Genomic DNA, 56004 nt, shown 5'->3' on the forward strand with positions numbered 1-56004 from the left:
CTCACGGTCTTGGTATAAGGCTGTTAAATCCCAAAGTTCCTTCTCTGGAAATTCTGATCGGTGTTTTTGTTCCATTTTCTTCCTCTTATTTCTCTAATTCTAATAAAACACTAAGGGCTGATAAAGCGTAAAGTGGTGCTGTTTCTGCTCGCAAAATACGAGGACCAAGTCCTGCTAAGACTGATCCCTTAGCTTCGAAACTCTCAATTTCTGCAGGTGACAGACCACCTTCTGGACCAAAGATAAAGAGCAGTTTAGCTCCTGTTTCAAGACCAGTGACCGCTTGTAAGAGCGCAGCGGCTTCACCTTCTTTGGCCGACTCTTCATAGGCTACTATGATACGGTCAAATTGGTCAAGTTGGGCTAGAAAGTCTGCTTTTTTCTCAAAAAGCTTGATACTTGGGACCAAATTACGCTTGCTTTGTTCTGCTGCTCCAAGGGCAATTTTTTCTAGTTTTTCAACCTTTTTACCCAATTTCTTGCCATCCCACTTGGCAACTGACCAGTCTGCTGGGAAGGCCCAGATTTGACTAGCTCCGAGTTCGGTTACTTTTTGAGTGATAAACTCCAGCTTGTCTCCCTTGGGAAATCCAGATGCGATGGTTACTTGAACGGGCAGTTCCACATTGTCATCTAGTTCTTGGACCAACTCAAACTGACGAGCTTCCACATCCAGCACATGCGCCAAACGCTTGACTCCATCATCAAAGACCAAAGTAACCTCATCATCTTCTTTCAAGCGCATTACCTGAAACATATGCTTGCTGGTTTCCTTATCCTCGATGATGACTGGCGAGGTAGCATTACCCTTTACAAAATACTGCTGCATGCTAGCCTCCAATCACACCGGAAATATCCTTGGTTTTCTTAAAGACACAGGCATTCCATTCCCCTTGAACCATGTGAGTTTCGAGGAAAAATCCAGCTGACTCAGCCGACTTGCGCACCATGTCCCACTTGTCCTTGATAATCCCACTCATGATGAGGTAGCCTTCATCCTTGACCAATCGATAAGCATCATCTGTCAGATGAATGAGAATATCCGCCAAGATATTAGCCACAATGACATCTGCCTCAATCTCAACCCCCTTAAGCAAATCACCTGCAGCTACATGGATGTTTTCCATGCCAGGGTTGAGCTCAATATTTTCCTGAGCCACACGAACCGCTACATCATCTAGGTCGTAGGCGAAAATTTCCTTAGCACCCAGTAGCGAGCTAGCAATAGAGAGGACGCCTGATCCAGTCCCCACATCTAGCACTGTTTCCCCACCACGAAGAACCTGCTCCAAGGCAAAGAGGCTCATCTTAGTGGTTGGATGGGTCCCCGTACCAAAAGCCATGCCAGGATCCAGCTTGATAATCTTTTCCCCAGCAGTCGCCTCGTAGTCCGTCCACGACGGCACGATGGTCAAATCATGAGTGATGCGAGCTGGTTCATAGTATTTCTTCCAGTTGTCTGCCCAGTCTTCCTCAGCCAAGGCAGTCGTCCCCATTTTGACCTCTCCCAAGTCCATAAAATCAGTTAGTTCCGCGAGACGAGCCTGCAAATCTGACTCAACCGTTGCTACATCAACCGTATCAGGATAGTAGGCTGTTACTACGATTTCTTCTTGCTGCTCGACCTCTGGGAAAATCTCGCCGAAGCGGTCAACATTTCCCACATAGTCCATACTGTCTTCGATTGCGACTCCTTGCGCTCCCAGCTCAATCAAGAGATTGGAAACTAACTCCTCCCCCTCACGCTTAACTGTAACTTTTAACTCTTGCCATGTTTCCATATTTAAGATACCAAGCCCGTAAAACACAAAGCCAAAATAGAAACTTCTCTGAAGACGCTTGTGTCTAAGAGAAGTTTATCTTTTTGGCACCGTGTTTAGGGCGGGTTCAGTTTAGAAATGTAACTGAACCATCCTTTCTAATCACTTACTTTTAAATAATCTTTTAATCTCTCTTGCAACTGAGGTACAACTTGACTGGAACTAAGAAACTCCTCAACATTCATTAACTGATAACCCTGTCCCTCATCTCCAAATACGATGCTGTCAAACTGGTTCTGTGTTAACTGACCGACTAGAAATACAGATTGTTTATCCGCAAAAAGCATACTTGGATAAACCTTACTCCAAAGCAGACAATCCTCAGTCAAATGAATTTCCAGTTCTTCATAAACCTCACGCGCCACGCACTCAAAAGGACTTTCATCACCTTCACGTCCACCGCCTGGAAGTTCCCACATATTGGGCCAGGGAATGCTTGCCTTATCATCGCGTAAGATAGTCAAGAGCTTATCCCCACAAAACAAAGCAATCTTACAGCCTGTGAAATCAGAAATCTCTATTTCCATGTCAAACTCCTAGTATCTCGGATAAGGATAAAACTCTCCCTCTTCCAATCCAACTTTCCCTTCTTCAAAGACTTCTTGGTTCCATTCCATGACGAATTCCTCTGCTTCTGGCTCTTCCAAAAAGTCCATGAGCGCATCCAGCCCAACCTCTGCAGTGTCTTTGAGGAACAGAGCAAAATAAGCTAAAAATTCACGAGAAAATCCTTTTTTGGGAAGATAAGGGATAACTGTCAAATAGTCTTCCTCATTGACGCTTGACTTAGCAGGATTGTAAAAAATGACTGCTTCTTCAAAGAGAATGTCATCTGATGAAACCTCTCCATCTTCATCTACCATCTCCACACCTGCAGCATTTTGCGCTTCCAATAGAAAACTCACTTCAACCGCGTGATTGCGTTTGTCCCAACTAATCTCAAAGTCAAAGGGAAAGTTCTTCTCCAACTCTTCCTCTAAAACATCTAAAAATCCGTATGTTGCCATTTTGTCCTCTTTCTATGCGACTCTTCAATCGCCCCGATTGCTCGGAAATATGCTAAAATAGATACTACCATCTTACCACATATACATCAGAAAATCCACGTTAGAAAGGACTGCTATGCCAGACAATCTCGCGCTTCGCATGCGCCCTAAAACCATCGACCAGGTCATCGGTCAGGAACATCTGGTCGGACAAGGAAAAATCATCCGCCGCATGGTAGAAGCCAACCGCCTGTCCTCCATGATTCTCTATGGCCCTCCGGGAATCGGCAAGACCAGTATTGCCTCTGCCATCGCAGGGACTACTAAGTATGCCTTTCGAACTTTCAATGCGACAGTTGATAGTAAAAAACGACTGCAAGAAATTGCGGAAGAGGCTAAATTCTCTGGTGGTCTCGTCCTATTACTAGACGAAATCCATCGTCTTGACAAAACCAAGCAAGACTTTCTTTTGCCACTCTTAGAAAGTGGTCTGGTCATCATGATTGGGGCTACGACTGAAAATCCTTTCTTCTCTGTCACTCCTGCCATTCGTAGCCGTGTTCAAATTTTTGAGTTGGAACCTCTGTCTAACCAAGACGTCAAAGAGGCCCTGCAGATAGCTCTAAGTAACCCTGAGCGTGGTTTTGATTTTCCAGTAGAACTAGATGAGGATGCGCTGGATTTCATTGCTACCTCTACAAACGGAGACCTTCGCTCTGCCTTTAACTCACTGGACTTGGCTGTTCTTTCTACCCCTGAGAATGACGAGGACATCCGCCATATCACTCTAGACATCATGGAAAATAGCCTTCAGAGAAGCTACATTACCATGGATAAGGATGGGGATGGACATTATGACGTACTCTCAGCCCTGCAAAAGTCCATACGAGGTTCGGATGTCGATGCCAGTCTTCACTATGCTGCTCGCTTGATTGAGGCTGGTGATTTGCCAAGTCTCGCTCGTCGTTTGACTGTTATCGCTTATGAAGATATCGGTTTGGCCAATCCTGAAGCCCAGATTCACACTGTGACTGCTCTGGATGCTGCCCAAAAGATTGGTTTTCCCGAAGCTCGCATCCTCATTGCCAACGTCGTGATTGATTTGGCTCTTTCTCCAAAATCCAACTCAGCCTATGTAGCTATGGATAAGGCACTTGCTGACCTCAAAACATCAGGGCATTTGCCTATCCCTCGACACCTGCGCGATGGCCACTACAGTGGAAGCAAGGAACTGGGGAATGCCCAAGACTATCTCTATCCACACAACTATCCTGGAAATTGGGTCAAGCAAGACTATCTACCAGAAAAAATTCGTAATCATCACTATTTCCAAGCAGAAGATACTGGTAAATATGAACGGGCTTTGGCTCAAAGAAAGGAAGCTATCGACCGTTTGCGAAAAATCTGAAATCCTTTTCAAAAAATTGCACTTTCCTCTTGATTTTTTTTGAAAAAGTGGTATTATATAAACATAGAAACGCTGTGGTGTACGACTTCACACTTAAGTGTTGACCGACTATTTTTTGTATTATTAGGGAAACAAAAGTCTTCTAACAGCATGTAGGCCGTCTCACACGGAAACAGCTTCAGTTAGAGCGAGTTGCCCACCTGCTTAATTGCGCGGGTTCAATACAAACCGTGAAGTTTCGGCACCAATACAGCTTTTTTCTTTGCCTCCTTAGCTCAGCTGGCAGAGCAGCGGACTCTTAATCCGTGGGTCACAGGTTCGATCCCTGTAGGGGGCATCTAAATACAACAGGAAAAAGCCTTGTAAATCAAGGCTTTTTTTGTGTCCTCCCTACTTATGTCCCATCAACAGATGCTCAAGATATATTTTGTGTGTAAAAAAATTCTTTTGCTCCTCTACGAAAAACAAAAAAGCTATCCTACCTTTGCAAATTTGGATAAGATAGCAGAATATTTTAATGCAACTCCAACCCAACTCTTTGGAACGAGTAAAGAGATTGAGTTAGAAAAGAGTGTTCTTGAATCTAATGAATACTCTGATAAAGTAAGTGAAATCTTAAAAGCTGTCAAATACATCGAGCATTTCCTACATACTGATGGACAGTACTTAGAGGATTTACTTTACCTAACAAGAGGCAACCAACTATATACAGAAGATGGAAAAGAGTTGTATATTGATCCAACTTCTCAGAAAAGAACACTTCATACCCAATATGAACCTGGTTTTATTGAAGCAAGAGATAAATCTCCACTAGAGCTCTTAATTGAAAATAAGGAGCTATTAGATTAAATAAAAAAAGCGAGGATATCCTCGCTTTTCTATTGTAAAATCTTATTCTTCATTATCAATCGTCAAACACTCCGCCTGTAAGCTGGTACGTGAGGTAAATGTGCTCCAAGGTTTTGACAATTCGCGCCACATAAAGTTATTTAAGCATATCCTTTTCTCTCATTACCATTTTCTGTTATAATAAATTGTACTTCTAAAATAGAAAGGTCTTAAGATGACAACTCTTATTAAACATAAACGTGTAGAATTTTCAGAACTTTTTTATGACCTAGTTTTTGTTTTTGCAATTTCAAAAGTAACTACTTTAATTGAGCATCTTCATAACGGTATTTTGACTTGGAATTCTTTCCTTGATTTTTTCATGGCTGTCTTGGTTCTCACTGATTCATGGATGATTCAAACCATTTATACCAATCGCTATGGAAAGAACTCTTTATTTAACATGGTAATCATGTTTATCAAAATGGGACTTTTACTCTTTATAGCCAATATGATTGGACCTGATTGGCAACAATATTTTTATTATCTTTGTTGGGCTGTTGGTACATTAACCTTTACCTTATTTTTACAATATTTGGTTGAATTTTTTAGAAAATCAACCGATAATGTTGAACGGGAAAGTATCAAAGGTTTTCTATGGATAACAGGTCTAGGAAGTTTAGGAGTCTATCTAGCAGCTCTTCTTCCTATTTACGTTGGAGTCTCTGTCTTATTTGCTAGTATTCTGCTAACATTTATTATGCCAATTATCTTGCTTAGTAAAGATAAGCATTACCAGGTAAATCTCCCCCATTTAATCGAGCGCATCTCCCTTCTTGTCATTATTACGTTTGGAGAGATGATTATGGAGCTAGCTAACTTCTTTACAATCGAGAATTTCTCGATTTATTCGGTTCTTTATTTCATTATTATGCTTTCTCTGTTCTTGTTTTATTTTGGTCAATTCGACCATGCTATTGATGAAAAATCTAATCAAAAGGGACTATTTCTAATTTACAGTCACTATCCTATTTTCATTGGACTTATTATGATGACCGTTTCGCTGAGTTTTCTTCTGAATCCTGAAGCTAATCTTCTCTTTGCAACCAGCTTCTCTTATATCGGATTTGGCCTCTTTCAAGCTGCTGTCCTAGTAAATGGGCCCTATAACAAACACTATCTTCTCTATTCGAAAAGTTACTACTGTGTCCAAGCGACACTCTATCTGGCTGCCTTGATTCTCTCTTTAATCTTTGCTTCTAATCCTATAATAGTAGTGAGTATTACAACCATTTTAGCTCTAGCTATAGCCATTCATTTTATTTATTTTTATATGACACAGAATAAAAAATATTCCAAATCTAACTGGGAGTTATTTTAATGAGTTTATAACATAAAAAAGCTTTGGGAACCAAGGCTTTTTGTTGTTCTGAACTAAAAAATGACAAGACTGTTAGGATATTCTGAGTCTACTATTGATGAAATTCTTTTCTTATCACAAAAAAACGCTATCTAGCGTTTTTTGTTATTCTTAGCTACTCGTCTAATCGAATAAACATCATTGCGTTAAGCAAAGAGATGAGAGCGACTGTGTTGACATTATTGGAATAGATCAGTCTCTTATTTTCAATAGGTGGAATAATAAAATTAGAAATAATGATGTCGTAAGGTGATTCTTTTAGAGCATCAAGGGACAACTCTAATTCACCCCAAACCTCCAGTTCAAAATTGTTACTGCAATAGTAAGAAAGTGTCTCAGCTACTGATTTTGCATGATACTGATCAAAATTACTCATGACCAAAACCTTTAATTTAGGTTGATTTTGTAAAAGATCTAGCACTAAGTGTTTGCTATGGGTGATAAACGTATAGGCCAAATGATTGACTTTCATTGAACTATCATCCATTTTCAAAGTCTTTAGGTAATGTTCAATCCCTTCCTTCACCTCTGAAACAAAGCGAGGGAAAATATTTTGAAAGTTTTTGATTGTATTGCCTTTTTGATCAAATAGGATAAACTCTGTAGATAATTCCTGGCGATGCAGATGTGCCGTATTATGCAGATGCCAAATCAGATTGTCTTTATTGTCTACTTGGAGATTATACTCTCTTGATACCTGATCCACAAAATCTTCCAATAATTGATACGATTTTTTAACATAGCTTTCTGTTTTTGCATAGTTCAGAAATACTTCTTCATCTATGAAAAACATTTTTTGAAAATAGGATACAAATAGTTGACCTAGCACTTCTTTATTCAGAGAGATATGATATTCAGAATCAAAGCTCGCTACAATGTCTTCGATTTCTTCTGCCTGCATGAACGATTCTAACAATTGATTGTTAAAAGAATCTCTCTCAACTTCCATGAAATGACCAAACTTTATGCGATATAAATTTGTAACCAGAAGTAATTTTAACATTCTTTGAGTTGCGAAATTGACGGGAAATGCAGTTTCTTTATAGACTAGTGCTAACAGCTTACACAAAGGCTCTATTGAAAAATCTTCAAAAGGCCATTCGAGGAAATAATATTTCTCTGAAAAATACTGGGCAAAAAAGTAACGGATATCAATCTCATTTCCAGTGATTCGAACTGGATTGAGGCTAACTTCAAAACGATATTGTTTCTTAATAATTTTATTAATATGACTGATGATACGATAAAGAGAGGAAGAACTGATATAAAACTCTTTGCAAATACTATCAGTATCACATCCTTCATTAAAGAAGACAAATTCTAAAATTGAAAAGTGGGTTGAATGCTTAAAAAAATGATGATAGACCATCTCAATATCACTATCATCGGTATTAATGATACGGATGCCGTTTGTTGAGGAATGAAATATCAAGTCAGGAAAAGAAGATCTGACTTGAGACAAGTCATCTTTTACTGAACGTTCCGTACAGTGCAATAATTCTGCTAGTTCCAAAATATGAAACCAGCGTTTATTTTCAAATAGTAATTCTAACAATTCTAATTGTCTGTGACTTTTTTTAGATAATAAATCTCTCATGAATAGCTTTTCTCTCTTTATAATAAACTAAATGATTGTCTTTCAATCTTCATGCAATTATACCACATGGAGTGCATTTATCCTCTTACAACGACTTTTGCTTGTCATAAAAAGACTAGTCTAATCCCTTAGAAACTCAGAAGCATCAAGCTTTTCTTATTTATCTGTATCTAGAGTACATGTTTACAGTACGGTTTTTAAGACGAACTATTATCTTTCCAAATTGAAATACTATATAATTAGTGTAATCAAAGAAATTGATTCTTTGATTTAGAAATAGAAAAGGAGGATACACTATGTTGTGGTCCATTATTGTAGGAGGTCTTATCGGTCTCGCCGCTGGTGCAATCACTAAAAAAGGTGGTTCAATGGGAATAATTGCAAATATCTTTGCAGGTCTTATCGGTTCATCTGTAGGACAATCTCTTCTCGGAAGCTGGGGACCTTCATTAGCTGGAATGGCAATTATTCCATCAATCGTAGGTGCTGTGATTGTTGTTGCAGTCGTTTCATTCTTATTTGGTAAAAAATAAGCATTACCTAGTAAGAAATTAAAAGTGATAAGCCATAATTTTGAATACTGTAGACAGGTAAAATTATGGTTTAAAGCTTTTTAATTGAAAGGATTTAATATGTCAAAAGCAAAGAAAATACTGTTACTTATTTTCTGTATCTTAATCTTGACTATTTTCCTTCCTATTCTCATAGATTATCATCAGGTCAGTGATTTAGATATCCACTTATTCAGTTGGAGAGAACTCAACGCTGAATTCCTGATTGCTAGATATGTCTTTTGGGGGACACTTGTCCTATCTGTTTTAGTTTTAATTTCAATGCTAGGGATACTCTTTTATCCTAAGCAATATTTAGTGATTCAATTAGAAACTCAAGAAGATACATTAAAACTAAAAAATTCAGCTATCGAAGGCTTTGTTCGGTGTTTGGTTATTGATCATCAGTTGATTAAAGAACCAACGGTCCATGTAAATAGCCGCAAAAATAAATGTTTCGTTACTGTTGAAGGGAAAATTCTTCCTTCAGAAAACATCTCAAATCGATGTCTAGTCATTCAGAATGAAATAACTCATGGATTAAAGCAGTTCTTTGGTATTGAACGTGAGGTAAAACTTGAAGTTAAAGTAAAAGAAGTTGAACCTCAAAAAGCGACCAAAAAGACTGTTAGTCGTGTAAAGTAAGGAAGTAAAAATGGAATGGTTTAAAAAATACCAGTATCCAATTATTGCAGGTTCAGCAGGTGTCATTCTCGCTTGCTTTATCTTATCCTTTGGCTTTTTCAAAACACTCTTTGTGTTAATCTGTGGAGGCTTAGGAGCATTTGCTGGATATTATGTTAAGGAAAAATATTTAAATAAATAAAGGAGTCTCGTATGTCAAACGTAGATAAAAACGTAGAAAAAAAAGATGTCGCTCTTGTTTCTCAAGATGTTAAAGGGGAACTCACTTATGAAGATAAAGTAATCCAAAAAATCATTGGTCTTTCACTTGAAAAAGTGCCTGGACTTTTGGATGTTGATGGAGGATTCTTCTCTAATCTAACAGAAAAAATTATCAATACGGATAATATCACTCATGGTGTCAATGTTGAAGTTGGGAAAGAACAAGTTGCAGTTGACTTGAACATTGTTGTTGAATACCAAAAGAATGTTCCAGCTTTGTACAAAGAAATCAAAGATGTTGTCGTATCACAAGTTACAAAAATGACTGATCTAGAAGTTGTTGAAGTCAATGTGAATGTTGTTGATATCAAAACGAAGGAACAGCATGAAGCAGATTCAGTTAGCCTTCAAGACCGAGTAACTGACGTGGCTTCTTCAACAGGAGAATTTGCTTCAGAACAATTTGAAAAAGTGAAATCTGGTATCGGTTCAGGTGTTGCTGCTGTTCAAGAAAAAGCAGGCGAAGGTGTTGAAGCCGTTAAGGGCGAAACAAATGAAAAAGCTCGCGTACACTAATTCATCTGGTCTAAATCAATCAATTTAAAGGAGGCAGAATCATGTCAACAGAAGAAAAATTTAATCAAGCAAAAGGTTCCATTAAAGAAGGTGTCGGCAAAATGATCGGCGATGAAAAAATGGAAAAAGAAGGCGCAACTGAAAAAGTAGTATCTAAAGTAAAAGAAGTTGCTGAAGATGCTAAAGGCGCTGTCGAAGGCGCTATTGAAGGTGTTAAAAACATGCTTCACAAAGACGAAAAATAAGACTAAAAGTAAATTTATCTTATAACAATAGTAGTCGGAAAGAGAACATTTACTGTTCTCTTTTTTGTATATAGGACCCTAAAAACGATTCCGTATCTTCTTTAAAAAGGAATTGTCAACTAGAAAAAGCCTTGGAATCAAGGCTTTTTTGCTTATTTAAAAGAATATAGCTCTTTTTAAAGAAACAAAATTCAAAAGGTTTCAACCTACTAGACTTGCTTACTTATCTACCACCTGAGCCTCAAATTGGGCTGGTTTCTTGTCCACATTAGTAATGGTAATCGTGTAGGGCTTGTTATTGGTTGCATCAAAGACTTTTTCACCTTGATAACTTACAACAACTCCATCTTTTTCTAAATAAATATCTGGTTGGTTGTTTGGAAGTTCTTCGTCCTCCTCGTCCAAACCGTGGCTTTTTATAATTTTTTGTTCCTCTACTCCATAGTAAATAGCACCATTTCGCTCACTCCAAACATCTGATCCAGATAATTTAATTCTGCTAGAATCTTTCTTCTTCAAGATGAAGATTGAATAGTATTCCAAATCTTGTGTTCTGGGATTTACTCTTAGGCTGACGGATTGACCTGGTTGAAGAGTGTATTTTCCATAGTTCAAAACGGAAAGGACAAACCAAACTAGTAGCAAACCATAGAACACTCCTATCATCATTCGTGAGCGCCTGCTTTTAAAAAAACGTAAAAGTAATACAAAAGAGACAATAAAGAGCAATTCTGTAAACATTCTTTTCCCCTTTTCTTATCATCGTTGACATCCTGAACAGAGTCTCGCTTCCATTTCTCACTGGTAACATCAACCATACAAAGTCTGATACATCTTTTCCATGAAAGCCTCAAGCTCTTTTTGAACAATGTTTAATAGGCGCTCTTCTTCGGCTTGAGAGATGTTCACACTTTCTTTATTTTGATTCCTAATATGAGAATAGTATCTACGTTTTAGGGTTAATTGATTGTCTAAAATATAGTAGGCATTTATTTGTTCCTCATTTACCATTGTTTCAAATAAAACCGAGACTTCATCCCTGCCAGGATGCGATATTTTCAAATCGATGTCTCCTTTTATCCCTATGGAATCAATCCCTCCATCCAAGCGGATAGCCCCATCGGGAGGAATAATATAGCCAGCTTTTCGCATGTCAGACGCATATTTTTCTGATGCCATCAAACGTTGTAAGACGACTATATTGTCCCTCTCTTCAAAGAAAGCCTTTAATTGCATATGTTCTTGGTGGTTTTGATACTGAAAATAAAGATTCAAACCAGTAGCTAAGGCAATTACAGAAGCAATCACGATGAGTATTTTTTTAAATCTCGACATGTTTATCTCCTCTATCTAAGAAATCATAAAAATCTTGTTTCCAACTTTGAAAGGTAACTGCCTTATCCTCGGATATCCTTGGAACTCTAGCCCCATGTGACTGCTATCTGCCCTTTTTCATGATGTATTTTCGTATAGGTACTTCAACCATTTGAACGATTTCAAATCCTTCTTTTTGGTAAAGCTTGTAAGCTGTTTGATTTGCCTCGTAGACATTTAGAGAAATAGTGTCTATGTCTTCATTTTTAAAGGCCAAACTAACAAATTTTCTTAAAGCCTGGCTACCTAAGCCTTGCCCCTGCTTCTGAGGGTTGATAAAAAATCTCCCGATATGAAGATTCCTGTCTTCTAGCCTGATTTTCTGGATAAGCCCCACAAATTCTTGTTCATCAAATATTGAAAAGATTCCTTCCAAATCTTGCAAGATTTGAATTGTTAAGGGAAAAGGAATCATTGTTCCCATCCATTGTTCTTGAAAGGATTTGCCAAGAGAGTTAGACCATTGGCATACGAGCTGAGCATTTTCTGTGCTCACATTTTCTTCAAAACGAATCATCATCTTGACCTCACCATCTTATCAATGTTTCTTTATTATACTACTTCTCCTATTTTTTACGAATAGATAAGTATGATTGATCTTTATTTTTTTCTTGTTGGGAGCATTCTCGCTTCTTTCTTGGGTTTGGTCATTGACCGTTTTCCTGAGCAATCCATTATCCGACCAGCTAGTCACTGCGATTTCTGTCAGACTCGCTTGCGACCGCTAGATTTGATTCCGATCCTCTCTCAGCTCTTCAATCGCTTTCGCTGCCGCTACTGCAAGGCACACTATCCTTTCTGGTATGCCCTTTTTGAATTGGGCTTAGGACTCCTCTTTCTAGCTTGGTCATGGGGCTGGATTTCCTTGGGTCAAGTCATCCTAATCACTGCTGGCTCAACCTTGGGCATCTACGACTTTCGCCATCAGGAATATCCCTTAATGGTTTGGCTAACTTTCCACCTAATCCTCATGGCTTTCTGTGGCTGGAATCTGGTTATGGTCTTCTTCCTTGTCCTCGGAATCATGGCCCATTTTATCGATATTCGCATGGGCGCAGGGGATTTTCTATTTCTGGCTTCTTGTGCGCTCGTCTTTAGCGTGACAGAATTACTGATCTTGATTCAGTTCGCTTCTGCGGCAGGGATTTTAGCCTTTCTTTCGCAAAAGAAAAAGGAAAGACTTCCTTTTGTGCCTTTCCTCTTACTTGCTACTTGTGTGATTATTTTTGGTAAGCTACTGCTTGTTTGATAAAGTCCTCAATCGGCTCTCCTTGGTGGAGAGCTTTTACAATTTTCGAACCGACGATAACGCCATCTGACACCGCATTGAATCGTTCTACATCAGCCTGGCTAGACACACCGAAGCCTGTCAATACTGGGATGTCAGCTACTTGATGCAATTGCGCCAAGTGCTTGTCCAAGTCTGAGCGGTAATTTCCTGATTTCCCTGTCACCCCATTGATGGCAACGGCATAGACAAAGCCTTCTGCCCCTTCAATCAACTCTTTCTGACGCTCAAGTCCTGTGGTCAAACTAACTAGGGGAATCAAGGCGATATCTGTGTCTACCAAAAAGGGCTCTACAAAGTTGGCATGCTCATGAGGCAGGTCTGGGATAATCAAGCCCTTAACAGCTGTATCTGCCAAATCATTGACAAAGTTCTCCACACCGTACTGAAAGAGGGGGTTGAAGTAGGTCATAATGACCAAGGGAACCTCTGTTTGAACGGTTTTCAAGGTTTCAACCAAAGCTTGTGTCGAAGTACCATGAGCTAGACTTCGCAAGCCTGCTTCTTCGATAACAGGTCCATCTGCGACAGGGTCTGAAAAGGGAATGCCCACTTCAATAGCTGAAACACCCAAATCTTCTAAAAAGTGGATTGTTTCAGCGAGACCATCCAAACCTTTCTCGTGGTCTCCAGCCATGATATAGGGAACGAAAATTCCTTTTCCTGCTGCTTTAATAGCATTCAATTTTTCTGTTAAAGTCTTAGGCATGAGCTTCTCCCTTCTTTGCTGCGTCTGCTTCCAAGCGGTCTTTGACTTGAACCACATCCTTGTCCCCACGACCTGATAGGCAGACAATCATGGACTTGTCTGGCCCAAGTTCTTTGGCCAATTTCACCGCAAAGGCGATAGCATGGCTAGATTCCAAAGCTGGGATAATCCCTTCCACACGAGACAAGAGTTGGAATCCTTCCAAGGCTTCTTCATCAGTGACAGGAACATAGCTGGCACGCTTGATATCGTGGTAGTGAGAATGTTCTGGACCGATACCAGGATAGTCCAAACCTGCTGAGATAGAGAAGGCTTCTAAGATTTGTCCATGGGCATCTTGGAGCACATCCATGAGAGAACCGTGAAGGACTCCTGGACGACCCTTGGTCAGGGTAGCTGCATGGTGCTCTGTATCCACACCAAGTCCTGCTGCTTCAGCTCCATACATAGCAACTGACTCATCTTCTACAAATGGATGAAAGAGCCCGATAGCATTAGAACCACCACCAACACAGGCTACTAGGGCATCTGGCAAATCTTGACCTGTCAAGTCACGGTACTGTTGTTTGGCTTCTCGACCAATGACACTTTGGAAGTCACGAACGATTTCTGGGAAAGGATGAGGTCCTAAGGCAGAACCAAGGATATAGTGGGTATCATCGATATTTGCCACCCATGAACGAAGGGCTGCATTGACCGCATCCTTGAGCACGCGTGAACCATCTGTTACTGCCTCGACCTTGGCTCCCAAAAGCTCCATACGGAAAACATTAAGGGCTTGGCGTTTGACATCTTCCTCACCCATGTAGATAGTACATTCCATGTTAAAAAGGGCTGCAGCTGTTGCAGTTGCCACACCGTGCTGACCAGCACCTGTTTCAGCGATAATTTTCTTTTTGCCCATGCGTTTAGCCAGAAGAACCTGTCCCAAGGCATTGTTAATCTTGTGGGCCCCTGTATGGTTGAGATCTTCCCGTTTAAGATAAATCTTGGCTCCGCCGATATGCTGGGTCAGGTTTTTTGCGTAGTAAAGAGGCGTTTCACGTCCTACATACTGGCGTAAGAGCTGGTTTAATTCCTCTTGGAAACTTGGGTCCGCCTGACTTTCACGGTAGGCCTTCTCCAACTCCAAAACTGCTGTCATTAATGTTTCTGGGACAAAACGTCCGCCGAATTTTCCGTAAAATCCTTCTTTATTTGGTTCTTGATATGCCATGCTTTACCCTCTCTATAAATCTTCTAATCTTTTCATGATCTTTCTGTCCATCTGTCTCCACTCCGCTCGATACATCGACTGCATAGGGAGTGAAGTGTTGAATTGCTTTTGCTACATTGTCTTCCTTAAGCCCACCAGCGATAAAGAAAGGCTGAGCTAGTTCTGCCGTATCTAGCTGGCCCCAATCAAAGGTCTGGCCGCTCCCAGCCACAGGAGCATCAAAGAGTAGATAGTCTGCCCGAGAATGAGGAACATGACCATTTCCATCTACCTGCACGGCCTGAATGCTGGCACAAGGCAAATCCTCAAACAAACCATCTGCTACCTGACCATGAACTTGTACCAAGTCCAAGCCAACTTTTTCAATCGCTTCTAGCAGTTCTGCCCGACTTGGTGAAACAAATACGCCAACCTTTTTTACACCTGCAGGAATGAGCTTTGCCAGCTCAGCAGCCTCTTCCAAGGTCACCTGCCTTTTACTAGGTGCAAAGACAAAACCGATATAGTCTGCCCCTGCTGATACGGCTGTCTCTACCGCTTCTTTGGTCGACAATCCACAAATTTTAACCTTTGTCAATCTGCAACTCCTTGATTCTCTGGGCCACATCTTCTGCCTTCATGAGAGCTGTTCCCACCAAAATTCCGTTAAAATATGGTGCTACTCGTTCCGCATCCTGCCCTGTGAAAATAGCAGATTCAGAAATATAATAACGATCTTCCTTAAAGTGCTGGGCCAAGTCTACACTGGTCTGCAAGTCGACTTCAAAGGTGGTCAAGTTGCGATTATTAACCCCAATAATCTCAGCACCAAGTCTGTGGGCTACCTCTAGTTCAGCTAGATTATGAGTTTCCACCAAGACTTCCAGACCAAGCTCTGTCGCATAGCCATACAGTTCCTTGAGGCGTTCTTCTGACAGGGCTGCCACGATGAGCAAGATAACTGTCGCGCCGGCATTGCGAGCACGGATAATTTGCTTTTTATCGATGATAAAGTCCTTGTTGAGCGTCGGAATCTCTACCTGACTAGAAATCTCCCGCAGATAATCCAAATGCCCTTTAAAGAAAACTTCATCTGTCAAAACCGAAATCATCACTGCGCCGTTCGCTTCATAAGTCTGGGCCTGTCGCACAATATCCACATCGAGATTGATATCTCCCAGACTAGGGCTAGCCTTCTTGACCTCAGCGATTACCTGCAAACGGTCCCGGTGATTCTTCAAAAATTCTGCTAAGCGATATGGCTGGCGCAAGGGCTGGACTTCCTCCAGCTCCATCTGCTCGACTTCACGCGCCTTCTGCTCCAAAATTCGTGCTAAAAATTCCTGACTCATTTTTGGTACTCCTGTAACAGTCTGAGTTTTTCAAGGGCCTTGCCACTAGCAATCACTTGACGAGCCAAGGCAACTCCTTCCTTGATACTAGCTACCTTACCATTAGCATAGAAACCAAGGCCAGCATTTAAAACTGTCGTTTCCAAGAATGGACTTGGTTCGTTTTGAAGAACACTAAGCAAAATCTCTGCATTTTCCTGAGCATTACCTCCACGGATATCTTCAATAGCGTAGCGTTCCATCCCCAAATCCTCTGGAGTGAAGCTTGACAAGGTGATTTCGCCATTTTCAAGAAGAGCAATCTTGGTTGTTCCGTTCAAGCCAGCTTCATCCAGCCCTTCTGGTCCAGCAACCACGATGGCACGTTTACGACCCATATTTTTCAAAACCTGAGCAGTGCTTTCTAGAAGTTCTGGACGACTAATACCAAGCAACTGTGTTTCCAAGGCCATTGGGTGAATCAGTGGACCAGTCAAGTTCATGATCGTTGGAATTCCTAGTTCTAAACGAGCTGGCATGATGTATTTCATAGCTGGGTGCATATTTTTAGCAAAGAGAAAGACGATGCCAGTTTTATCAAAAACCTTACCTAGTTCAGCTGGTTTGAGGTCAAGATTGATGCCCAATGCTTGAAGGACATCTGCCGAACCCGATTTAGAAGAAATCGAACGGTTACCGTGCTTAGCCATGTGAATGCCACCACCAGCCAAGACAAAGGCCGCAGTTGTTGAAATGTTAAAGCTGAAAGACTTGTCCCCACCTGTACCACAGTTGTCCATTGCATCATGTATCTCAGTTGGAATGTGTTGGGCATGCCCTCTCATGACTTGTGCAATGGCTGTGCGCTCTTCCGGTGTTTCCCCCTTCATCTTAAGAGCTAAAAGGAGAGAAGCAATCTGCGCTTCGGTTACACGCCCAGTTACGATACGCTCAATGACGTCCGTCATTTCCACACCTGATAAATGTTCAAATTTTGCTAGTTTTTCAATAATCTCTTTCATCCTAGTTTCCTCACTTTACAACCTTCTCGATAAAATTCCGAATAGAAGACAAGCCATCTGGCGTTCCGATACTTTCTGGATGGTACTGGAAGCCATAAATCGGCAGGCTTTTGTGTTGAATTCCCATAATAGCTTGGTCATCAGTCGAACGAGCTGTCACTTCAAAGTCTTCTGGCATTTCTTCAATCAAAATACTGTGATAACGCATGACTGGACGACCATCCTCAATGCCTTGATAGAGAACAGATGGCGCTTCAAAGCTGATATGGCTCTGTTTCCCATGCATGACTTTTGGAGCCAAGCCTAGCTTCCCACCAAAGACTTCTGCGATGGCTTGATGACCCAAACAAATCCCTAGAATTGGCTTCTTGCCTGAAAAGTCACGAATCATGTCTTCCATCTTTCCGGCATCAATTGGCCAACCAGGACCGGGAGAAAAAACCAGACCATCTGCTTTTTCAGCTTCTTCATACAGCTTGGGATCATCATTTCTCAAAACCTGCACCTCTGCAAAATTCCCAATGTATTGAGCCAAGTTATAAGTAAAAGAATCATAGTTATCAATCAATAAAATCATGGTCTTAGTTCTCCAATTCTAGTCATAGATTTAGCCTTGTTAATGGTTTCTTGGTATTCGTTTTGGGCGATAGAATCATAGACAATCCCTGCCCCAGCCTGCACATAGGCTGTTTGATTTTTGAGAATCATAGTTCGGATGGCAATGGCGAAATCCATATCACCCGTCGCAGACAAGTAGCCGATTGCTCCTGCGTATACGCCTCGTTTTTCCGTCTCCAGTTCATAGATGCGTCTCATGGCCCGAATCTTTGGAGCTCCTGACACTGTTCCAGCTGGAAGTGTAGCTTTCAAGGCATCCATAGCAGTGAGTTCTGGAAGCAAACGCCCCTTGACCACACTGGTCAAATGCATGACATAGCGGAAGAGCTCCACTTCCATATACTTAGTGACTTGGACACTGGCCGTTTCAGAGATGCGGCCAATATCATTTCGTCCCAAGTCTACTAACATCCGATGCTCTGCTGTTTCCTTCTCATCCGAAAGCAGATCTGTCGCCAAAACCTTGTCCTCTTCATCCGTAGCTCCTCTTGGTCGCGTACCGGCAATCGGATTGGTTGTCACGATGCCATTTTTGACGGAAACCAAACTTTCTGGACTGGCACCGATGATTTGATAATCCCCAAAATCATAGAAATAAAGGTAATTGGATGGATTGGTCACGCGAAGATTTCTGTAGAAGTCAAATGGATTTCCAGTAACTTCTGCTGAGAAGCGCTGGCTGAGTACGCATTGGAACATATCCCCGTTACGAATCAAGTCACGAGCTGTTTCCACCATTTCCTCAAACTTCTGAGGAGCGATATGCGGTTTAAAGTCTAACGGAGATAGATCCAAGTCTTCAAATTCATTTGGAGCAGGAATGCGTAATTCCTCAAGCACTTGGTTCAAGGCTTCTTCCAAGTCTTCTTGGCTACGCTCACTATAGAGAGTATCCTCGATGACATAGATTTTCTCCTTCTTGTGGTCAAAGACCATGTAACTCTCATAGACAAAGAAATGCATGTCTGGCGTCCCAATTGTATCCTCAGGGATTTGACCAATTTCTTCATAGAGAGAAATCATATCGTAACCAACAAAACCAATAGCTCCCCCACCAAAAGGTAGGGCTGAATGGTGCTGTCTCTTATGAGTCACTTCATAAAGGAAATCCAAGGGATCCCGATCAATCACTTGACCATTTTGATAAAGAACTCCATTTTCAAACTTAATCTCAAAAACTGGATTATAGGATAAGATAGAAAAACGAGCTGTTTCCTTGTCTCTCGGAATACTCTCTAAAATAACCTTGTGTTGCCCCTTTAGACGCATATAAGCCAAGATTGGTGATAAGACATCTCCATGAATGATTCGTTCCATTGTAATTTCCCTTTCAGTTCCTTATTTTTAATTTTTTATCTTTTTCTATTTCCCTTAAATAGTGCGGACGGGAGGTAAAATTATCCAGTGGATGATTTTAGAAATCCAAGAAATGAAAGACCTAATTTTTGAGCTCCTCGCTCATTCATTTCTAGGCTCAGGCTAAAATAGTTCCCCGAACTATTTTACTCTCAAAAATTCCGTCCTAGAGAAGCATCTTTGCTTCTATAGGATACCACTATGGCGGGAAATATCTTTTAAAAGCTCACTTCGTTCGCAAATATTTTATAGAAATCTATCTAGTGATGAAGCATAATTTAAAACTGATAGCCATATCTACGATAAATATATAAAAATCCCCACGCAAAACAACTTGCGTGAGGACGAAATTCGCGGTGCCACCTCAATTATAGGATTTCTCCTATCTCTCATTCCTGTCTCAGATACCTCCTGTAACAGGCTGTGCGATAAAGGGCACTCCCTTGAGAATTATGTTTTCTTCTCTCGTTTCAGATGGACCCAACCTTACAGCTTTCTCTGCTTGTTTCCAGCAACCACAAGCTCTCTGTGAGAGAAAGGACTGTAATTTTTCCATCTATTATTTTTTAGCTTCTAGGTAGTCTGCAATCGCAGCTACGTCCTTGTCTCCACGACCAGAGACATTGATGATGATAATATCGTCTTTACTTAGTTTCGGTGCACGTTTAACTGCTTCTGCGATAGCGTGCGAACTTTCAATCGCTGGGATAATCCCTTCTGTCTTGCTGAGGAGGAGGAGAGCCTGAACAGCTTCTTCATCCGTCGCTGCAACATATTCCACGCGACCTGAATCTTTGAAGTAGGCGTGTTCTGGGCCAACCCCTGGATAGTCCAATCCAGCTGAGATAGAGTAAACTGGAGCCAACTCTCCGTCCTCCTTAAAGACTGCATAGGTCTTCATGCCATCGACAATTCCGATACTACCTTTTGTCATAGTAGCTGCGTGCTTGTCTGTATCAAGTCCGTGACCAGCAGCTTCAACCCCAACCAATTTGACTTCTTCATCAGCCACATACTGAGAAAATGCACCAATAGCATTGGAACCACCACCTACACAAGCAATAACGTAGTCTGGTAAACGACCTTCTTTTTCTAAGATTTGACGGCGAGATTCTTCACTGATGACCTTTTGGAACTCATGAACAATTGTAGGATATGGGTGAGGGCCCACAGCAGATCCCAGAACATAAAAGGCTTCCAAATCATTCATCCATGCTCCAAAGGCTGCATCAACAGCATCTTTGAGGGTACGAGTCCCTGTTTCAACTGCATGAACAGTTGCTCCCATCATCTCCATACGGAAAACATTGAGACGTTGACGTTCCACATCCTCTGCTCCCATGTAGACATCACAGGCCATCCCAAACTTGGCTGCAGCCGCTGCTGTCGCAACACCGTGCTGACCAGCTCCTGTTTCTGCGATTACTCGTTTTTTGCCCATGCGTTTAGCCAAAAGAATTTGTCCTAAAACGTTGTTGAGCTTGTGAGAACCAAGGTGGTTAAGGTCTTCGCGCTTGAGATAAATCTTAGCTCCACCTAGGTGGTCTGTCAAACTTTCCGCAAAATAGAGCGGTGTTTCGCGACCGGAATAATCCTTCAAGTAATGGCGAAATTCTGCCAAAAATTCTGGATCATCCTTGTACTTGTCAAATGTCACTTCCAACTCATCCAACAAAGCCTGAATCGGCTCCGGTACAAAACTACCACCAAATTGTCCAAAATAACCTTTAGTTGTCATAAAATTTTTCCTCTTTCTGTATTGATTTCAAGATATGAAAAAGCCCACACACAGAAAATTATTCTGCGTGAGGGCGTTGGTAACGCGGTGCCACCTCAATTATAAAGGGACTATTCCCCTTTACATCTCTACCTTGTCTAACAACAAGTTGCACTGTAAGGTGTGCGCACCGAATTTTCATTGTTTCAAATTCATTTTTAAAATCAGCCCACTTTCACTACTTCCAACCACCTGTTCACAATCACCACAGGCTCCCTGAAGATCAAAAATAGTTACTTTTCTGATTTGTTGAACTTATTTTAATACTTTGTTTTTTCTTTGTCAAGACTTTTTTACAATTTTTTTGATGAAGCTAGTACTTTTTCAGAAACTGTTTTGAAAGTCTCAATGATATAGTCCACTTCTTCATCGCTTAATTTAGTGTGAAGAGGGAGCGTAATTTCATTTTCAAAGAAGGCATAAGCCTTAGGATAATTCGCCATATCAAAGCCAAGATTCTTATAGGCTGTCAAGAGCGGAAGTGGTTTGTAGTGTACATTACTTGCAATTCCTGCTTTAGCTAATTCTTGGATGATAAGATTGCGTTCTTCTAAGCTCGCTCCTTCTACATGGGTGATGTAAAGGTGGCGTGAAGATTCGACAGTTTCAGTCTTGTGTGCCAATGGATGGATGCGAGAACCTGCAAAACCACGATCATAGCGATCCACGATGTCCTTACGACGGTCAAGCAAGCAAGGGTAACGGTCCAATTGTACCAAACCAAGGGAAGCCATGATATCTGTCATATTGCACTTGTAGGCTGGTGTGACGATATCGTATTCCCATGAACCCAGTTGCATCTTGGCTAGGGCATCCTTAGTTTGACCATGAAGGGAAAGAATTTGGAATTCCTTGTACATCTCTTCGTCGTCAATCGCTGGATTGGCCTTCCAAGTAGCACTTCCTCCTTCTGCCGTTGTAAAATTCTTAACGGCATGGAATGAGAAGGAAGTAAAGTCAGCGATAGAACCAGCAGGTTGCCCTTTATAAGTTGATCCCAAAGCATGGGCACTATCAGAAACAATCACGATACGATTAAAGGCCTGTTGCCACTTGCTTGAAGCAGCAAAAAGGTCACGTTTCTTTTCCACAACTTGGAACAAACGGTCATAATCGCAAACAATCCCTGCAAGTTCTACTGGGATAATCACTTTAGTCTTTTCAGTGATAGCTTGCTCAAGCAAGTCATAGTCCATTTCAAAAGTATCTGCTTGGATATCCACCATGACAGGGGTCGCCCCTACGTGAGTGATAACACTACATGAAGCTGTATAGGTCATGGCTGGAACGATGACTTCATCACCAGGTCCCACTTCCAAGACGCGCAAAATCAACTCGAGAGCGGCAGTTGCAGAATTTAGGCAAACAGTCTTAGGCGTCTGTGTGTATTGAGACAAGCGACGCTCCAGTTCTTTTGTCTTAGGACCTGTTGTAATCCAACCAGAACGCAGGGTATCCGCTACTTCAGCAATTTCAGCTTCCGTAATATCGGGTGGTGAAAATGGAATATTGTAATTTGGCATTGATTTGCTCCTTTTATCTGTACTCATTTTCTCATGACTACTTTATTTTAGCACTTCAAACACGGTTTGAAACATGATTTTGATGTCTCCAAGGAAACTAAACTCTCGGAGATAGGCGAGGTTATAGCGCATCTTTTCAGGGAGGACGTGTTCGACATAGGCTTGGTCAACTGACAGGCCTTTTTCGGTCATTTGACTGATAATAGTGTCCTCATCCTTGTAGTTGATGCTGGCTGGAGAGGTAATCCCTGCTGGTAAAAGTAAGGTCGCCATCATTTCAGGGCTATACTGCTCTGTGTAGCGTGGCACTTCAGGTCGTGTACCGACAAAGGACATTTCGCCTTTAAGGACATTCACCAGCTGAGGCAGTTCGTCCAAACGGACACGGCGGATAAAATTGCCAACCTTGGTAATGCGACTATCGTTAGCAGAAGTCACCAGACTCCCTTTTTTATCCGCATCCGTCACCATGGTACGGAACTTCCAAATCTTGAAAGGTCGATTGTACTGGGTCACGCGCTCTTGCTTGTAAATCACTGGCCCCTTGCTATCCAACTTGATCCAAATGCTCAAAATGAGAAAGATGGGAGAGGTCAGAACCAGTACAACCAAGGCCAAAACCCAGTCCAAACAACGCTTGAAAATCAGCGAACCCTTCCTTTTAGAGACAAGCTGGTAGTAAGACTCAACCTCGCTTGATTTCATTTCCACGGGCAAGTCTTCCCATTTCAGCATGCTGTTTCTCCTTTGTTTTTATTATACTATTTGTCAACATTTTTCATTATACCACAAAATGGAAAAGGCGGTGAAAGAAATCTGTAATTTGAAGGATTTCATTCTCATACTCTAGAAAGCTAGACGCAGGCTGCTCAAAATATAGCTTTGAGGTTGCAGATAAAACTGACATGGCTTGAATAGATTTTCAAAGAGTATTAGGCCATGGCACCCGCCTGCAAGCTATACATCTTGTGATAGGTTCCTCCCAATGCCAAGAGTTCCTCATGGGAGCCGCTCTCGATAATGCGCCCCTTATCCAAGACATAGATGCAGTTGGCGTCTTGGATGGTAGAAAGACGATGGGCGATGGCAATGGTTGTTCGACCCTGTCTCATCTTAGCCAGCGATGCTTGAACCAAACTTTCTGTTTCAGAGTCAATATTAGCTGTCGCTTCATCCAAAATCAGGATTTTAGGCTGACTGGCGACTGTTCTAGCAAAGGCAAGAAGCTGACGCTGACCAGTAGAGAAGCTCGAACCACGCTCAGACACAGGTGCATCATATCCCTGAGGAAGTTCTTGAATAAAGGAATCTGCATCCACGAAAGTTGCCGCAGCCTGAACCTGCTCATCACTGATTTCTTGGTACATGGCGATATTGGACTTGATTGTTCCATGATAGAGGAAGGGATCCTGCAAGACCAGACCGATGTTTTTTCTCAACTCTTCCTGACTGTAGTTCCTGATATCCACATCATCCAAGAGAACTCGCCCTGACTGGAATTCATAAAAGCGCATAAGGACATTGATAATAGACGATTTCCCAGAACCTGTATGGCCTACAAATGCAATGGTTTCACCCTTGTTAACTGAAAAGGAAATATCATCCAGAATCTGATGTTTACCGTCATACGAGAAACACACATGTTCAAAACGGATATTACCTTCTTTGACTTTAGCCTGCCCATTTTCTTGAAGAGGTTCACAGGTCCTCTCGTCTATCAGGGCAAAGACACGACCTGCGGAAACCATAGAAGTTTGCAGGGTTGAAAAGTTTTGAGTCACCTCAATCAGGGGATCAAAGAGACGATTGATGTACTGGATAAAGGCATACATGGTTCCTGCCGTTATTCCCAGATAAAGTCCACGATAGCCAAAATAGGCCATTAAAACTGCATAGCCTAGGAGTTTCAACAAACTCATGGCAGGACGCAAAAAGAGGGCATCCAAGGCTACAGAACGGTTGGCATAGACCAAGTGTTCTTGGTTGATTTCATCAAACTCTGACTGTAGGCGCTTCTCTTGATTAAAGGCCTGGATTATTCTGATTCCCTCGATGTTTTCAGCCAGCTTGCTATTGATATCTGACAAGAGACTTCTGGTTTTCTCAATGATTTTCACTGATTTTTTCCGATAGAGATTGACCAAAAGGAAAATCAAGGGGAGAAAGAGCAAGACTAAAGCAGTCAAACGAAAATCCAATACCAACATGGTATAAAGAGTTGTCAGAAAGATGAAGACTGCTGAGATAAAGCTAGATAAAATCCCTGAAAACATATCGCTGATGGTCTCAGTATCATTGGTCAAACGAGAGACGATGGAGCCTGCTGGCGTCTTGTCAAAATAAGACATGCCCAGCTTTTCCATATTGGCAAAGGCATCGCGACGAATATCCCTAACAATACTGTAAGACACGCGCGCAAAGAGAAGATTGCCAACATACTGAACTACAGTTTGTAGGATGTAGAGACCATAGTAGATCAGCAAAACGGTAATGGCTAGTTGGTTAAGATTACTCAGATACTGGTCGATAAAGTGGGAAGCCACAAGGGGAATGACACTTTTAATGACCGTCGTCGCTAGGAGCAAACTGAGTGCCAAAAAGGTCAGGAGGCCATAAGGCTTGAGATAAGACATCAAGCGCTTCAATACAGTCCATTGTTCTTTCTTATTCTGCATCTTCTTCTCCTTTCATTTCCAGCTGCTGAGACTGGTAGGTTTGGGCATACCAGCCATCCAAAGCTAGCAAGTCTTCGTGTGTGCCCTGTTCAATAATTTGACCATTTTGCAGAACCAAGATTAGATCTGCATGGACAACTGCACTGAGGCGATGAGCCGTAATAATGGTTGTCTTGTCCTTTCGCGTCTCCTTGAGGTTGTCGATAATCGCATACTCTGTCTTGGCATCCACGGCGGACAAAGAATCATCTAAAATCAAGATATCAGGGTCTAAAATCATAGCTCGACTCATGGCCAGACGCTGCTTTTGACCTCCAGAAAGACTGACTCCCTTTTCACCAATCAGTGTATCAAATCCTTGAGGCATGTCTACAATGTCTTGATAAACTTGAGCTAGCTTAGTCGCTTCCTCGACCGCTGAAAGGGGCAAGTTAGGATTGCCAAAGCGGATATTATCTAAAATCGAAGTCGCAAAGAGGAACTGATCCTGAGGAACATAGCCCATAAGACTACGAAGATCTGTCAGACGATAATCGCGAATATCGTGACCGTTTAGATAAATGGCTCCCTCATCCACATCGTACTCACGCAAGAGAAGCTTAATCAAGGACGTTTTTCCAGAGCCTGTCTGACCAACCAAGCCCAGGGTTTGCCCTTTTCCCAAACTAAAGTGAACATTTGTCAGTGTTTCCTCATTTTCAAAGGCAAAGCTATCAATGGCATACTGCAAGCGCCCGTTTTCAATTCCATCTAAAGGAAACTCAGGGTCTTGTACAGGTGATTCCTGAGACAAAAGTTCCTCAATCCGCTGATAGGAAACCTTCCCTCGCTGAGTGATATTAAAGAGGAAACCAATAGCCATAAGAGGCCAAACCAGCATATCCAAGTAGCTGATAAAGGTGACCAGATTCCCAACCGTGATTTGCCCTTTCTGAACCATCAAGGAGCCGACCAAGAGCGTTAAAACATAGGAGGAACCAACAAATAAGAGAACCATGGGGTCAAAGAGACTATCGTATTTCATGGTTTGCAGGTTCTTTTGGAAGGTCAATTCATTGACTGCCTGAAAGGACTTGAGCTCGTCCGCCTGGTAACCGAAAGACTTGGTCACTTTGATACCTGATACAGACTCCTGCACCTTGTTATTGAGTTCAGAAAAGGCAGTCTGCGATTCACCAAAAGCCTTGTGGGTCTTTCTCCCTAGACGACTGGTCGCATAAGCCATGAAAGGCAGGGGCAGAATGGCAACCAAGGTCATTTGCCATGAAATGCTAAAGAGCATGGTCATCAAGGTCACTAAAGCCGTGATAGAGGCATCCACCGCAGACATGACACCGCCTCCTGCCAGACGAGTCAAGGCATTGATATCGTTGGTGGCATGCGCCATCAGGTCCCCTGTCCGATAAGTCTGATAAAAAGCTGGAGACATTTTTGTAAAATGCTCAAATAAGCGAGAGCGCATAATCTGTCCCAAACGGTAGGAAGTCCCGAGGATATACATACGCCAAACATAGCGCAGATAGTACATACCAAAGGCTGCAAGAAGCAAGTAAAATAGGTCAAAAAGGAGGTCCTGCTGGGTTAATTTCCCCGATGTGATAGCATCAATAACCCGCCCCATGACCATGGGGGGAATTAGATTGAGGATGGAAACCGAGACCAGGGCCACAATCCCGACTAAATAACGGCGTTTTTCTAACTTGAAAAACCACCAAAGTTTTTGAATAATGGACATAAAATCCCTTTCTGATTGCAAATAGAAACCTGAGGCCAAGACCCCAGGTTTTTCTTATTCATAGGTTACGACTGTGACGGCACCCTTGTCATACTCAGCGATAAAGATATTGGCTACATTGTCATGCCCTTGCTTGCTGAGGTTATCAAGCAACCACTCTTCGCTACGACCAATCGATTCCAAAACATCAACTTGAATCACACCGTCAGTCACAACTGGATACTTAGGATTTTCATCTCCCATTTGGACCACGATGAGTTGGCCATTTTGCTCCTGCACAGCTCGTTTGACCTGTTTCATCTGGAAAATTCCTTGGCTACGAAGTTTGAGAGCAACTTCTGCTGCAGACAAACCAACTGAACGACAGGCTTCTGGGTCAATCTGCCCATTTTTGATAAGGAGAGTTGGTTTTCCATCAATCAAGCGTTTGACAAAGCGAACATTGTTATTGAGCCACTTGAGGGTCAAGACCAAAATCGTCCACATCATCAAAATCACTGCGTACTGCAGAATGCTGATTGAACTATTGTAAATCACCCCACCGATGATACCACCGAGAACATAGTTTTGAATTTGGTCTGTCGCAGAGTTAGGTGCTAGGTTTCCTTTTCCTGTCACATTGATCACGAAAACCAGCGAGAATAGACCCAAGGCCAGTTTGATTAAAATTTCCATATAGTTGAGTGTCATTTGTTTACCTCCACCAATTCAATAGCGTCTGTTTGATTCAATTCTAATTTCTCTAAAAGATACTTGTCTGGTTGGCTCCCGTTCATGGCGCGGTAGAAATTTGGACCTACCTTGACAAGCGCTCCATCAGTGGCTGCAGAAGTATTGACATAAACTTCTGATTTATCCACTCCCAAGTCTTTGGAAACAACCTCTATGAAATGAAGGGAGGTTTGAAATTGGTTGTTAGAGGCTTGATTGGTCTGGTATTTTGAGATTGTCACCAAAAGCATGGCCACCAAGGTCAAGGCCAAAATCATGACCAATTCCCGAAACTTAGTCCCCTTTTTATCTCGATAGGCTTTAAAAGCAAAAAATCCTGTGATAGCTAGGAGAACAATTCCAAAGCCAATCATGATGCCATTTTGCTGACTGATTTGGCTAAGTACATAGTCATATGAGTAAAATTTCATTTATTTTCACTCCCTTTCATAAAATCATTCTTAATTATAAACGAAAGAGAGTGATTTTTCAAGCCATACGTTGGGGAAATGGACCTTTTTTTGGTATAATAAAATCTATAATCTGAATGAAAAAGGTAACTTTATGAAACTCATCTCATGGAATATTGATTCCCTCAATGCTGCCCTAACTAGTGACTCAACTCGTGCCAAATTGTCCCAAGAAGTACTACAAACCTTGGTCGCTGAAAATGCTGATATCATCGCTATCCAAGAAACCAAGCTTTCTGCCAAGGGTCCTACTAAAAAACACTTGGAAATTTTAGCTGAACTCTTTCCAAACTACGAAAACACGTGGCGTTCTTCTCAAGAACCTGCCCGCAAAGGCTATGCTGGAACCATGTTCCTTTATAAGAAAGAACTCACACCCACTGTCACTTTTCCAGAAATCGGTGCCCCTTCTACCATGGACTTAGAAGGTCGCATCATCACTCTAGAATTTGATGAATTTTTCGTGACCCAAGTTTACACTCCAAACGCTGGCGACGGCCTCAAACGTTTGGAAGAACGCCAAGTCTGGGATGTCAAATATGCGGAGTACTTGGCTGAACTAGACAAAGAAAAACCAGTCCTTGCGACCGGTGACTACAATGTAGCCCACAATGAAATTGACCTTGCAAATCCTGCCAGCAACCGCCGTTCACCTGGATTTACCGACGAGGAACGTGCTGGATTTACCAACCTTTTAGCAACTGGATTTACTGATACCTTCCGCCACATTCACGGCGATGTTCCAGAACGCTACACTTGGTGGGCACAGCGCAGCAAGACCTCTAAAATCAATAATACTGGCTGGAGAATTGACTACTGGCTCACAAGTAACCGCATCGCTAACAAGGTGACTAAGTCTGATATGATCGACTCGGGAGCTCGCCAAGACCATACACCTATTGTCATGGAGATTGAACTCTAAGGAGAAAACGAATGGACTATCAAGCTGTCATTCCTGAATTTGTAGTATCTGACATCGAAAAATCACGCCACTTCTACTGCAACCTGCTAGGATTCTCTGTCGAATACGAGCGTCCAGAGGAGAAATTTCTCTTCCTCTCGCTTGAAGACTGCCAACTTATGCTAGAAGAAGGCAGCGTAAAAGAATTAGCTCAGCTGACCTATCCTTTCGGGCGCGGTGTCAATATTTCCTTTGGCATTGCAGATGTTCCTCAGCTCCACCAAAAACTGCTGGAAGCTGACTATCCTATCCATCGTCCCCTGACAAAAAGAGAATTTCGAGTAGGAGATAGTTTTATTTATCCCCATGAATTTGCAGTCTTGGATCCAGATGGCTATTTTTTAAGATTTAGCGAGTAGAAAAATAGAAACCTACAATACTGTATCGTGTTGTAGGTTTTTGTTCGTTCGTTTTTTTGGTAAATTCGCAAACTAAGTTCCACCGCTAGTAGAAGTGGAAGTTAGTCTGATAAAAATCCTAAAAACCAGTGGAAATCCGTGTCAGGGTAAGTTCCACTGGTTTTACTAATGCTTGATTTCATCGCTTTTGTAACCAAAAGGAATCGAAAAAAAGAGCGCACAAAATCCCCTCATCTGAAAGCGTTTCAGATTAAGTTCCGCTATGGTGGAAGTTAGTGTGAGACGTTTGAATGCGGTTAAAGGTTAGTTTTTAGAACTTATGTTGGAGTAATTTCGAAGACTGACAGACGTCTTCTGCAGGTATTTTAGAAATACCTAGAAGCTTAGGAATCTCTTCTCCATAGGTAAAGGCAAAGAGCTCATAGGCTGACTTTCCATTCAAAGCAGCACGTTTGACACTGTTGACATGAGAGCAGACGAGATTGATGTCCTCTTGAGTTAAGTTGTCAAAAGCAGTTCCCTTAGGTAGAATGTCTCGAATCAGTGTGTGGTTTTTCTCAATTCTCCCTTTCTGGTCAGAGCGATTAGGGTCACAAAAGAAGAGTTTACTCTCTCCTCGCACATCCATTTCGATATCATCAACCCTGGCAAACTCTCCACCATTATCGGTAAGAATGACAGGAAAGAGTTGGAAGAAATCTTTATCAGCTTCATGAAGAGTGTTCTTGATGGTATAGAGGTGTTTGGTAACCTCAAGGGCAGTTTTATTATCCAGAAGCCTAGCGAAGATAAAGTTACAGAAAGACAGGTTGAAGGTAAGTAGGACTTTACCTCCCATCCTCCCCAGAACTGTGTCCATTTCCAGCCAAGAGTCTAGTTGATTAAGGACTAAATAGTTTTGGAAATCCTCATAGGAACGGCCTTTTTTAGCTTCTTTAGGGATGGAAGGTAGTTTCCTTTTCCGTCTTTCTTTGAATTTAACGGCTCTGGCTAGGTCAATATGAGCGATAGATAGGTATCCTTTTCGGATGTGTCGATAGACGGTTGAGGAACTGACATCAAGGTTATGAGTTTTGAGGATATGATAGATGTGTTGTCCCTTTTTAACACCATCAGAAATGACTTTGTCCATGTCCCAGAAGGCCTTGGAATTAAGGGGAGTTCCTTCACGAGCTTCGACAAGAGTTTGTTCGTACTGTTTTTGAGCTTGTTTAGCAAGGTAGAAGATTTTTTTAAATCCACAATTTTGTCTTCTTTTAGGGCATCCATTACAGACAAAGGGAGCCTTATCGAGTAAAGGGCAAGGAAGGTTATCGCATGTAGACTCTCGGACTTGTCTGTTTCGTTTGACTTCTTTGGAAACAGTAGTTGGGTCTTTTAGAATGGATTGTCCGATAGCTTTGAAGGTTTCACCGCGCTCTAAGCCTAATTGGATATCATTACGGTCTGAAAGGGTAAGGTGTTTATGTTTTGTCATAGTAGACCTCATTTCTAACTCAAACGTCTCACACTTAATTCCACCATAAAAATCCGTTTTAGACTAATTTCCACTTTGGTCAGGCAAGTGGAAGTTAGTTTGAGAAATTAGCCGTTCGTTTTTTTTATCTAAACACTAACAAAATCTTTGATTTCTAAAGTTATTTAGTGTAAAATAAAAACATTGGCACAAGCCTGTTTAAAATTGAATATCATTTTACTTGTTTATGTCGTGAATTGGCACGACGTTTCTACAAGGTGCCGGAACACCTAACAATAAGTAAGTCAGAAGTGAGGTATGGTCGTTTTTGCCATGCCTATTTTGGGGACTTGCTTAGAGATTAAGTAGGTCCTTTTTCTATCAGTTTTACTGGATAGAAATCTGAAACAAGCAAATGGATTAGCTTTTAGACTTTAGGAGGTCTTATGAAATTATTAGAAGAGCGCATCCTCAAGGATGGGCATATCTTGGGTGATAACATCCTCAAGGTGGATTCCTTTTTAACCCACCAAGTTGACTATCAATTGATGCGAGAGATTGGAAAGCTCTTTGCGGAAAAATTTGCTTCTACTGGTATTACCAAAGTCGTGACCATTGAAGCGTCGGGTATTGCCCCAGCCGTTTATACAGCTGAAGCCTTAAACGTTCCCATGATTTTCGCTAAAAAAGCTAAAAACATCACTATGAACGAAGGTATCTTAACTGCCCAAGTCTACTCCTTTACCAAGCAGGTGACTAGCACCGTTTCCATCGCTGGAAAATTCCTCTCACCCGAGGACAAGGTCTTGATTATTGACGATTTCCTTGCTAATGGCCAAGCTGCCAAAGGCTTGATTCAAATCATCGAACAAGCTGGTGCCACAGTCGAAGCTATCGGTATTGTGATTGAAAAATCCTTCCAAGATGGCCGTGATTTGCTTGAAAAAGCAGGCTATCCTGTCCTATCACTCGCTCGTTTGGATCGTTTTGAAAATGGTCAAGTCGTATTTAAGGAGGCAGATCTCTAATGCAAACTCAAGAAAAACACTCGCAAGCAGCCGTTCTTGGCTTGCAGCACTTACTAGCCATGTACTCAGGATCCATCCTGGTTCCCATCATGATTGCGACAGCCCTTGGCTATTCAGCTGAGCAGTTGACCTACCTGATTTCCACAGATATCTTCATGTGTGGGGTGGCAACCTTCCTCCAACTCCAACTCAACAAATACTTTGGAATTGGTCTACCAGTCGTTCTCGGAGTTGCCTTCCAATCCGTCGCTCCCTTGATTATGATTGGGCAAAGCCATGGTAGTGGTGCTATGTTTGGTGCCCTTATCGCATCAGGGATTTACGTGGTTCTTGTTTCAGGCATCTTCTCAAAAGTGGCCAATCTCTTCCCATCTATCGTAACAGGATCTGTTATTACCACGATTGGTTTAACCTTGATCCCTGTCGCTATTGGAAATATGGGAAATAACGTTCCAGAGCCAACTGGTCAAAGTCTCTTGCTTGCAGCTATCACTGTTTTGATTATCCTCTTGATTAACATCTTTACCAAAGGATTTATCAAGTCTATCTCTATTTTGATTGGTTTGGTTGTTGGAACTGCCATTGCTGCTAGCATGGGTTTGGTGGACTTCTCTCCTGTTGCGGCAGCACCACTTGTCCATGTCCCAACTCCCCTCTACTTTGGGATGCCAACCTTTGAAATCTCATCTATTGTCATGATGTGTATCATCGCAACGGTGTCTATGGTTGAATCGACTGGTGTTTACCTAGCCTTGTCTGATATCACAAAAGACCCAATCGACAGCACGCGCCTGCGCAACGGTTACCGCGCAGAAGGTTTGGCCGTACTTCTCGGAGGAATCTTTAACACCTTCCCTTACACAGGATTTTCACAAAACGTTGGTTTGGTTAAATTATCAGGTATCAAGACTCGCCTGCCAATCTACTACGCAGCTGGTTTCCTCGTTCTCCTTGGACTCCTTCCTAAGTTTGGCGCCCTTGCCCAAATCATTCCGAGCCCTGTCCTCGGTGGTGCTATGCTGGTGATGTTTGGTTTTGTATCTATTCAAGGGATGCAAATCCTCGCTCGTGTTGACTTTGCTAACAATGAACACAACTTCCTTATCGCAGCTGTTTCAATCGCTGCAGGTGTCGGTCTAAATAACAGTAATCTCTTTGTCAGCATGCCGACAGCCTTCCAAATGTTCTTCTCAAACGGAATCGTCGTAGCCAGCCTACTCGCCATTGTCCTCAATGCCGTATTAAATCATAAAAAGAAATAAGAAAAAGAGGTGTGAACCTCTTTTTTGTTTATCTATATCCTCACCTGTCTATCTTCTGACCGCTGGCCTGTGACAAACATGGTAAAGGTTGCTTTGCAGACATTTCTGCCTTCTTGATTGGTAATATCGACATCCACCACACAGGTTGTGCGACCTTGATGGACGCATTCTCCTTTAATGGTCAACACGTCGTCGAGTTTTCCTGCTTTAAGGTAGTTGATAGAGGATTGGAGTGTCACTCCATCAAGCCCCAAAGATATGACCACCAAACCGCTGATCTGGTCGCAAAGGGTAAAGAGATAGCCACCATGGGCATTGCCATAGTAGTTGAGCGACGAGTCCACTACTTTGGTCGTCACCACAACGTGACCATCTCTCATTTGTTCAATTTCGTAATTTTCAAAGGCAGATATAGCATCAAAATGAAAATCTTTCATGGTTTCCTCCTGATATTTCAAACGACACTATGATACTACTTTTTATAGGACTGTGCAAGGAGAAAGCTCCTAGTCTGGCAAAATTCCGACCTGCTCCACAAAGTGCATAAAGGCCGCCTGTCCCTGCTCTGTCTGCTTGTAGACTCCTGCATCCTCAAGTACACGCGCAAAGATAGCCCCCACAGAGTCCTTGACGATTTCAAGGGCTTTCTCTTTATCTGTTAGGTCTGGATATTGGGCTCTAAGTTGATCTGCCCATTCCTGATGATAATCGGCAACTGTAACAGCTTCTCCTACAAGATAGCTAGCGACTTGCTCCACTTCTTCTTTCAGACGTGGTGGCAAGATTGCCAAGCCCATGACCTCAATCAAGCCGATATTTTCCTTCTTGATATGTTGGACATCCTTGTGGGGATGATAGATGCCATCAGGATGCTCTGGCGATGTCTGATTGTCTCGCAAGACTAAGTCCAACTCAAATTGTCCATTGCGTTTACGTGCAATTGGTGTGATGGTGTGATGCGGTGTCCCGTCTGTCTCTGCCAAAATCTGCACTTCAGGGTCTGAATACTGGCGCCATTCTTGCAAAATCTTATCAGCTAAGTTGATCAAATCTTCTTTGGAACCCGAAGTCAAACGTAGGACAGACATAGGCCACTTGACAATCCCAGACTTGACCTGCTCAAAACCAGCAAAAGAGAAAGTCTTTTGCAAGGGAGCCAATTCCATAGGAAAAACATGTCGTCCCCCCTGATAGTGATCGTGAGTTAGAATAGAGCCCCCCACAATCGGCAGATCGGCATTAGATCCTGCAAAATATCCTGGAAACTGCTCTACGATAGCCAACAAACGTTCAAAGCTCTGACGACTAATCGCCATGGGACGATGCTGGCCATCTAAGAAAATACAATGCTCATTAAAGTAAGCATAGGGCGAATACTGGAAGCCCCACTCCTGACCAGCCATTTCAAAACGGATAATACGGTGGTTACTGCGAGCTGGGTGGTTAACTCGACCATGGTAGCCTTCATTTTCAATACAGAGCTGACACTGAGGATAATTACTAGCTTGCACCAACTTGGCTGCCACAATCTCTTTCGGATCCTTTTCAGGCTTAGAGAGGTTGATGGTAATTTCAAGTTCACCGTAATCAGATGGAACACGATAAGCGATATTTTTAGCAATGGCCTTGAGTTTGATGTAGTCATTCTTCTGACTGAGTTGGTAGAAATTCGCTATCGCTTGCTCAGGAGAGTGGGCATAGGTTGACCAGAAGTTACGATTGACCTGACTCGGACAAGGAGTTACCAAATCCATCAGTTCAGCACCGAGGATTTCACGCGCAGTCTGACTATCTTCAATCGTCTCTAATCGAACGGCTTCCTCAACCAGCTGGTCCTTAAGGTCAATCAATTTATCCAGATTGGTCTCAACTTCCAAAACACCATCTCCCACTCGTGCCAAGACACGATTGGTCAGGTAGATTCGATCCATTTCCTCAAATGAACTTTCAGAAATGACATGTGTTACAAATTTATCTACTAAGGTCACTATAGAGCCTCCTTTTGACTAGTCAAGGACGCGAGTGCCACCTGCAACTTCAGCGATATAGAAGCTTGGAGCGTAGCCAACTACTTCCTCGTAGTGTTTGCCAACAGCTTCCTTAAAGGCATCAACAGCATCTTTTTGCACCAAAGCAATGGCACATCCGCCAAAACCTGCCCCTGTCATACGAGCACCGAGAACACCTTCCTGAGCCCAAGCAGTATGAACGAGGGTATCCAATTCCAAACCAGTCACTTCATAGTCATGTTCTAGAGAAACGTGTGACGCATTCATCAAGCGACCAAATGTTTCCAAATCACCTGCTTGAAGGGCTGCTTGAGCTTTAAGGGTACGTTGGTTTTCAAGCACAGCATGGCGAGAACGTTTCAAACGATTTTCGTCTTTAATCAGATAGCTGTATTGGTCAAAGGCCCACTCATCCAATTCACCCAAGGTCTGAATATCTAAGGCTGCTTGCAATTCTTCCACTGCTTTTTCACATTCAGCACGGCGTTCATTATATTTAGAATCCGCCAATTCACGACGTTTATTGGTGTTCATAATAACAACGACATTATCCTTCAAATCAAGTGGCACCAAGTCATACTCCAAGGTATTAGTATCTAGGTAAATAGCACGTTGGTCTGCACCTATACCGATAGCAAATTGGTCCATAATGCCAGAGTTGACTCCGATAAAATTGTTTTCTGTTTGCTTTCCGATTTTAACCAAATCGAGACGCTCTAATTTTAAATCAAAAAGATACTCTGCCACGACTCCTGTTAAGAGTTCAAGGGATGCTGAAGAAGACAAGCCAGCACCATTTGGGATATTCCCATAAACATAAAGATCAAACCCTTTGTCAATCACATGCCCAGCTTCTTGCAAGAAATGAAGAACCCCTTTTGGATAGTTAGTCCAGTTGTGCTCTTTTTCAAACTTGAGGTCAACAAGAGGCACTTCGATAATCCCCTTTTCTTCAAAGTTAGCTGAGTAGAAACGCAAGACTTGGTCATCACGCTTACGAGCTGCACCGTAAGTTCCCAAGGAAATCGCAGCAGGAAAAACGTGCCCACCGTTGTAGTCTGTGTGTTCACCAATCAAGTTGATGCGGCCTGGTGAAAAGAAAGTTTGGTCTGCTTCTTGACCAAAAACGGCAAGAAATTCTTTTCTAAGGGCTTTAGCAGTAAGATGTTGTGTCATATGATTTCTCCTTTGACTGTCCGTTAAGTCACCTTAACGTGTAATCGTTTTCTTCTATTGTATCCAAGGGATTTCCCAAGGTCAATCCTTTTTACTAAAATTTTACTAAAATGTAGGTAAAAAGCAGAAAAATATGATATACTAACCTCATCAAGGAGGATTTATGGCTACCTTAAAAGACATTGCACAGCTAGCCTCTGTCTCTATCGCGACCGTATCCCGCGTCCTCAATCGCGACCAGAGCCTATCTGTTACAGAAGAAACCAGACACCGTATTTTAACCGTTGCTGAAGAGCTGGGCTACACCAAGCACCTCAAGACAGGCGAGTCCCACAAGCCCAAGCAAAAGATTGCCATTATCCAATGGGTCAGCGAACAAGGGGAGCTAGACGACCTCTACTACTACCAGATTCGCCTAGGAATAGAAAAACGAGCCCAAGAGTTGGACTATGATATCTTGCGCTATTTTAATGACCATCCTTTTACCCTAAGCGAGGAAGTGATTGGGATTCTCTGCATCGGAAAATTTAGCCGAGCTCAGATTTCTGCCTTTGAAGAATACCAAAAGCCTCTAGTCTTTCTAGACAGCGATACACTTTCCCTGGGACATACCTGCATTATCACAGACTTTTACACTGCCATGAAGCAGGTTGTCGATTATTTCCTCAGCCAAGGAATGGACCGTATCGGGATTCTAACAGGCCTTGAAGAAACAACCGACCAAGAAGAAATCATTGAGGATAAGCGGCTGGAAAATTTCAGAAACTACAGTCAAACAAAAGGAATCTACCATGATGAACTGGTCTTTCAAGGAAACTTTACTGCTCAGTCTGGCTATGACTTGATGAAGGAGGCTATTCAGAGTTTGGGAGACCAACTGCCACCAGCATTTTTTGCAGCCAGCGATAGTTTAGCCATCGGTGCCCTCCGTGCCCTCCAAGAAGCTGGAATCAGCCTGCCAGACCGCGTCAGTCTTATTTCCTTTAACGACACCAGCCTGACCAAGCAGGTTTATCCTCCCCTTTCCAGCATCACCGTCTATACCGAAGAAATGGGCCGAGCAGGTATGGATATTCTTAACAAGGAAGTACTTCACGGTCGCAAAATCCCTAGCCTGACCATGCTGGGAACCAGACTGACTCTGAGAGAAAGTACAAGGAATGAATAGGATAACAAAACGACCTCTAGCGAGGTCGCTTTTCTAATGATGATGCCCATGCTTCTGCTCTAATTCTCTCACCCTCCGCTTATGTTGCGCATGATTGCTTTGACTGCTATCTACTTCAATAGTGATATTCTGCACGCCTCTTTCTTCTAAACATTGACGCACCACTTCTTTGGTTTCCATCATCTGTTCCCAGTCCTTGATACAAATGTGAACAATAGCATTATTCTCTAGACCATCCATGGACCAAATGCTAAGTTGATTGACACTGTTGACATTGGGTAGAGCCTCTAAATCCTTCTCCAAATCACTTGTCTCGACTCCTTCTGGCACAGCATCTAGGAAAATTTTCAGTGCGCTCCAAAAGCGAGGAATGGCTTTCGACAGAATAAAGATAGAAATAACTAGTGATAAAAGCGGATCGAGGATATACCAGTCCGTAAATCGAAGAATAATCGCCATTAGAATGACGGCCAACCAACCAAGAGTGTCTTCCAAAAAATGCAGGCTAAGAATTGACTCGTTCTTTGTTTTCCCCTTACGAACTACCAGACTTGCTAGCACATTAATGGCTACTGCAATGATTCCCAGCCAGAGGATGCCTTCCTCATTGACGGGTTGCGGGTGAACAATCTTTGTGACATTTTCCAAGATCACTAGGACAGACCCTATCATAAGAATCACAGCCGTTAGCATGGCTCCTAAAAGACTAAAACGTTTGTAACCCAAGGTGTACTGTCTATCTTCTTCACGGTTTGAAATTGTTTCTAAAAGGGCTGAGATGCCAATGGCTATAGCATCTCCCAAGTCATGAACGGAATCAGCAAGAACTGCACTCGAACCAAAGATTCCTCCTGCGATAAACTCAACAATCGCATAGCTTAAATTTAAGAAAAAAGCTAACCAGATAGATGTTTTAGAACTCATTTCTCTCCCTCCTTTGGTATAATGGGTATATACATACTTCTTTCATTTGTATTATCTAATAAAATTCAAAGAAAGGATAGAAGCAAACTGTCAGCCATGTTCAGTTCTGAACAGTTTGTCTCAAGTGTCTACATGCCAAAAAGAGACCGTCGAGTCAGCAAGACGAAAAAAGCCATCTATCAAGCTTTTTTACAACTTTTGAACGACAAAGGCTATGATGCCACTACTGTTCAGGATATCATTGACCTAGCAGATGTTGGGCGTTCTACTTTTTACTGTCACTATGAAAGCAAGGAACTCCTTTTAGATGAGCTCTGTCGCTACCTCTTTCATCATCTCTTTGAAAGGGAAGGACACTTTACTACCGAGGACTACCTCGCACATATCTTTTTACATTTTCAGAAAAACCAGGACCATGTTACCAGTCTGCTATTTTCCAAAAATGACTACTTCCTCCGTCAACTCCATAAAGAGCTAGAACACCATGTCTATCCCATGTTGGCTGATGAGTTAAAAGAAGCCCACACTAATCTGCCTACTTCTTACCTCCAACACTTGGTCGTGTCCAACTTTATCGAGACATTGACCTGGTGGCTCAAAAAAGGACAAGACTTTACATACCAGGAAGTTGTCCAGTTTTATCTAGACCTTCTCATTCCTAAAAATTGAATACAGAGTAGAGCTCAGTTGTCTTATTTCTAGGCTACTGAGTTTTCATCTTTTCAACAATCAAAAAAGCCCAGACAACATTGTCTGAGCAGTTTTCTATATGGTCGTTTAACAAAGTTGAGTTTGACATTTTCAAACTATTTCTTCAACAAACCTTGTTCTTGTAGAAACTCCTTGGCTACTTGTTCTGCTGACTTGCCTTCAACACCGACTTGGTAGTTGAGCTGGCTCATCTGGCTTTCAGTAATTTTACCAGCCAATTTATTGAGAACTGTTTCCAACTCTGGATGTTTCTTGAGGAGAGCTTCTTTCATTAGTGGAGCCCCTTGATAAGGTGGGAAGAGTTGCTTGTCATCTTCCAAAACCTGTAAATCGTAACGTGCCAATTCCGCATCAGTCGAATAGGCATCCGTGATTTGAATATCGCCCGACTGAATAGCCTGATAGCGAAGGGCTGGCTCCATGGTCGCTACATTGAGATTGAGACCATACATTGACTGCAAGCCCTTATTTCCATCTTCACGGTCATTAAACTCAAGTGTAAAGCCTGCCTTTAGCTGCCCTTCCACTTTTTTCAAGTCCGAAATGGTCTTCAAGCCATATTCTTGAGCGATCTTTTTCGGAACAGCTACAGCGTAGGTATTTTGATAAGACATAGGTTTGAGATAGGCTAGATGATCCTGTTTGGCAATACCATCACGCGCCACCTGATAAACCTGATCTGGCTCATGACTCACTTTAGGTGATGGTTGCAGCAAACTTTCAGTCACCGTACCAGTAAATTCAGGATAGATGTCAATATCGCCTTTTTTCAAAGCTTCATAAAGAAAGCTTGTTTTCCCAAAATTCGGTTTAACAGTCGCAGTCATACTGGTGTTTTCTTCAATCAGCAACTTATACATATTGGCCAAAATTTCTGGTTCCGGTCCCAATTTACCAGCAATAACCAAGTTTTCTTTCTCATTTTGAGCCAAGAGGGCTGGACTATAAGACAAACCGAGCAATATGGTCACCAAGGCAAAACCAGAAAAAATCGTCCGCAATTTTGCTTTTTCCATCACTTTTAGTAGGAAGTTAAAGGCAATGGCTAGCACTGCAGAAGAAAGTGCCCCAATCAAAATCAGACTGGCATTATTACGGTCAATTCCCAAAAGGATAAAGGAACCCAGCCCCCCTGCACCAATCAAGGCAGCCAAGGTTGCCGTACCGATAATCAAGACAGCTGCCGTCCGAATCCCAGACATCATAACAGGCATGGCAAGTGGAATTTCAAACTTCTTGAGACGTTCCCATCTGGTCATCCCAAAGGCAATCCCAGCCTCTTGCAGACTCGGATCAATTCCCTTGAGTCCAGTGATGGTATTTTGTAAAATCGGAAAGATCGCATAGATCACTAGAGCTGTCAAAGCCGGCAAGGTTCCAATTCCCATCAAGGGGATAAAGAGCCCCAGCAAGGCCAGAGACGGGATGGTCTGGAAAATCCCTGCAATCTGTAAGACCCAATCCGCTAACTTCTCATGATATCGAAGATAAACAGCCAAAGGAATCGCTATAAAGATGGCCAGCAACAAGGTCAAAAGTGACAACTGCAAATGTTGAGATAGAGCTGTCAACCAATCACTAAAACGATCCTGAAAAGTTGCAATTAAATTAGTCATGAACACTACCTCCAAACAAGTCTGCTACAAAATCTGTTGCAGGAGCTTTTAAAATAGTCTCGGGATTCGCCACCTGGCAAATCTCTCCATCCTGCAAGACAGCAATACGGTCCGCCAATTTCAGAGCTTCATCCGTATCATGGGTTACAAAAATCGTTGTCATCCCAAATTCTTTATGCAATTCTTTCGTCAGAATCTGCAACTGTTTTCTCGAAATAGCATCCAAGGCTGAAAAAGGTTCATCCATGAGGAGAATCTTAGGCTGACCAATCATAGCACGAACAATACCGACCCGTTGCTGTTCTCCACCAGATAATTCACTAGGCAAACGATGCCCATACTCAGCTACTGGTAAACCAACCTTTGCCAAAAGCTCTTCAGTTTTCTGAGCAATTTCTTCCTTAGTCCAGCCCTTCATTTCAGGAATCAGGGCAATATTTTCCGCAACTGTTAGATTAGGAAAGAGAGCAATAGCCTGTAAAACATAACCAGTAGAAAGACGAAGTTCACGCTCATCATAGTCTTTGATACGCTTGCCATCCATATAAATATTTCCATCAGTCGGTTCCAAGAGGCGGTTGACCATCTTAATCATGGTCGTCTTACCGGACCCAGATGGACCAACTAAAACCATAAACTCGCCATTCTCAATCCGTAAATTAACATCTCTCAAGACATCTTTTTCTGTGTAGCGTAGCGCCACATTTTTGTATTCAATCATTCTGTATCCTCAATTTAAAATTTCCCTCTATTGGTCAAGTCTTCTACCTTAGGCATGACTTCCTTATTATCCCAATGTTCCACAATTTTCCCGTTTTCTAGACGGAAGATGTCATACTGGGCATAGGCAACTCCACCAATCTGAGTCTGACCATAGCTAACCACATAGTTTCCTTGTCCTAAGAGTTGGAAAACAAAGTCAAAAGTGGTCTTTACTTATAAACAGCTAATTTGCTCCATTTTAAACCTCATTTTCCTCCTCTTTCAGATTATCCAAAATTCTTTCTTGAAAGGCTTCAAACTGACGAATTTCTTCCTCTGAAAATCCTTTGTAAAAGATCGTATCCAATTTCTGACTGACACGATACCCCACTTCTTTCTGAGACTGCCCCAACTCTGTTAAAACTAAATACTTCTTACGCTTATCCTCTCCACATGGACTAACGGTTACAAGATTTTGTTCCTCTAGCTTTTTAATCATCGTCGTCAGCGTATTATTAGCAAGCCCAGTTGCCAGAGCAATATCTGTTGCAGTTGCGCAACCAGTTTTGCTATTCCATAAAACCGCTAAAATCTTCCCCTGTTCACTCCGATAAAGAGCTTCAGAATCTTGGTTCACTAACTTTTGAAAAATCCGTCCATTCAACAAACGAATATGATGGGCTACCAAATGACTATCTTTCATGACACCTCCAATTTATTTCGATATCGAAACGAATAAAATAATTGTAACACTCACTATTCCAATTGTCAACTATTTCGATTTAGAAATAATTTTTCCCAGTAAAAAAATCTCCTACTCAAGGTAGAAGATTTCAATCTTATAAAACTTAATCCGTCATGTCCGATACCAACGTTCGATGCTCCAATGGAACACTGCACATAACTAGCAAGAAAATGAAACCTGACTGAATCCAGAAGAGGGCCAGGTCAAAGATTCCGTGTACAGCAACCACTGTAAGGAAAGATAGATAAAGACCAATAATCGGACGTTTCCCCGACTCCTGACTCATATCCATCATCAAGCGAACAGGAGCCACAGAAGACAAAACTAGTAAAATAGTCCCCACAATTCCGTAACTCAGAATCGTATCAATATAAAGACTGTGAGCATGTTCATGATAAGGAGCATTTATTCTAGGATACGAGTGCATGTAGGTCAATGGCCCCTCACCCCAAAAAGGATTTTGCTTAAATAAGGCCATCCCAGCATCCCAGATAGAAATGCGTTCTTCCATAGAAGAGTCTAAAGTCCCCATCCGAACTCCTAAATCACTGGAAAAGAGGAAACTCAAGCCAATCGCAAAGACCCCAATACTAAGCCAAAAGGCCTTCCAGTTTTTAATGGTCGTAAAGAGATAAATAATGGCTCCAGCGATAATAGCAGGAAAGGCGGTTCGATTTTGAGTAAAGTTCAAACCAAAGAGATTCACAAAGCCTGCAAACACACAGAATACTTTCAACCAATTTAACTTGGTTGTTGTAAACAGATAGAAGGCAATCATGATACAGAAACAACAAATAATTCCATAATAATTAGGATTAAAGAAGGTCACTTCTGCTCTATTCTGATGCCAAACCTGCATATTGGGTGAAAGAAAAGCATAATTGAATTTCTTCACAATTTGGAAATGCTCTAAACTCGCAAAAGCAGCTGACAAGACGCTACCAAACAAGACGAGCTGCAAAATCAATCGAAAGAATTTATGTGATAAAATCGACTGATAGTGCAAAAAGAAAACAGTAAATAGAAAAATTCCTACTGAAGCCACAACTCCCATCCAATTTTGTGCAAAAACGGATATAACAGTACTATAGCCAAGAAAAAGAAGCAGCATCGGATGCTCCCCCATTTTCTGAAGAATACTTTTCATGTCTCCTGTGAAAATTAAACTGATAATATATAAACAGAATACAACTACAAAAAGATAAAAGGGTAAAAAGATACTCAGGATAATCCCCAATAAAATCAGCTCTTTACTAGACAACCCTTTCAGCTTTTCAATAAAGCCTATTGATTTCAAAACGAATCCTTTCTCTCCAAATCAATTGATTCAGATAATAGCAACTTACCCTTTATTGTACCACTTTTTTAGCAATTTGAAAACAAAGGAAACGTTTACTAGGTAAAAAAGGGAGCAAAAATACTGATATTTCAAAACTCAAACTTAATGACTAGATTTACTATAAGAAAATCATACCGTAAAGACTAGGTATATGTTAAAATAGTAGTAATATAATAAGGTTTTGACCAACTATCCGAACAATATTTAAATCATTTACAATTCCTAAAGAAAGGAAACACTATGAAATCCTACCAAGCCGTCTACAAAATTCTAGCTAAAGAAACCGACTATATCAGCGGAGAAAAGATTGCAGAAGAACTATCACTGACCCGAACATCAATTTGGAAAGCCATCAAGCGTTTAGAACAAGAAGGCATTGAAATTGATAGTATCAAAAACAAAGGCTATAAACTGGTGAATGGTGACCTTATTCTTCCAGAACTTCTAGAACAAAATCTTCCAATTAAAATCAGTTTTAAACCCGAAACAAGATCAACACAACTCGATGCAAAAGAAGCAATTGATTTAGTAAATGAAGCAAACACCCTCTATCTAGCTTCCTATCAAACAGCAGGACGAGGCCGTTTTCAACGTTCTTTCTACTCACCACAAGGTGGTATTTATATGACACTCCATCTTCAACCAAATCTCCCCTATGACCAATTACCATCCTACACACTACTTGTAGCAGGAGCCATCTACAAAGCCATTAAAAACCTAACTTTAATTGATGTCAACATAAAATGGGTCAATGATATCTACCTAAACAATCATAAAATTGGAGGGATCCTTACTGAGGCAATGACCTCTGTAGAAACTGGCTTAGTCACAGATATCATTATTGGAGTAGGAATCAACTTTACTATTAAAGACTTCCCTCAAGAATTAAAAGAAAAAGCTGCTAGTTTATTTAAAACACCAGCACCTATTACCAGAAATGAATTAATCATAGAAATCTGGCGCATTTTCTTTGAAACACCAGCAGAAGAACTATTATACCTATACAAAAAACAGTCATTCGTTCTAGGCAAAGAAGTTACTTTCACACTAGATCAAAAAGACTACAAGGGACTTGCTAAAGACATCTCTGAAACTGGAAAACTTCTAGTTCGATGTGATAACGGAAAAGAAATCTGGCTAAATAGCGGAGAAATTTCACTCAAGGATTGGAAGTAGTAATCCATAAATTCGATGATATATAAAACATTTAGCTTTCCTTCAACCCACTACAGTTGACAAAGAGCCAAAAAACTTCAGATAAGTAATCCAATTAAGTTTTACAAATCTGAAGTTTTAATTCTACTATTCTTAAAAATACAAAAAAAGAGTTATAAACTCTTAATGAAACGGAGAATAAGGGATTCGAACCCTTGCGCCAGTTACCCGACCTAACGATTTAGCAAACCGTCCTCTTCAGCCTCTTGAGTAATTCTCCTATTAATGGGCACGAGTGGACTCGAACCACCGACCTCACGCTTATCAGGCGTGCGCTCTAACCACCTGAGCTACGCGCCCAAGTTAAAAACTTGGTAATTTGAACAAAGTTCAAAGCGGGTGACGAGAATCGAACTCGCGACAACAGCTTGGAAGGCTGTAGTTTTACCACTAAACTACACCCGCATAGATACTATTAATAAAATGGCGCGAGACGGAATCGAACCGCCGACACATGGAGCTTCAATCCATTGCTCTACCAACTGAGCTACCGAGCCTTATTGCGGGAGCAGGATTTGAACCTACGACCTTCGGGTTATGAGCCCGACGAGCTACCGAGCTGCTCCATCCCGCGTTAATAAAAAGGAGGATGTGGGATTCGAACCCACGCACGCTTTTACACGCCTGACGGTTTTCAAGACCGTTCCCTTCAGCCGGACTTGGGTAATCCTCCATACTATTCATATGGACCTTGTAGGACTTGAACCTACGACCACTCGGTTATGAGCCGAGAGCTCTAACCAGCTGAGCTAAAGGTCCAACAAGATCATTATAGCGGCGAAGGGGATCGAACCCCCGACCTCCCGGGTATGAACCGGACGCTCTAGCCAGCTGAGCTACACCGCCATGTATCGGGAAGACAGGATTCGAACCTGCGACACCTTGGTCCCAAACCAAGTACTCTACCAAGCTGAGCTACTTCCCGAGTTAAATAGAAAAATGCACCCTAGAGGAGTCGAACCTCTAACCGCCTGATTCGTAGTCAGGTACTCTATCCAGTTGAGCTAAGGGTACTCATTAGTTTATGCCGAGGACCGGAATCGAACCGGTACGATCGTTACCAATCGCAGGATTTTAAGTCCTGTGCGTCTGCCAGTTCCGCCACCCCGGCCTCTCTAAGCGAACGACGGGATTCGAACCCGCGACCCCCACCTTGGCAAGGTGGTGTTCTACCACTGAACTACGTTCGCACTGTTTTCTTCTATCTAAAAATGCCGGCTACATGACTTGAACACGCGACCCTCTGATTACAAATCAGATGCTCTACCAACTGAGCTAAGCCGGCTCATTTATTATATCTTAATGCGGGTTAAGGGACTTGAACCCCCACGCCGTTAAGCGCCAGATCCTAAATCTGGTGCGTCTGCCAATTCCGCCAAACCCGCATATATGACCCGTACTGGGCTCGAACCAGTGACCCATTGATTAAAAGTCAATTGCTCTACCAACTGAGCTAACGAGTCTAAAGTAACTTTCATTACCTTAAACGGTCCCGACGGGAATCGAACCCGCGATCTTCGCCGTGACAGGGCGACGTGATAACCGCTACACTACGGGACCTATGGGAGTTAACGGGATCGAACCGCTGACCCTCTGCTTGTAAGGCAGATGCTCTCCCAGCTGAGCTAAACTCCCTAGAGCTAAGCGACTTCCATATCTCACAGGGGGCAACCCCCAACTACTTCCGGCGTTCTAGGGCTTAACTTCTGTGTTCGGCATGGGTACAGGTGTATCTCCTAGGCTATCGTCACTTAACTCTGAGTAATACCTACTCAAAATTGAATATCTATTCAAACCAAGAAAACCTCTCGCTTTCATATTCTCAGTTACTTTGGATAAGTCCTCGAGCTATTAGTATTAGTCCGCTACATGTGTCGCCACACTTCCACTTCTAACCTATCTACCTGATCATCTCTCAGGGCTCTTACTGATATAAAATCATGGGAAATCTCATCTTGAGGTGGGTTTCACACTTAGATGCTTTCAGCGTTTATCCCTTCCCTACATAGCTACCCAGCGATGCCTTTGGCAAGACAACTGGTACACCAGCGGTAAGTCCACTCTGGTCCTCTCGTACTAGGAGCAGATCCTCTCAAATTTCCTACGCCCGCGACGGATAGGGACCGAACTGTCTCACGACGTTCTGAACCCAGCTCGCGTGCCGCTTTAATGGGCGAACAGCCCAACCCTTGGGACCGACTACAGCCCCAGGATGCGACGAGCCGACATCGAGGTGCCAAACCTCCCCGTCGATGTGAACTCTTGGGGGAGATAAGCCTGTTATCCCCAGGGTAGCTTTTATCCGTTGAGCGATGGCCCTTCCATACGGAACCACCGGATCACTAAGCCCGACTTTCGTCCCTGCTCGAGTTGTAGCTCTCGCAGTCAAGCTCCCTTATACCTTTACACTCTGCGAATGATTTCCAACCATTCTGAGGGAACCTTTGGGCGCCTCCGTTACCTTTTAGGAGGCGACCGCCCCAGTCAAACTGCCCGTCAGACACTGTCTCCGATAGGGATCACCTATCCGGGTTAGAGTGGCCATAACACAAGGGTAGTATCCCAACAACGTCTCCTTCGAAACTGGCGTCCCGATCTCATAGACTCCTACCTATCCTGTACATGTGGTACAGACACTCAATATCAAACTGCAGTAAAGCTCCATGGGGTCTTTCCGTCCTGTCGCGGGTAACCTGCATCTTCACAGGTACTAAAATTTCACCGAGTCTCTCGTTGAGACAGTGCCCAAATCATTACGCCTTTCGTGCGGGTCGGAACTTACCCGACAAGGAATTTCGCTACCTTAGGACCGTTATAGTTACGGCCGCCGTTTACTGGGGCTTCAATTCATACCTTCGCTTACGCTAAGCACTCCTCTTAACCTTCCAGCACCGGGCAGGCGTCACCCCCTATACATCATCTTACGATTTAGCAGAGAGCTGTGTTTTTGATAAACAGTTGCTTGGGCCTATTCACTGCGGCTGACTTAAAGTCAGCACCCCTTCTCCCGAAGTTACGGGGTCATTTTGCCGAGTTCCTTAACGAGAGTTCTCTCGCTCACCTGAGGCTACTCGCCTCGACTACCTGTGTCGGTTTGCGGTACGGGTAGAGTATGTTTAAACGCTAGAAGCTTTTCTTGGCAGTGTGACGTCACTAACTTCGCTACTAAACTTCGCTCCCCATCACAGCTCAATGTTATAGATATAAGCATTTGACTCATATCACACCTCACTGCTTAGACAGACTCTTCCAATCGTCTGCTTTAGTTAGCCTACTGCGTCCCTCCATCACTACATACTCTAGTACAGGAATATCAACCTGTTGTCCATCGGATACACCTTTCGGTCTCTCCTTAGGTCCCGACTAACCCAGGGCGGACGAGCCTTCCCCTGGAAACCTTAGTCTTACGGTGGACAGGATTCTCACCTGTCTTTCGCTACTCATACCGGCATTCTCACTTCTATGCGTTCCAGCACTCCTCACGGTACACCTTCTTCACACATAGAACGCTCTCCTACCATACCTATAAAGGTATCCACAGCTTCGGTAAATTGTTTTAGCCCCGGTACATTTTCGGCGCAGGGTCACTCGACTAGTGAGCTATTACGCACTCTTTGAATGAATAGCTGCTTCTAAGCTAACATCCTAGTTGTCTGTGCAACCCCACATCCTTTTCCACTTAACAATTATTTTGGGACCTTAGCTGGTGGTCTGGGCTGTTTCCCTTTCGACTACGGATCTTAGCACTCGCAGTCTGACTGCCGACCATAATTCATTGGCATTCGGAGTTTATCTGAGATTGGTAATCCGGGATGGACCCCTCACCCAAACAGTGCTCTACCTCCAAGAATCTTAATGTCGACGCTAGCCCTAAAGCTATTTCGGAGAGAACCAGCTATCTCCAAGTTCGTTTGGAATTTCTCCGCTACCCACAAGTCATCCAAGCACTTTTCAACGTGCCCTGGTTCGGTCCTCCAGTGCGTCTTACCGCACCTTCAACCTGCTCATGGGTAGGTCACATGGTTTCGGGTCTACGTCATGATACTAATTCGCCCTATTCAGACTCGGTTTCCCTACGGCTCCGTCTCTTCAACTTAACCTCGCATCATAACGTAACTCGCCGGTTCATTCTACAAAAGGCACGCTCTCACCCATTAACGGGCTCGAACTTGTTGTAGGCACACGGTTTCAGGTTCTATTTCACTCCCCTCCCGGGGTGCTTTTCACCTTTCCCTCACGGTACTGGTTCACTATCGGTCACTAGGGAGTATTTAGGGTTGGGAGATGGTCCTCCCAGATTCCGACGGGATTTCGCGTGTCCCGCCGTACTCAGGATACTGCTAGGTACAAAGACTATTTTAAATACGAGGCTATTACTCTCTTTGGCTGATCTTCCCAAATCATTCTTCTATAATCTTTGAGTCCACATTGCAGTCCTACAACCCCGAAGAGTAAACTCTTCGGTTTGCCCTCCTGCCGTTTCGCTCGCCGCTACTAAGGCAATCGCTTTTGCTTTCTCTTCCTGCAGCTACTTAGATGTTTCAGTTCACTGCGTCTTCCTCCTCACATCCTTAACAGATGCGGGTAACAGGTAGTACCTGTTGGGTTCCCCCATTCGGAAATCCCTGGATCATCGCTTACTTACAGCTACCCAAGGCATATCGTCGTTTGTCACGTCCTTCTTCGGCTCCTAGTGCCAAGGCATCCACCGTGCGCCCTTATTAACTTAACCTTATTTTTTGACCTTTCAGTCATAAACTCTTATTAATACTACAGCGTTTTCGGTTTATTTTCTTGTTACTATTTGATATAGATATTCAATTTTCAATGTGCATTACTTGGTGATCTCTCACCAATGGAGCCTAGCGGGATCGAACCGCTGACCTCCTGCGTGCAAAGCAGGCGCTCTCCCAGCTGAGCTAAGGCCCCACAAGACCTCTCAAGACTAAACAAGACCAATGCGCAGTTCCTTATCCTTAGAAAGGAGGTGATCCAGCCGCACCTTCCGATACGGCTACCTTGTTACGACTTCACCCCAATCATCTATCCCACCTTAGGCGGCTGGCTCCTAAAAGGTTACCTCACCGACTTCGGGTGTTACAAACTCTCGTGGTGTGACGGGCGGTGTGTACAAGGCCCGGGAACGTATTCACCGCGGCGTGCTGATCCGCGATTACTAGCGATTCCGACTTCATGTAGGCGAGTTGCAGCCTACAATCCGAACTGAGACTGGCTTTAAGAGATTAGCTTGCCGTCACCGGCTTGCGACTCGTTGTACCAGCCATTGTAGCACGTGTGTAGCCCAGGTCATAAGGGGCATGATGATTTGACGTCATCCCCACCTTCCTCCGGTTTATTACCAGCAGTCTCGCTAGAGTGCCCAACTGAATGATGGCAACTAACAATAGGGGTTGCGCTCGTTGCGGGACTTAACCCAACATCTCACGACACGAGCTGACGACAACCATGCACCACCTGTCACCTCTGTCCCGAAGGAAAGCTCTATCTCTAGAGCGGTCAGAGGGATGTCAAGACCTGGTAAGGTTCTTCGCGTTGCTTCGAATTAAACCACATGCTCCACCGCTTGTGCGGGCCCCCGTCAATTCCTTTGAGTTTCAACCTTGCGGTCGTACTCCCCAGGCGGAGTGCTTAATGCGTTAGCTGCGGCACTAAACCCCGGAAAGGGTCTAACACCTAGCACTCATCGTTTACGGCGTGGACTACCAGGGTATCTAATCCTGTTTGCTCCCCACGCTTTCGAGCCTCAGCGTCAGTTACAAGCCAGAGAGCCGCTTTCGCCACCGGTGTTCCTCCATATATCTACGCATTTCACCGCTACACATGGAATTCCACTCTCCCCTCTTGCACTCAAGTTAAACAGTTTCCAAAGCGTACTATGGTTAAGCCACAGCCTTTAACTTCAGACTTATCTAACCGCCTGCGCTCGCTTTACGCCCAATAAATCCGGACAACGCTTGGGACCTACGTATTACCGCGGCTGCTGGCACGTAGTTAGCCGTCCCTTTCTGGTAAGATACCGTCACAGTGTGAACTTTCCACTCTCACACTCGTTCTTCTCTTACAACAGAGCTTTACGATCCGAAAACCTTCTTCACTCACGCGGCGTTGCTCGGTCAGACTTCCGTCCATTGCCGAAGATTCCCTACTGCTGCCTCCCGTAGGAGTCTGGGCCGTGTCTCAGTCCCAGTGTGGCCGATCACCCTCTCAGGTCGGCTATGTATCGTCGCCTTGGTGAGCCGTTACCCCACCAACTAGCTAATACAACGCAGGTCCATCTGGTAGTGATGCAATTGCACCTTTTAAGCAAATGTCATGCAACATCTACTCTTATGCGGTATTAGCTATCGTTTCCAATAGTTATCCCCCGCTACCAGGCAGGTTACCTACGCGTTACTCACCCGTTCGCAACTCATCCGGAGAAGCAAGCTCCTCCTTCAGCGTTCTACTTGCATGTATTAGGCACGCCGCCAGCGTTCGTCCTGAGCCAGGATCAAACTCTCATTAAAAGTTTGAGTTCTCACTCATTTCTGTCACTGACAGATTTATTGTTTTTTTCATTGTTCAGTACTACAACCTTAGTTGTAGTGCCCTGCACATTGGTTCGTCTTGTTCAGTTTTCAAAGGTCTTTGTCACTTACTTCTCTCAAGTGACAACTATATTAGTATATCACAGTCGCTTTCGCTTGTCAACACTTTTTTGAAACTTTTTTTAATTTTTTTCAATCAGTATTTCTTCTGCAATATACCATAGTCCGTACGGGATTCGAACCCGTGTTACCGCCGTGAAAAGGCGGTGTCTTAACCCCTTGACCAACGGACCAGAGTTGTTATTTTCAACTCTTACTATTATACCCACTTTTTAAACTTTGTCAACTACTTTTTTTATCTTTTTTAATTAATTTTACAACTGCTTCAGTTCGAGCGGTGTGCGGGAACATATCGACCGACTGGATATAATGGATATCATAGACTTCTACTAACCTTACCAAATCACGAGCCAAGGTCGAAACATTGCAAGAAATATAGACCATTTTTTCTGGTACATAGGTCAGAATTGTATCTAACAACTTATCATCTAGGCCTGTACGTGGTGGATCTACAATCAGAGCATTTGCGCGGTAGCCTTCCTTGTACCAGCGAGGAATAATCTCTTCTGCAGTTCCAGCTTCATAATGTGTGTTGTCAAATCCCATTCTTTTAGCATTTCGCTTGGCATCTTCAATAGCTTCTGGAATAATATCCATACCTCTAAGTGTTTTAACCTTCTTTGCGAAGGCAAATCCAATCGTTCCAACTCCACAATAAGCGTCAATCAAATGGTCTTCTTTATCAACATCCAGTGCTTTTACTGCTTCGCTATAGAGGACTTCTGTTTGTTCAGGATTTAGTTGGTAGAAAGCGCGAGGAGATAGTGAAAATTCATAATCAAGAACCCCTTCTTGAATACTCTCTTGTCCCCAGATAATCTCTGTCTTTTCACCATAAATCTCACTGGTTTTAGCTGTATTTGTATTCACAGCTACTGTCACAACCTCTGGAAAATCTTTAACTAAATCTTTTACCAGCAGGGTTAAATTAAGCTGGCGGTTTGTAACTATAATAATCTGAACCTGTCCGGTCTTTCTAGCTCGTCGAACCATTATAGTTCTAACACCTAGAGTTTTTCTCTCATCCGTGATTGGAATCTGGTGATAAGTAAGTAATTCTGCTAGACGATTAGCAATCACTTGAGTTTCCTTGTCTTGTACCAGGCAGTCTTTCAACTCTACTAAGTAATGAGAGTTTTGTGCATATAAGCCAGCCTTAACCTGATTTTTAAATTTTCGAGTCTGAAATTGTAACTTGGCACGATAGTACTTGGGTTCCTGCATTCCAATAGTTGGACGAATTTCATAGTTTTCATATCCTGCAGGAGCAAATTTTTTCAGCGCTTGATGAAGTAAGTCCGTCTTGAACTCCAGCTGTTTATCATAATGCAGGTGCATGATTTGGCAGCCTCCACATTCATTGTAAATAGTACAAGCTGGCACAACTCGAAATTTAGACTTCTTGTTGACCTTTAGTAATTTTGCTTCAACAAAGTTGCGTTTAATAGAAGTAATCTGACAATAGATGTCTTCTCCTTTTAAAGCTCCAGGTACAAAGACTAATGTTTTTTGGTAAAAACCGATTCCCTCACCATTAATTCCCATGCGCTTGATTTTTAATGGTATTTTTTGTTTCACTTTCAGATTCATACCCCTATCTTATCACATTTTGAGTTATAATAGAACTATGAAAATCACAAAACTTGAAAAGAAAAAAAGACTCTATCTGATGGAGCTTGATAATGGCGACAAATGCTATATTACTGAAGATACTATTGTTCGTTTTATGTTATCGAGAGATAAGGTGATAAGCAAAGAGGAATTGAAGGAGATTCAGGACTTTGCTCAATTTTCTTATGGTAAGAATCTAGCCCTCTACCACCTATCCTTTAAAGCTCGCACTGAAAAAGAAGTCAGAGAATATCTGAAAAAATACGATATTGATGAAGACATAGCTTCCCAAGTCATTGCTAATCTTAAAGAAGATAATTGGATTAATGATGGCCATTACGCTTATGCTATCATCAATGCTAATCAACTTTCAGGAGACAAGGGACCTTATGTACTGACTCAGAAACTAGTACAAAAGGGGATTTCAAAATCTACTATAGAGGAGACCTTGAAAGAATTTGATTTTTCGGAAGTTGCTCAACGTGTAGCTAATAAACTATTGAAAAAATATGAAGGAAAACTTCCAGCTCGTGCCTTGCAAGATAAGATTATCCAGAACTTGACCAACAAGGGATTCTCTTACTCTGATGCTAAAAGTTCCTTTGACCAGTTGGATAGTCAAGTTGACCAAGAAACGACTCAGGAACTCATCTTCAAGGAACTCGATAAGCAATATGCTAAGTATACCCGAAAATATGAAGGATACGAACTTAAACAACGTTTAACTCAAGTTTTAGCACGAAAAGGCTACGATTTTTCGGATATAGCAAGCGCTCTCAGAGAATATCTTTAATATTTTCATGTAAAATTCACAGATTTTAGGTAATTTTATGGTACAATAGTAAACGATAAACTTATAAATTGTAGAAAGTTGGTTAGTTATGAAGCTTCCAAAAGAAGGCGACTTTATTACAATTCAAAGTTATAAGCATGATGGGAGTCTCCACCGAACTTGGCGGGACACCATGGTACTAAAAACAACAGAAAACGCCATTATTGGTGTCAACGATCATACACTGGTTACCGAAAGTGATGGTCGTCGTTGGGTTACTCGAGAACCGGCTATTGTTTACTTTCACAAGAAATATTGGTTTAATATCATTGCCATGATTCGCGATAATGGAATTTCCTACTATTGCAATATGGCTAGCCCCTACTATCTGGATGAAGAAGCACTGAAGTATATTGATTACGATTTGGATGTTAAAATTTTTACAGATGGGGAAAAACGTCTCTTGGATGTTGAGGAGTACGAGCGTCACAAACGCAAAATGAATTATTCTGATGACTTGGACTATATTTTAAAAGAACATGTCAAAATTCTTGTTGATTGGATTAACAATGGACGAGGTCCTTTCTCAGAAGCCTATGTAAACATTTGGTACAAGCGCTATGTAGAACTAAAGAATCGGTAAAGTTGTCAAACTAGGGTGAAAGCCCTAGTTTTTTTATTTGAGAAACCCAGCTTTTCAGCTGGGTTGGTCTCTATATATCTAATTTCGTAACAGTAAATTTGATGTGGGAATAGTCTTTTTCAACATCCTTATCCAGCAAGAATGCTGTAGCGTCCTTCTTAACTTGAACCAGGTCAATATTCTGAGCTTGGGCTGCATAGACACAACCACAATAACATTGACGGTAGATGTCATACTCTTCACACATCTCTACTGAACGTTTATAGCCTTGATTTTTCTTGAAATCACTTGGAAGATAGTGGGTTGTATAAATTTTTTGCACATCGATTCCGATGCTATTAATAGTTTGAGAATTCTTATGAGGACTGATGGTCAAAGCTGAGCCAAAGTAGTCAAATCCCAAGTCCATAGCCACTTGCGCTGTTTTATCCAGTCTATAGTCAAAGCAAACCTTGCAACGGTCGCCACCTTCTGGCTCCTCCTCTAGTCCCCTAACTAATTTTCGGTATTCATTGGGTTCGTAGGGAGCTTCTAGGTACTGAACCGTATTTCCTGTCCGCTCATTAAAATCACTAACAAATTTCTTGGTGACGTAAGCCCGCTTATGGTATTCTGCCTTGGGATGGATATTAGAATTGGCAAAATAAATGGTCACGTCTGCATACTTGGTCAAATATTCTAGAGTATAGGTACTGCAAGGGGCACAGCAAACATGCATGAGAATGGTTGGCCGTTGCTCATTTTTCTCCCATACTTGTACCATCTTCTGCATGACACGGTCATAATTAATCTTCTGATTGGGATTCATCTTGCTCAGAATTTCTTCTACATCGATCATGTTCTTCTCCTTTTTCTAGTCTTATTTTATCATATAAGTTAGGAGAGCTCAAATCAATTTAGAAGTGAATATCATAAAAAGGAGGAATAGCCATTCCCTCCTTTTGTGTTTTTTATAAGTTGTTTTCTATAGAAAGCTTACATCATCCCACCCATCATACTTGGATCCATTGCTGGAGCTGGGGCTGCTGGTTCTGGTTTATTGGCTACGACTGCTTCCGTAGTCAAAATCAAGCTGGCTACAGATGCTGCATTTTGTAGAGCTGAACGGCTCACTTTAACTGGGTCGATGATTCCCTCTTCAATCATGTTGACCCATTCGCCAGTTGCTGCGTTGAAACCTGTACCAAGCTCGGCATTTTTCAAACGATCGATAACGATAGAGCCTTCAAATCCTGCATTGTGGGCGATTTGACGAACAGGTTCTTCCAAGGCACGGAGAACAATATTGCGGCCTGTTGCTTCGTCTCCTGTCAATTCCAAATCAGCCACGGCTGGGATAACATTTACAAGGGCTGTTCCACCACCTGCAACGATTCCTTCTTCAACAGCTGCACGAGTAGCGTTGAGGGCATCTTCAATGCGGAGTTTCATTTCTTTCAACTCAGTTTCAGTTGCGGCTCCAACCTTAATAACCGCTACACCACCTGACAATTTTGCCAAGCGTTCTTGCAATTTTTCACGATCAAATTCAGAAGTTGTGGTTTCAATTTGAGACTTGATAACTGCAACACGGTGAGA

Annotated in this window: 53 protein-coding genes, 20 tRNA genes, 3 rRNA genes, 1 pseudogene, 1 riboswitch and 2 other annotated features (2 of these 80 cut by a window edge); of the genes and pseudogenes, 19 read left to right on the forward strand and 58 right to left on the reverse strand. The window is 42.4% G+C overall.

Features of this window, described 5'->3' with window-relative positions; translation table 11 throughout:
* The 5 genes from pepF to FQT24_RS05580 form a co-directional block, all read right to left on the reverse strand.
* Positions 1 to 75, reverse strand: the 5' end (the start) of a protein-coding gene (pepF, locus tag FQT24_RS05560) for an oligoendopeptidase F (RefSeq protein WP_143952431.1). Its footprint begins 1722 nt before the window's first position; only the first 75 of its 1797 coding nucleotides appear in the window; its start codon is at positions 73 to 75; its stop codon lies off the left edge, out of view.
* Positions 76 to 85: 10 nt separating this feature from the next.
* Positions 86 to 829: a 16S rRNA (uracil(1498)-N(3))-methyltransferase gene (locus FQT24_RS05565; protein ID WP_143952432.1), complete on the reverse strand. Its 744-nt coding sequence runs from the start codon at positions 827 to 829 to the stop codon at positions 86 to 88.
* A 1-nt stretch (position 830) separates the two neighbouring features.
* A complete protein-coding gene (gene prmA, locus FQT24_RS05570) occupies positions 831 to 1781 on the reverse strand; it encodes a 50S ribosomal protein L11 methyltransferase (protein ID WP_084946871.1) in 951 nt (316 codons plus the stop codon).
* Positions 1782 to 1918: 137 nt separating this feature from the next.
* Positions 1919 to 2347, reverse strand: coding sequence for an NUDIX hydrolase (locus FQT24_RS05575; RefSeq protein WP_061087674.1), 429 nt, complete (start codon positions 2345 to 2347; stop codon positions 1919 to 1921).
* Positions 2348 to 2356: 9 nt separating this feature from the next.
* Positions 2357 to 2827, reverse strand: coding sequence for a DUF3013 family protein (locus tag FQT24_RS05580; protein ID WP_143952433.1), 471 nt, complete (start codon positions 2825 to 2827; stop codon positions 2357 to 2359).
* 115 nt (positions 2828 to 2942) lie between these two features.
* Between FQT24_RS05580 and FQT24_RS05585 the strand changes: the two genes are divergently transcribed.
* The 4 genes from FQT24_RS05585 to FQT24_RS05600 all read left to right on the forward strand — a co-directional run bounded on the left by FQT24_RS05585 (position 2943) and on the right by FQT24_RS05600 (position 6423).
* Positions 2943 to 4214: a replication-associated recombination protein A gene (locus tag FQT24_RS05585; protein WP_033606237.1), complete on the forward strand. Its 1272-nt coding sequence runs from the start codon at positions 2943 to 2945 to the stop codon at positions 4212 to 4214.
* A 264-nt stretch (positions 4215 to 4478) separates the two neighbouring features.
* A tRNA-Lys gene (locus tag FQT24_RS05590) sits at positions 4479 to 4551 on the forward strand.
* Positions 4552 to 4610: 59 nt separating this feature from the next.
* The gene (locus FQT24_RS05595; RefSeq protein WP_049549759.1) at positions 4611 to 5063 is read left to right on the forward strand and encodes a hypothetical protein; all 453 of its coding nucleotides are present in this window, start codon (positions 4611 to 4613) and stop codon (positions 5061 to 5063) included.
* Between the two features lie 214 nt (positions 5064 to 5277).
* Entirely contained in the window at positions 5278 to 6423 is a 1146-nt protein-coding gene (locus tag FQT24_RS05600) for a low temperature requirement protein A (protein WP_143952434.1), read from the forward strand.
* A gap of 154 nt (positions 6424 to 6577) precedes the next feature.
* Here FQT24_RS05600 and FQT24_RS05605 read toward each other — a convergent pair whose 3' ends face one another.
* Positions 6578 to 8059 carry a M protein trans-acting positive regulator PRD domain-containing protein gene (locus tag FQT24_RS05605; RefSeq protein ID WP_143952435.1) on the reverse strand — a complete coding sequence of 494 codons (1482 nt, stop codon included), beginning with the start codon at positions 8057 to 8059 and terminating at the stop codon, positions 6578 to 6580.
* 296 nt (positions 8060 to 8355) lie between these two features.
* On the opposite strand from FQT24_RS05605, the gene FQT24_RS05610 reads away from it, so the two are divergent.
* The 5 genes from FQT24_RS05610 to FQT24_RS05630 all read left to right on the forward strand — a co-directional run bounded on the left by FQT24_RS05610 (position 8356) and on the right by FQT24_RS05630 (position 10277).
* Positions 8356 to 8592, forward strand: a complete 237-nt coding sequence (locus FQT24_RS05610) for a GlsB/YeaQ/YmgE family stress response membrane protein (protein WP_042768735.1) — start codon at positions 8356 to 8358, stop codon at positions 8590 to 8592.
* A 99-nt stretch (positions 8593 to 8691) separates the two neighbouring features.
* Entirely contained in the window at positions 8692 to 9255 is a 564-nt protein-coding gene (amaP, locus tag FQT24_RS05615) for an alkaline shock response membrane anchor protein AmaP (protein ID WP_143952436.1), read from the forward strand.
* Positions 9256 to 9265: 10 nt separating this feature from the next.
* Entirely contained in the window at positions 9266 to 9436 is a 171-nt protein-coding gene (locus tag FQT24_RS05620) for a DUF2273 domain-containing protein (RefSeq protein ID WP_143952437.1), read from the forward strand.
* An 11-nt stretch (positions 9437 to 9447) separates the two neighbouring features.
* Positions 9448 to 10032 carry an Asp23/Gls24 family envelope stress response protein gene (locus FQT24_RS05625; RefSeq protein WP_143952438.1) on the forward strand — a complete coding sequence of 195 codons (585 nt, stop codon included), beginning with the start codon at positions 9448 to 9450 and terminating at the stop codon, positions 10030 to 10032.
* A 41-nt stretch (positions 10033 to 10073) separates the two neighbouring features.
* Positions 10074 to 10277, forward strand: coding sequence for a CsbD family protein (locus FQT24_RS05630; protein WP_143952439.1), 204 nt, complete (start codon positions 10074 to 10076; stop codon positions 10275 to 10277).
* Between the two features lie 219 nt (positions 10278 to 10496).
* On the opposite strand, the gene FQT24_RS05635 is transcribed toward FQT24_RS05630, so the two are convergent.
* From FQT24_RS05635 to FQT24_RS05645, 3 genes are all read right to left on the reverse strand, one after another.
* Complete coding sequence (locus FQT24_RS05635; RefSeq protein ID WP_143952440.1) at positions 10497 to 11018, reverse strand: hypothetical protein; 522 nt, start codon at positions 11016 to 11018, stop codon at positions 10497 to 10499.
* A 69-nt stretch (positions 11019 to 11087) separates the two neighbouring features.
* On the reverse strand, positions 11088 to 11612 hold the full coding sequence (locus tag FQT24_RS05640; RefSeq protein WP_143952441.1) for a thiol-disulfide isomerase: 525 nt from the start codon (positions 11610 to 11612) through the stop codon (positions 11088 to 11090).
* Positions 11613 to 11715: 103 nt separating this feature from the next.
* Entirely contained in the window at positions 11716 to 12171 is a 456-nt protein-coding gene (locus FQT24_RS05645) for a GNAT family N-acetyltransferase (protein WP_143952442.1), read from the reverse strand.
* Positions 12172 to 12240: 69 nt separating this feature from the next.
* Here FQT24_RS05645 and FQT24_RS05650 point away from each other — a divergent pair, with 69 nt between their 5' ends.
* The gene (locus FQT24_RS05650) at positions 12241 to 12900 is read left to right on the forward strand and encodes a prepilin peptidase (RefSeq protein WP_143952443.1); all 660 of its coding nucleotides are present in this window, start codon (positions 12241 to 12243) and stop codon (positions 12898 to 12900) included.
* Here the strand turns inward: FQT24_RS05650 and trpA are convergent.
* The 14 genes from trpA to FQT24_RS05720 all read right to left on the reverse strand — a co-directional run bounded on the left by trpA (position 12872) and on the right by FQT24_RS05720 (position 28022).
* A complete protein-coding gene (gene trpA, locus FQT24_RS05655) occupies positions 12872 to 13648 on the reverse strand; it encodes a tryptophan synthase subunit alpha (protein WP_143952444.1) in 777 nt (258 codons plus the stop codon). The two genes, FQT24_RS05650 and trpA, sit on opposite strands and share 29 nt — an antisense overlap.
* Positions 13641 to 14864 carry a tryptophan synthase subunit beta gene (gene trpB / locus FQT24_RS05660; RefSeq protein WP_143952445.1) on the reverse strand — a complete coding sequence of 408 codons (1224 nt, stop codon included), beginning with the start codon at positions 14862 to 14864 and terminating at the stop codon, positions 13641 to 13643. Before trpB (FQT24_RS05660) ends, trpA begins: the two co-directional genes overlap by 8 nt.
* Entirely contained in the window at positions 14842 to 15441 is a 600-nt protein-coding gene (locus tag FQT24_RS05665; RefSeq protein ID WP_185952549.1) for a phosphoribosylanthranilate isomerase, read from the reverse strand. The genes trpB (FQT24_RS05660) and FQT24_RS05665 overlap by 23 nt, the downstream gene beginning before the upstream one ends.
* Entirely contained in the window at positions 15428 to 16195 is a 768-nt protein-coding gene (trpC, locus tag FQT24_RS05670; protein WP_143952447.1) for an indole-3-glycerol phosphate synthase TrpC, read from the reverse strand. The genes FQT24_RS05665 and trpC overlap by 14 nt, the downstream gene beginning before the upstream one ends.
* Entirely contained in the window at positions 16192 to 17196 is a 1005-nt protein-coding gene (trpD, locus tag FQT24_RS05675; protein WP_007521091.1) for an anthranilate phosphoribosyltransferase, read from the reverse strand. The genes trpC and trpD overlap by 4 nt, the downstream gene beginning before the upstream one ends.
* A 10-nt stretch (positions 17197 to 17206) precedes the next feature.
* Positions 17207 to 17773 carry an aminodeoxychorismate/anthranilate synthase component II gene (locus FQT24_RS05680; RefSeq protein WP_007521088.1) on the reverse strand — a complete coding sequence of 189 codons (567 nt, stop codon included), beginning with the start codon at positions 17771 to 17773 and terminating at the stop codon, positions 17207 to 17209.
* Complete coding sequence (gene trpE, locus FQT24_RS05685) at positions 17770 to 19131, reverse strand: anthranilate synthase component I (protein ID WP_143952448.1); 1362 nt, start codon at positions 19129 to 19131, stop codon at positions 17770 to 17772. Before trpE ends, FQT24_RS05680 begins: the two co-directional genes overlap by 4 nt.
* Positions 19132 to 19507: 376 nt before the next feature.
* Positions 19508 to 19733: a binding site (T-box leader), on the reverse strand.
* The gene (gene trpB, locus FQT24_RS05690; protein WP_000208439.1) at positions 19730 to 20908 is read right to left on the reverse strand and encodes a tryptophan synthase subunit beta; all 1179 of its coding nucleotides are present in this window, start codon (positions 20906 to 20908) and stop codon (positions 19730 to 19732) included. (Overlaps the previous feature by 4 nt.)
* A 66-nt stretch (positions 20909 to 20974) precedes the next feature.
* Positions 20975 to 21200: a binding site (T-box leader), on the reverse strand.
* 40 nt (positions 21201 to 21240) lie between these two features.
* Positions 21241 to 22470: a DegT/DnrJ/EryC1/StrS family aminotransferase gene (locus FQT24_RS05695; protein WP_185952550.1), complete on the reverse strand. Its 1230-nt coding sequence runs from the start codon at positions 22468 to 22470 to the stop codon at positions 21241 to 21243.
* 42 nt (positions 22471 to 22512) lie between these two features.
* Positions 22513 to 23205: a sugar transferase gene (locus FQT24_RS05700; protein ID WP_000922210.1), complete on the reverse strand. Its 693-nt coding sequence runs from the start codon at positions 23203 to 23205 to the stop codon at positions 22513 to 22515.
* Positions 23206 to 23402: 197 nt separating this feature from the next.
* A complete protein-coding gene (locus FQT24_RS05705; RefSeq protein ID WP_143952450.1) occupies positions 23403 to 25145 on the reverse strand; it encodes an ABC transporter ATP-binding protein in 1743 nt (580 codons plus the stop codon).
* A complete protein-coding gene (locus FQT24_RS05710) occupies positions 25135 to 26880 on the reverse strand; it encodes an ABC transporter ATP-binding protein (RefSeq protein ID WP_143952451.1) in 1746 nt (581 codons plus the stop codon). Before FQT24_RS05710 ends, FQT24_RS05705 begins: the two co-directional genes overlap by 11 nt.
* Positions 26881 to 26934: 54 nt before the next feature.
* Complete coding sequence (locus tag FQT24_RS05715) at positions 26935 to 27570, reverse strand: DUF421 domain-containing protein (RefSeq protein ID WP_143952452.1); 636 nt, start codon at positions 27568 to 27570, stop codon at positions 26935 to 26937.
* Positions 27567 to 28022: a DUF3290 family protein gene (locus FQT24_RS05720; RefSeq protein ID WP_000675332.1), complete on the reverse strand. Its 456-nt coding sequence runs from the start codon at positions 28020 to 28022 to the stop codon at positions 27567 to 27569. Before FQT24_RS05720 ends, FQT24_RS05715 begins: the two co-directional genes overlap by 4 nt.
* Before the next feature lie 133 nt (positions 28023 to 28155).
* Here FQT24_RS05720 and FQT24_RS05725 point away from each other — a divergent pair, with 133 nt between their 5' ends.
* Positions 28156 to 28983, forward strand: coding sequence for an exodeoxyribonuclease III (locus tag FQT24_RS05725; protein ID WP_004241106.1), 828 nt, complete (start codon positions 28156 to 28158; stop codon positions 28981 to 28983).
* Between the two features lie 11 nt (positions 28984 to 28994).
* Entirely contained in the window at positions 28995 to 29381 is a 387-nt protein-coding gene (locus FQT24_RS05730; RefSeq protein WP_000386225.1) for a bleomycin resistance protein, read from the forward strand.
* Between the two features lie 310 nt (positions 29382 to 29691).
* On the opposite strand, the gene FQT24_RS05735 is transcribed toward FQT24_RS05730, so the two are convergent.
* Positions 29692 to 30858 carry an IS30 family transposase gene (locus tag FQT24_RS05735; protein WP_143951979.1) on the reverse strand — a complete coding sequence of 389 codons (1167 nt, stop codon included), beginning with the start codon at positions 30856 to 30858 and terminating at the stop codon, positions 29692 to 29694.
* Between the two features lie 200 nt (positions 30859 to 31058).
* Positions 31059 to 31154, forward strand: a riboswitch (purine riboswitch).
* A 129-nt stretch (positions 31155 to 31283) separates the two neighbouring features.
* Between FQT24_RS05735 and FQT24_RS05740 the strand changes: the two genes are divergently transcribed.
* On the forward strand, positions 31284 to 31865 hold the full coding sequence (locus tag FQT24_RS05740; RefSeq protein WP_143952453.1) for a xanthine phosphoribosyltransferase: 582 nt from the start codon (positions 31284 to 31286) through the stop codon (positions 31863 to 31865).
* On the forward strand, positions 31865 to 33127 hold the full coding sequence (locus FQT24_RS05745; RefSeq protein ID WP_001194477.1) for a nucleobase:cation symporter-2 family protein: 1263 nt from the start codon (positions 31865 to 31867) through the stop codon (positions 33125 to 33127). Before FQT24_RS05740 ends, FQT24_RS05745 begins: the two co-directional genes overlap by 1 nt.
* Positions 33128 to 33159: 32 nt before the next feature.
* Here the strand turns inward: FQT24_RS05745 and FQT24_RS05750 are convergent, their stop codons facing one another.
* The 3 genes from FQT24_RS05750 to FQT24_RS05760 form a co-directional block, all read right to left on the reverse strand.
* Positions 33160 to 33564 (reverse strand): PaaI family thioesterase, encoded by a 405-nt coding sequence (locus tag FQT24_RS05750; protein ID WP_000651223.1) that lies wholly within the window; start codon positions 33562 to 33564, stop codon positions 33160 to 33162.
* A 69-nt stretch (positions 33565 to 33633) separates the two neighbouring features.
* Positions 33634 to 35115 (reverse strand): UDP-glucose--hexose-1-phosphate uridylyltransferase, encoded by a 1482-nt coding sequence (locus tag FQT24_RS05755; RefSeq protein WP_143952454.1) that lies wholly within the window; start codon positions 35113 to 35115, stop codon positions 33634 to 33636.
* An 18-nt stretch (positions 35116 to 35133) separates the two neighbouring features.
* Positions 35134 to 36312: a galactokinase gene (locus tag FQT24_RS05760; RefSeq protein WP_143952455.1), complete on the reverse strand. Its 1179-nt coding sequence runs from the start codon at positions 36310 to 36312 to the stop codon at positions 35134 to 35136.
* Between the two features lie 163 nt (positions 36313 to 36475).
* Between FQT24_RS05760 and galR the strand changes: the two genes are divergently transcribed.
* Positions 36476 to 37480: a DNA-binding transcriptional regulator GalR gene (gene galR / locus FQT24_RS05765; protein WP_143952456.1), complete on the forward strand. Its 1005-nt coding sequence runs from the start codon at positions 36476 to 36478 to the stop codon at positions 37478 to 37480.
* Positions 37481 to 37513: 33 nt separating this feature from the next.
* Here the strand turns inward: galR and FQT24_RS05770 are convergent, their stop codons facing one another.
* Positions 37514 to 38404: a cation diffusion facilitator family transporter gene (locus tag FQT24_RS05770; protein ID WP_000095928.1), complete on the reverse strand. Its 891-nt coding sequence runs from the start codon at positions 38402 to 38404 to the stop codon at positions 37514 to 37516.
* Between the two features lie 132 nt (positions 38405 to 38536).
* On the opposite strand from FQT24_RS05770, the gene FQT24_RS05775 reads away from it, so the two are divergent.
* Positions 38537 to 39073 (forward strand): TetR/AcrR family transcriptional regulator, encoded by a 537-nt coding sequence (locus FQT24_RS05775; RefSeq protein ID WP_004235331.1) that lies wholly within the window; start codon positions 38537 to 38539, stop codon positions 39071 to 39073.
* A 137-nt stretch (positions 39074 to 39210) separates the two neighbouring features.
* Here FQT24_RS05775 and FQT24_RS05780 read toward each other — a convergent pair whose 3' ends face one another.
* The 5 genes and pseudogenes from FQT24_RS05780 to FQT24_RS05800 form a co-directional block, all read right to left on the reverse strand.
* Positions 39211 to 40731, reverse strand: a complete 1521-nt coding sequence (locus tag FQT24_RS05780) for an ABC transporter permease/substrate-binding protein (protein WP_033676412.1) — start codon at positions 40729 to 40731, stop codon at positions 39211 to 39213.
* Complete coding sequence (locus tag FQT24_RS05785; protein WP_143952457.1) at positions 40724 to 41452, reverse strand: ATP-binding cassette domain-containing protein; 729 nt, start codon at positions 41450 to 41452, stop codon at positions 40724 to 40726. The genes FQT24_RS05780 and FQT24_RS05785 overlap by 8 nt, the downstream gene beginning before the upstream one ends.
* A gap of 14 nt (positions 41453 to 41466) precedes the next feature.
* Positions 41467 to 41658: pseudogene (locus FQT24_RS05790) on the reverse strand (nuclear transport factor 2 family protein); the annotation flags it as partial.
* 34 nt (positions 41659 to 41692) lie between these two features.
* Positions 41693 to 42136: a MarR family winged helix-turn-helix transcriptional regulator gene (locus FQT24_RS05795; RefSeq protein ID WP_143952458.1), complete on the reverse strand. Its 444-nt coding sequence runs from the start codon at positions 42134 to 42136 to the stop codon at positions 41693 to 41695.
* Positions 42137 to 42281: 145 nt separating this feature from the next.
* The gene (locus FQT24_RS05800; RefSeq protein ID WP_004242420.1) at positions 42282 to 43475 is read right to left on the reverse strand and encodes an O-antigen ligase family protein; all 1194 of its coding nucleotides are present in this window, start codon (positions 43473 to 43475) and stop codon (positions 42282 to 42284) included.
* A gap of 282 nt (positions 43476 to 43757) precedes the next feature.
* Here FQT24_RS05800 and birA point away from each other — a divergent pair, with 282 nt between their 5' ends.
* A complete protein-coding gene (gene birA / locus FQT24_RS05805; protein ID WP_143952459.1) occupies positions 43758 to 44693 on the forward strand; it encodes a bifunctional biotin--[acetyl-CoA-carboxylase] ligase/biotin operon repressor BirA in 936 nt (311 codons plus the stop codon).
* A 171-nt stretch (positions 44694 to 44864) separates the two neighbouring features.
* Here the strand turns inward: birA and FQT24_RS05810 are convergent.
* The 23 genes from FQT24_RS05810 to rlmD form a co-directional block, all read right to left on the reverse strand.
* Positions 44865 to 44952, reverse strand: a tRNA-Ser gene (locus FQT24_RS05810).
* Between the two features lie 6 nt (positions 44953 to 44958).
* Positions 44959 to 45032: transfer RNA gene (locus FQT24_RS05815), tRNA-Ile, on the reverse strand.
* 34 nt (positions 45033 to 45066) lie between these two features.
* Positions 45067 to 45137: transfer RNA gene (locus FQT24_RS05820), tRNA-Gly, on the reverse strand.
* 19 nt (positions 45138 to 45156) lie between these two features.
* Positions 45157 to 45229 (reverse strand) — tRNA-Phe (locus tag FQT24_RS05825).
* Between the two features lie 3 nt (positions 45230 to 45232).
* Positions 45233 to 45306, reverse strand: a tRNA-Met gene (locus FQT24_RS05830).
* Positions 45307 to 45315: 9 nt separating this feature from the next.
* Positions 45316 to 45405, reverse strand: a tRNA-Ser gene (locus FQT24_RS05835).
* Between the two features lie 12 nt (positions 45406 to 45417).
* Positions 45418 to 45491, reverse strand: a tRNA-Ile gene (locus FQT24_RS05840).
* A 13-nt stretch (positions 45492 to 45504) separates the two neighbouring features.
* Positions 45505 to 45578, reverse strand: a tRNA-Met gene (locus FQT24_RS05845).
* 5 nt (positions 45579 to 45583) lie between these two features.
* Positions 45584 to 45657: transfer RNA gene (locus FQT24_RS05850), tRNA-Pro, on the reverse strand.
* Between the two features lie 15 nt (positions 45658 to 45672).
* Positions 45673 to 45746 (reverse strand) — tRNA-Arg (locus tag FQT24_RS05855).
* A gap of 11 nt (positions 45747 to 45757) precedes the next feature.
* Positions 45758 to 45843 (reverse strand) — tRNA-Leu (locus FQT24_RS05860).
* A 7-nt stretch (positions 45844 to 45850) separates the two neighbouring features.
* Positions 45851 to 45922 (reverse strand) — tRNA-Gly (locus FQT24_RS05865).
* A 22-nt stretch (positions 45923 to 45944) separates the two neighbouring features.
* Positions 45945 to 46017: transfer RNA gene (locus FQT24_RS05870), tRNA-Thr, on the reverse strand.
* 18 nt (positions 46018 to 46035) lie between these two features.
* Positions 46036 to 46117: transfer RNA gene (locus tag FQT24_RS05875), tRNA-Leu, on the reverse strand.
* Positions 46118 to 46122: 5 nt separating this feature from the next.
* Positions 46123 to 46195 (reverse strand) — tRNA-Lys (locus FQT24_RS05880).
* Between the two features lie 24 nt (positions 46196 to 46219).
* Positions 46220 to 46292 (reverse strand) — tRNA-Asp (locus FQT24_RS05885).
* A gap of 2 nt (positions 46293 to 46294) precedes the next feature.
* Positions 46295 to 46367: transfer RNA gene (locus FQT24_RS05890), tRNA-Val, on the reverse strand.
* 4 nt (positions 46368 to 46371) lie between these two features.
* A 5S ribosomal RNA gene (gene rrf, locus FQT24_RS05895) occupies positions 46372 to 46487 on the reverse strand.
* 76 nt (positions 46488 to 46563) lie between these two features.
* Positions 46564 to 49464 (reverse strand): 23S ribosomal RNA (locus FQT24_RS05900).
* 124 nt (positions 49465 to 49588) lie between these two features.
* Positions 49589 to 49661, reverse strand: a tRNA-Ala gene (locus tag FQT24_RS05905).
* 51 nt (positions 49662 to 49712) lie between these two features.
* Positions 49713 to 51259 (reverse strand): 16S ribosomal RNA (locus FQT24_RS05910).
* The 16S, 23S and 5S rRNA genes sit together here with 19 tRNA genes alongside, the layout of an rRNA operon.
* Positions 51260 to 51501: 242 nt before the next feature.
* Positions 51502 to 51573 (reverse strand) — tRNA-Glu (locus FQT24_RS05920).
* A 49-nt stretch (positions 51574 to 51622) separates the two neighbouring features.
* On the reverse strand, positions 51623 to 52990 hold the full coding sequence (gene rlmD / locus FQT24_RS05925) for a 23S rRNA (uracil(1939)-C(5))-methyltransferase RlmD (RefSeq protein WP_143952461.1): 1368 nt from the start codon (positions 52988 to 52990) through the stop codon (positions 51623 to 51625).
* A 37-nt stretch (positions 52991 to 53027) separates the two neighbouring features.
* On the opposite strand from rlmD, the gene recX reads away from it, so the two are divergent.
* Both recX and ntdP read left to right on the forward strand, forming a co-directional pair.
* Positions 53028 to 53804: a recombination regulator RecX gene (gene recX / locus FQT24_RS05930; RefSeq protein WP_143952462.1), complete on the forward strand. Its 777-nt coding sequence runs from the start codon at positions 53028 to 53030 to the stop codon at positions 53802 to 53804.
* 88 nt (positions 53805 to 53892) lie between these two features.
* Positions 53893 to 54426, forward strand: a complete 534-nt coding sequence (ntdP, locus tag FQT24_RS05935; RefSeq protein ID WP_000775316.1) for a nucleoside tri-diphosphate phosphatase — start codon at positions 53893 to 53895, stop codon at positions 54424 to 54426.
* Between the two features lie 70 nt (positions 54427 to 54496).
* On the opposite strand, the gene FQT24_RS05940 is transcribed toward ntdP, so the two are convergent.
* Positions 54497 to 55264: an epoxyqueuosine reductase QueH gene (locus tag FQT24_RS05940; protein WP_000567567.1), complete on the reverse strand. Its 768-nt coding sequence runs from the start codon at positions 55262 to 55264 to the stop codon at positions 54497 to 54499.
* A gap of 137 nt (positions 55265 to 55401) precedes the next feature.
* Positions 55402 to 56004, reverse strand: partial view of a chaperonin GroEL gene (gene groL, locus FQT24_RS05945; protein WP_143952463.1) — the 3' end only. Its footprint extends 1020 nt past the window's final position; the window shows 603 of its 1623 coding nt (coding positions 1021–1623); its start codon lies beyond the right edge, outside the window; its stop codon occupies positions 55402 to 55404.

The sequence above is a fragment of the Streptococcus mitis genome (assembly GCF_901542415.1).
Taxonomy (GTDB): domain Bacteria; phylum Bacillota; class Bacilli; order Lactobacillales; family Streptococcaceae; genus Streptococcus; species Streptococcus mitis_BL.

Bases quoted from the DNA above. Each gene is read 5' to 3' on its own strand.
- FQT24_RS05940 (WP_000567567.1), bottom strand. From the start codon at position 55,264: ATGATCGATGTAGAAGAAATTCTGAGCAAGATGAATCCCAATCAGAAG.
- FQT24_RS05770 (WP_000095928.1), bottom strand. From the start codon at position 38,404: ATGAGTTCTAAAACATCTATCTGGTTAGCTTTTTTCTTAAATTTAAGC.
- FQT24_RS05605 (WP_143952435.1), bottom strand. From the start codon at position 8,059: ATGAGAGATTTATTATCTAAAAAAAGTCACAGACAATTAGAATTGTTA.
- FQT24_RS05780 (WP_033676412.1), bottom strand. From the start codon at position 40,731: ATGACTAATTTAATTGCAACTTTTCAGGATCGTTTTAGTGATTGGTTG.
- FQT24_RS05735 (WP_143951979.1), bottom strand. From the start codon at position 30,858: ATGACAAAACATAAACACCTTACCCTTTCAGACCGTAATGATATCCAA.
- FQT24_RS05740 (WP_143952453.1), top strand. From the start codon at position 31,284: ATGAAATTATTAGAAGAGCGCATCCTCAAGGATGGGCATATCTTGGGT.
- trpC (WP_143952447.1), bottom strand. From the start codon at position 16,195: ATGAGTCAGGAATTTTTAGCACGAATTTTGGAGCAGAAGGCGCGTGAA.
- trpD (WP_007521091.1), bottom strand. From the start codon at position 17,196: ATGAAAGAGATTATTGAAAAACTAGCAAAATTTGAACATTTATCAGGT.
- trpB (WP_143952445.1), bottom strand. From the start codon at position 14,864: ATGGCATATCAAGAACCAAATAAAGAAGGATTTTACGGAAAATTCGGC.
- FQT24_RS05625 (WP_143952438.1), top strand. From the start codon at position 9,448: ATGTCAAACGTAGATAAAAACGTAGAAAAAAAAGATGTCGCTCTTGTT.
- amaP (WP_143952436.1), top strand. From the start codon at position 8,692: ATGTCAAAAGCAAAGAAAATACTGTTACTTATTTTCTGTATCTTAATC.
- rlmD (WP_143952461.1), bottom strand. From the start codon at position 52,990: ATGAATCTGAAAGTGAAACAAAAAATACCATTAAAAATCAAGCGCATG.
- FQT24_RS05775 (WP_004235331.1), top strand. From the start codon at position 38,537: ATGCCAAAAAGAGACCGTCGAGTCAGCAAGACGAAAAAAGCCATCTAT.
- FQT24_RS05715 (WP_143952452.1), bottom strand. From the start codon at position 27,570: ATGACACTCAACTATATGGAAATTTTAATCAAACTGGCCTTGGGTCTA.
- FQT24_RS05725 (WP_004241106.1), top strand. From the start codon at position 28,156: ATGAAACTCATCTCATGGAATATTGATTCCCTCAATGCTGCCCTAACT.
- galR (WP_143952456.1), top strand. From the start codon at position 36,476: ATGGCTACCTTAAAAGACATTGCACAGCTAGCCTCTGTCTCTATCGCG.
- prmA (WP_084946871.1), bottom strand. From the start codon at position 1,781: ATGGAAACATGGCAAGAGTTAAAAGTTACAGTTAAGCGTGAGGGGGAG.
- FQT24_RS05645 (WP_143952442.1), bottom strand. From the start codon at position 12,171: ATGATGATTCGTTTTGAAGAAAATGTGAGCACAGAAAATGCTCAGCTC.
- FQT24_RS05750 (WP_000651223.1), bottom strand. From the start codon at position 33,564: ATGAAAGATTTTCATTTTGATGCTATATCTGCCTTTGAAAATTACGAA.
- trpB (WP_000208439.1), bottom strand. From the start codon at position 20,908: ATGACAACTAAAGGTTATTTTGGACAATTTGGTGGTAGTTTTGTACCG.
- FQT24_RS05565 (WP_143952432.1), bottom strand. From the start codon at position 829: ATGCAGCAGTATTTTGTAAAGGGTAATGCTACCTCGCCAGTCATCATC.
- FQT24_RS05785 (WP_143952457.1), bottom strand. From the start codon at position 41,452: ATGATTGAATACAAAAATGTGGCGCTACGCTACACAGAAAAAGATGTC.
- FQT24_RS05795 (WP_143952458.1), bottom strand. From the start codon at position 42,136: ATGAAAGATAGTCATTTGGTAGCCCATCATATTCGTTTGTTGAATGGA.
- recX (WP_143952462.1), top strand. From the start codon at position 53,028: ATGAAAATCACAAAACTTGAAAAGAAAAAAAGACTCTATCTGATGGAG.
- FQT24_RS05700 (WP_000922210.1), bottom strand. From the start codon at position 23,205: ATGCTGAAATGGGAAGACTTGCCCGTGGAAATGAAATCAAGCGAGGTT.
- FQT24_RS05760 (WP_143952455.1), bottom strand. From the start codon at position 36,312: ATGACACAACATCTTACTGCTAAAGCCCTTAGAAAAGAATTTCTTGCC.
- FQT24_RS05600 (WP_143952434.1), top strand. From the start codon at position 5,278: ATGACAACTCTTATTAAACATAAACGTGTAGAATTTTCAGAACTTTTT.
- FQT24_RS05695 (WP_185952550.1), bottom strand. From the start codon at position 22,470: ATGCCAAATTACAATATTCCATTTTCACCACCCGATATTACGGAAGCT.
- FQT24_RS05640 (WP_143952441.1), bottom strand. From the start codon at position 11,612: ATGTCGAGATTTAAAAAAATACTCATCGTGATTGCTTCTGTAATTGCC.
- trpE (WP_143952448.1), bottom strand. From the start codon at position 19,131: ATGGAACGAATCATTCATGGAGATGTCTTATCACCAATCTTGGCTTAT.
- FQT24_RS05650 (WP_143952443.1), top strand. From the start codon at position 12,241: ATGATTGATCTTTATTTTTTTCTTGTTGGGAGCATTCTCGCTTCTTTC.
- FQT24_RS05730 (WP_000386225.1), top strand. From the start codon at position 28,995: ATGGACTATCAAGCTGTCATTCCTGAATTTGTAGTATCTGACATCGAA.
- ntdP (WP_000775316.1), top strand. From the start codon at position 53,893: ATGAAGCTTCCAAAAGAAGGCGACTTTATTACAATTCAAAGTTATAAG.
- FQT24_RS05630 (WP_143952439.1), top strand. From the start codon at position 10,074: ATGTCAACAGAAGAAAAATTTAATCAAGCAAAAGGTTCCATTAAAGAA.
- FQT24_RS05705 (WP_143952450.1), bottom strand. From the start codon at position 25,145: ATGCAGAATAAGAAAGAACAATGGACTGTATTGAAGCGCTTGATGTCT.
- birA (WP_143952459.1), top strand. From the start codon at position 43,758: ATGAAATCCTACCAAGCCGTCTACAAAATTCTAGCTAAAGAAACCGAC.
- FQT24_RS05680 (WP_007521088.1), bottom strand. From the start codon at position 17,773: ATGATTTTATTGATTGATAACTATGATTCTTTTACTTATAACTTGGCT.
- FQT24_RS05575 (WP_061087674.1), bottom strand. From the start codon at position 2,347: ATGGAAATAGAGATTTCTGATTTCACAGGCTGTAAGATTGCTTTGTTT.
- FQT24_RS05635 (WP_143952440.1), bottom strand. From the start codon at position 11,018: ATGTTTACAGAATTGCTCTTTATTGTCTCTTTTGTATTACTTTTACGT.
- FQT24_RS05610 (WP_042768735.1), top strand. From the start codon at position 8,356: ATGTTGTGGTCCATTATTGTAGGAGGTCTTATCGGTCTCGCCGCTGGT.
- FQT24_RS05595 (WP_049549759.1), top strand. From the start codon at position 4,611: ATGTCCCATCAACAGATGCTCAAGATATATTTTGTGTGTAAAAAAATT.
- FQT24_RS05580 (WP_143952433.1), bottom strand. From the start codon at position 2,827: ATGGCAACATACGGATTTTTAGATGTTTTAGAGGAAGAGTTGGAGAAG.
- FQT24_RS05585 (WP_033606237.1), top strand. From the start codon at position 2,943: ATGCCAGACAATCTCGCGCTTCGCATGCGCCCTAAAACCATCGACCAG.
- trpA (WP_143952444.1), bottom strand. From the start codon at position 13,648: ATGCCTAAGACTTTAACAGAAAAATTGAATGCTATTAAAGCAGCAGGA.
- FQT24_RS05745 (WP_001194477.1), top strand. From the start codon at position 31,865: ATGCAAACTCAAGAAAAACACTCGCAAGCAGCCGTTCTTGGCTTGCAG.
- FQT24_RS05720 (WP_000675332.1), bottom strand. From the start codon at position 28,022: ATGAAATTTTACTCATATGACTATGTACTTAGCCAAATCAGTCAGCAA.
- FQT24_RS05710 (WP_143952451.1), bottom strand. From the start codon at position 26,880: ATGTCCATTATTCAAAAACTTTGGTGGTTTTTCAAGTTAGAAAAACGC.
- FQT24_RS05620 (WP_143952437.1), top strand. From the start codon at position 9,266: ATGGAATGGTTTAAAAAATACCAGTATCCAATTATTGCAGGTTCAGCA.